Annotated in this window: 40 protein-coding genes (1 of these 40 running past the window's edge); 28 read left to right on the top strand and 12 right to left on the bottom strand. The window is 73.6% G+C overall.

Annotation, left to right across the window (positions count from 1 at the left end; translation table 11 throughout):
- The first annotated feature begins 198 nt into the window (after nt 1-198).
- From ACIBBA_RS13895 to ACIBBA_RS13880, 4 genes are all read left to right on the top strand, one after another.
- Nucleotides 199-789, top strand: a complete 591-nt coding sequence (locus ACIBBA_RS13895; protein WP_396697062.1) for a sulfite oxidase-like oxidoreductase — start codon at nt 199-201, stop codon at nt 787-789.
- A gap of 4 nt (nt 790-793) precedes the next feature.
- On the top strand, nt 794-1558 hold the full coding sequence (locus ACIBBA_RS13890) for a ferredoxin reductase (protein WP_396697060.1): 765 nt from the start codon (nt 794-796) through the stop codon (nt 1556-1558).
- Nucleotides 1559-1574: 16 nt separating this feature from the next.
- Complete coding sequence (locus tag ACIBBA_RS13885; protein WP_357058827.1) at nt 1575-1868, top strand: DUF6510 family protein; 294 nt, start codon at nt 1575-1577, stop codon at nt 1866-1868.
- Between the two features lie 85 nt (nt 1869-1953).
- Entirely contained in the window at nt 1954-2484 is a 531-nt protein-coding gene (locus ACIBBA_RS13880; RefSeq protein WP_396697034.1) for a GNAT family N-acetyltransferase, read from the top strand.
- A gap of 60 nt (nt 2485-2544) precedes the next feature.
- Here the strand turns inward: ACIBBA_RS13880 and ACIBBA_RS13875 are convergent, their stop codons facing one another.
- On the bottom strand, nt 2545-3990 hold the full coding sequence (locus tag ACIBBA_RS13875; protein WP_396697032.1) for a M20/M25/M40 family metallo-hydrolase: 1446 nt from the start codon (nt 3988-3990) through the stop codon (nt 2545-2547).
- A 115-nt stretch (nt 3991-4105) separates the two neighbouring features.
- On the opposite strand from ACIBBA_RS13875, the gene ACIBBA_RS13870 reads away from it, so the two are divergent.
- A complete protein-coding gene (locus tag ACIBBA_RS13870) occupies nt 4106-6256 on the top strand; it encodes a glycogen debranching N-terminal domain-containing protein (protein ID WP_396697030.1) in 2151 nt (716 codons plus the stop codon).
- A 40-nt stretch (nt 6257-6296) separates the two neighbouring features.
- Complete coding sequence (locus tag ACIBBA_RS13865) at nt 6297-7598, top strand: NAD(P)/FAD-dependent oxidoreductase (protein WP_396697028.1); 1302 nt, start codon at nt 6297-6299, stop codon at nt 7596-7598.
- Between the two features lie 55 nt (nt 7599-7653).
- On the opposite strand, the gene ACIBBA_RS13860 is transcribed toward ACIBBA_RS13865, so the two are convergent.
- The 3 genes from ACIBBA_RS13860 to ACIBBA_RS13850 all read right to left on the bottom strand — a co-directional run bounded on the left by ACIBBA_RS13860 (nt 7654) and on the right by ACIBBA_RS13850 (nt 10579).
- Nucleotides 7654-8703 (bottom strand): AI-2E family transporter, encoded by a 1050-nt coding sequence (locus ACIBBA_RS13860; protein ID WP_396697026.1) that lies wholly within the window; start codon nt 8701-8703, stop codon nt 7654-7656.
- Between the two features lie 9 nt (nt 8704-8712).
- On the bottom strand, nt 8713-9516 hold the full coding sequence (locus ACIBBA_RS13855) for a spermidine synthase (protein WP_396697024.1): 804 nt from the start codon (nt 9514-9516) through the stop codon (nt 8713-8715).
- An 82-nt stretch (nt 9517-9598) separates the two neighbouring features.
- Nucleotides 9599-10579, bottom strand: coding sequence for a DUF2267 domain-containing protein (locus ACIBBA_RS13850; RefSeq protein WP_396697022.1), 981 nt, complete (start codon nt 10577-10579; stop codon nt 9599-9601).
- 202 nt (nt 10580-10781) lie between these two features.
- On the opposite strand from ACIBBA_RS13850, the gene ACIBBA_RS13845 reads away from it, so the two are divergent.
- Entirely contained in the window at nt 10782-11099 is a 318-nt protein-coding gene (locus ACIBBA_RS13845) for a hypothetical protein (RefSeq protein ID WP_396697020.1), read from the top strand.
- 71 nt (nt 11100-11170) lie between these two features.
- Here ACIBBA_RS13845 and ACIBBA_RS13840 read toward each other — a convergent pair whose 3' ends face one another.
- Complete coding sequence (locus ACIBBA_RS13840) at nt 11171-11515, bottom strand: STAS domain-containing protein (RefSeq protein WP_396697018.1); 345 nt, start codon at nt 11513-11515, stop codon at nt 11171-11173.
- A 64-nt stretch (nt 11516-11579) separates the two neighbouring features.
- On the bottom strand, nt 11580-11972 hold the full coding sequence (locus ACIBBA_RS13835) for an STAS domain-containing protein (protein WP_396697016.1): 393 nt from the start codon (nt 11970-11972) through the stop codon (nt 11580-11582).
- A 190-nt stretch (nt 11973-12162) separates the two neighbouring features.
- On the opposite strand from ACIBBA_RS13835, the gene ACIBBA_RS13830 reads away from it, so the two are divergent.
- From ACIBBA_RS13830 to ACIBBA_RS13810, 5 genes are all read left to right on the top strand, one after another.
- Nucleotides 12163-13926 (top strand): SpoIIE family protein phosphatase, encoded by a 1764-nt coding sequence (locus tag ACIBBA_RS13830; RefSeq protein ID WP_396697014.1) that lies wholly within the window; start codon nt 12163-12165, stop codon nt 13924-13926.
- A complete protein-coding gene (locus ACIBBA_RS13825) occupies nt 13923-14960 on the top strand; it encodes a B12-binding domain-containing protein (RefSeq protein ID WP_396697012.1) in 1038 nt (345 codons plus the stop codon). Before ACIBBA_RS13830 ends, ACIBBA_RS13825 begins: the two co-directional genes overlap by 4 nt.
- Before the next feature lie 80 nt (nt 14961-15040).
- On the top strand, nt 15041-15388 hold the full coding sequence (locus ACIBBA_RS13820; RefSeq protein ID WP_396697010.1) for an STAS domain-containing protein: 348 nt from the start codon (nt 15041-15043) through the stop codon (nt 15386-15388).
- A 68-nt stretch (nt 15389-15456) separates the two neighbouring features.
- On the top strand, nt 15457-15903 hold the full coding sequence (locus ACIBBA_RS13815) for a response regulator (protein ID WP_350876674.1): 447 nt from the start codon (nt 15457-15459) through the stop codon (nt 15901-15903).
- A 178-nt stretch (nt 15904-16081) separates the two neighbouring features.
- On the top strand, nt 16082-16630 hold the full coding sequence (locus ACIBBA_RS13810) for an ATPase (RefSeq protein ID WP_396697008.1): 549 nt from the start codon (nt 16082-16084) through the stop codon (nt 16628-16630).
- 18 nt (nt 16631-16648) lie between these two features.
- Here the strand turns inward: ACIBBA_RS13810 and ACIBBA_RS13805 are convergent, their stop codons facing one another.
- A complete protein-coding gene (locus ACIBBA_RS13805; RefSeq protein ID WP_396697006.1) occupies nt 16649-17503 on the bottom strand; it encodes a hypothetical protein in 855 nt (284 codons plus the stop codon).
- A gap of 309 nt (nt 17504-17812) precedes the next feature.
- On the opposite strand from ACIBBA_RS13805, the gene ACIBBA_RS13800 reads away from it, so the two are divergent.
- Nucleotides 17813-18676 carry an endonuclease/exonuclease/phosphatase family protein gene (locus tag ACIBBA_RS13800; protein ID WP_396697004.1) on the top strand — a complete coding sequence of 288 codons (864 nt, stop codon included), beginning with the start codon at nt 17813-17815 and terminating at the stop codon, nt 18674-18676.
- Between the two features lie 31 nt (nt 18677-18707).
- Here ACIBBA_RS13800 and ACIBBA_RS13795 read toward each other — a convergent pair whose 3' ends face one another.
- Nucleotides 18708-19133, bottom strand: coding sequence for an OsmC family protein (locus ACIBBA_RS13795; RefSeq protein ID WP_350876666.1), 426 nt, complete (start codon nt 19131-19133; stop codon nt 18708-18710).
- A gap of 69 nt (nt 19134-19202) precedes the next feature.
- On the bottom strand, nt 19203-20156 hold the full coding sequence (locus ACIBBA_RS13790; protein ID WP_396697002.1) for a serine/threonine-protein kinase: 954 nt from the start codon (nt 20154-20156) through the stop codon (nt 19203-19205).
- Between the two features lie 212 nt (nt 20157-20368).
- On the opposite strand from ACIBBA_RS13790, the gene ACIBBA_RS13785 reads away from it, so the two are divergent.
- The 5 genes from ACIBBA_RS13785 to ACIBBA_RS13765 all read left to right on the top strand — a co-directional run bounded on the left by ACIBBA_RS13785 (nt 20369) and on the right by ACIBBA_RS13765 (nt 26388).
- Nucleotides 20369-20599 (top strand): hypothetical protein, encoded by a 231-nt coding sequence (locus ACIBBA_RS13785; protein WP_350876662.1) that lies wholly within the window; start codon nt 20369-20371, stop codon nt 20597-20599.
- Between the two features lie 77 nt (nt 20600-20676).
- Nucleotides 20677-21414: a response regulator transcription factor gene (locus ACIBBA_RS13780; protein ID WP_396697000.1), complete on the top strand. Its 738-nt coding sequence runs from the start codon at nt 20677-20679 to the stop codon at nt 21412-21414.
- On the top strand, nt 21392-22879 hold the full coding sequence (locus tag ACIBBA_RS13775) for an ATP-binding protein (RefSeq protein ID WP_396696998.1): 1488 nt from the start codon (nt 21392-21394) through the stop codon (nt 22877-22879). Before ACIBBA_RS13780 ends, ACIBBA_RS13775 begins: the two co-directional genes overlap by 23 nt.
- Before the next feature lie 90 nt (nt 22880-22969).
- Nucleotides 22970-25156, top strand: coding sequence for a glycosyltransferase family 39 protein (locus ACIBBA_RS13770; RefSeq protein ID WP_396696996.1), 2187 nt, complete (start codon nt 22970-22972; stop codon nt 25154-25156).
- Nucleotides 25157-25158: 2 nt separating this feature from the next.
- Complete coding sequence (locus ACIBBA_RS13765; protein ID WP_396696994.1) at nt 25159-26388, top strand: glycosyltransferase; 1230 nt, start codon at nt 25159-25161, stop codon at nt 26386-26388.
- An 11-nt stretch (nt 26389-26399) separates the two neighbouring features.
- On the opposite strand, the gene ACIBBA_RS13760 is transcribed toward ACIBBA_RS13765, so the two are convergent.
- Complete coding sequence (locus ACIBBA_RS13760; RefSeq protein ID WP_396696992.1) at nt 26400-27254, bottom strand: arginase family protein; 855 nt, start codon at nt 27252-27254, stop codon at nt 26400-26402.
- Nucleotides 27255-27337: 83 nt separating this feature from the next.
- Between ACIBBA_RS13760 and ACIBBA_RS13755 the strand changes: the two genes are divergently transcribed.
- Complete coding sequence (locus tag ACIBBA_RS13755) at nt 27338-28024, top strand: helix-turn-helix domain-containing protein (RefSeq protein ID WP_396696990.1); 687 nt, start codon at nt 27338-27340, stop codon at nt 28022-28024.
- 9 nt (nt 28025-28033) lie between these two features.
- On the opposite strand, the gene ACIBBA_RS13750 is transcribed toward ACIBBA_RS13755, so the two are convergent.
- Complete coding sequence (locus tag ACIBBA_RS13750; protein WP_396696988.1) at nt 28034-28432, bottom strand: VOC family protein; 399 nt, start codon at nt 28430-28432, stop codon at nt 28034-28036.
- Between the two features lie 191 nt (nt 28433-28623).
- Here ACIBBA_RS13750 and ACIBBA_RS13745 point away from each other — a divergent pair, with 191 nt between their 5' ends.
- The 5 genes from ACIBBA_RS13745 (at nt 28624) to ACIBBA_RS13725 (ending at nt 35414) form a co-directional block, all read left to right on the top strand.
- Nucleotides 28624-28773 carry a hypothetical protein gene (locus ACIBBA_RS13745; RefSeq protein WP_350876644.1) on the top strand — a complete coding sequence of 50 codons (150 nt, stop codon included), beginning with the start codon at nt 28624-28626 and terminating at the stop codon, nt 28771-28773.
- Nucleotides 28774-28790: 17 nt separating this feature from the next.
- Nucleotides 28791-30218: a class I SAM-dependent methyltransferase gene (locus ACIBBA_RS13740; protein WP_396696986.1), complete on the top strand. Its 1428-nt coding sequence runs from the start codon at nt 28791-28793 to the stop codon at nt 30216-30218.
- Nucleotides 30211-32298 carry a sulfatase-like hydrolase/transferase gene (locus tag ACIBBA_RS13735; protein WP_396696984.1) on the top strand — a complete coding sequence of 696 codons (2088 nt, stop codon included), beginning with the start codon at nt 30211-30213 and terminating at the stop codon, nt 32296-32298. Before ACIBBA_RS13740 ends, ACIBBA_RS13735 begins: the two co-directional genes overlap by 8 nt.
- Nucleotides 32299-32457: 159 nt before the next feature.
- Nucleotides 32458-33741 carry a citrate synthase gene (locus tag ACIBBA_RS13730; protein ID WP_396696982.1) on the top strand — a complete coding sequence of 428 codons (1284 nt, stop codon included), beginning with the start codon at nt 32458-32460 and terminating at the stop codon, nt 33739-33741.
- Between the two features lie 491 nt (nt 33742-34232).
- A complete protein-coding gene (locus tag ACIBBA_RS13725) occupies nt 34233-35414 on the top strand; it encodes a Cmx/CmrA family chloramphenicol efflux MFS transporter (RefSeq protein WP_396696980.1) in 1182 nt (393 codons plus the stop codon).
- Between the two features lie 126 nt (nt 35415-35540).
- Here the strand turns inward: ACIBBA_RS13725 and ACIBBA_RS13720 are convergent, their stop codons facing one another.
- Nucleotides 35541-36941, bottom strand: a complete 1401-nt coding sequence (locus ACIBBA_RS13720) for a glycosyltransferase family 4 protein (protein WP_396696979.1) — start codon at nt 36939-36941, stop codon at nt 35541-35543.
- Nucleotides 36942-37279: 338 nt separating this feature from the next.
- On the opposite strand from ACIBBA_RS13720, the gene glgX reads away from it, so the two are divergent.
- The 4 genes in view from glgX to ACIBBA_RS13700 are tightly spaced (at most 18 nt apart) and all read left to right on the top strand, a layout consistent with a single transcriptional unit that may run on beyond the window.
- A complete protein-coding gene (gene glgX / locus ACIBBA_RS13715) occupies nt 37280-39397 on the top strand; it encodes a glycogen debranching protein GlgX (RefSeq protein WP_396696977.1) in 2118 nt (705 codons plus the stop codon).
- Between the two features lies 1 nt (nt 39398).
- Nucleotides 39399-41735 carry a malto-oligosyltrehalose synthase gene (gene treY / locus ACIBBA_RS13710; RefSeq protein ID WP_396696975.1) on the top strand — a complete coding sequence of 779 codons (2337 nt, stop codon included), beginning with the start codon at nt 39399-39401 and terminating at the stop codon, nt 41733-41735.
- Entirely contained in the window at nt 41732-43465 is a 1734-nt protein-coding gene (gene treZ / locus ACIBBA_RS13705; protein WP_396696973.1) for a malto-oligosyltrehalose trehalohydrolase, read from the top strand. The genes treY and treZ overlap by 4 nt, the downstream gene beginning before the upstream one ends.
- Nucleotides 43466-43483: 18 nt before the next feature.
- Nucleotides 43484-44006 carry the 5' portion of a hypothetical protein gene (locus ACIBBA_RS13700; protein WP_396696971.1) on the top strand. 398 nt of this gene lie beyond the right edge of the window, so only the first 523 of its 921 coding nucleotides appear in the window; its start codon is at nt 43484-43486; its stop codon lies beyond the right edge, outside the window.

Below are 44006 nucleotides of genomic sequence, written 5' to 3'. Positions count from 1 at the left end.
GTCGACCCGCGCACCCGCCGGCGCCCCACCCGCCCCCGCCAGCGGGCCGCGCGGGTGGGGGTCGCCGCGCGGGGGTGCCGCCGCCGGGGCGCGGCCGCCGTCCGCCCCGGCGGCCGCGCGCCACGCCCACACACCAGGCGGTACGGGGGAACGGACCCGTCCGGCCCCCGCGGGTGGTACGACTGACGAGTGGGAATTGTGTCTCCAGGCTTCCAGGGCCGCCCCCGCTCGTCGGAGCCGGCGCTGCCGCCGGGGCAGTACCTGACCCAGGACTTCCCGGTGCTCTCCGCCGGCCCGACGCCGAAGGTGCCGCTGGACACCTGGGAGTTCGTCATCAGCACGGAGACCGGCGCCGAATACAGCTGGTCCTGGTCGGAGCTGATGTCGCTGCCCCAGGAGACGCCGCACGTCGACATCCACTGTGTGACCCGCTGGTCCAAGCTCGGCACCAACTGGCAGGGCGTCTCGCTGGACACCCTGCTGGAGGGGATCGAGACCGACGCGCACTACGCGCTCGCCCACTCCTACGGCGGCTACACCACCAACCTGCCGCTGGACGACCTGCGCGGCGGACGGGCCTGGGTGGCGCACACCTTCGACGGCGCCGACCTCCCGGCCGAGCACGGCGGCCCGGCCCGGCTGCTGGTGCCGCACCTCTACTTCTGGAAATCCGCCAAGTGGGTGCGCGGCATCCGGCTGATGACCTCGGACCGGCCCGGCTTCTGGGAGACCGCCGGCTACCACGACTACGGCGACCCGTGGCGCGAACAGCGGTACCAGGGTGACTGAGGGGGTGGCGGTGAGCGTCCCGGCGCGGGCTCCGCTGACCTGGCGGGTCGCCCGGCTGGTGGAGCGTCGGGTGGAGACCCCCACGGCGCAGACCCTGGTGCTGGAGTTGTCCGACTGGCCGGGGCACCTGCCCGGCCAGCACCTCGACATCCGGCTCACCGCACCGGACGGCTACCAGACGGCCCGGTCGTACTCGCTGGCCGGGCCGGTGGTCGACGGTCCGGGTGGGCCGCGGATCGAGGTGACCGTCCAGCGGGTGCCCGACGGCGAGGTGTCGCCGTACCTGATCGACACCTACGCCGAGGGCGACCCGGTGGAGGTACGCGGGCCGGTCGGCGGCTGGTTCGTCTGGCGGGCCGAGGAGAGCGCGCCCGTCCTGCTGGTCGGTGGCGGCTCGGGCATCGTGCCGCTGATGGCGATGCTGCGGGCTCGCCGGGCGGCCGGCAGCCGCACCCCGTTCCGGTTGCTCTACTCGGTACGCACTCCGGACGACGTGATCTACGCCGACGAACTGCGCCGGCGGGGCCGTGACGACCTCGGCCTGGACGTGGCGTACCTCTACACCCGACAGGCGCCGGAGGGCTGGCGGGGGGAGCCGCACCGGATCGGGTTGGCCGACGTCAACAACCACGGCTGGCCGGCCGACCTGGAGCCGGTCAACTACGTCTGCGGCCCGACCGGCTTCGTGGAGACGGTGGCCGACCTGCTCGTCGGGCTGGGACACCAGCCCCGCCGGGTGAAGACCGAACGGTTCGGCCCCACCGGCTGACCGCCGAGGAGACCCCATGACGGAGATGTCCTACCTGGACGGCAACATGCTCGACGGCCCGCTGCGGGAGCTGTTCGCCGTCGACCTCAGCACGGCCACCGGCCAGTGCGAGCACTGCGGGGCCGTGGGCCCGATGGCCGCGTTGCGCGTCTACTCGCACGCACCTGGCTATGTGGCGCGCTGCCCGAACTGCGCGGAGGTCATGCTGCGGCTGGTCCGCTCGCCTGAGTGGGCCCGGCTGGATCTGCGCGGCACCACCTTCCTCCAGGTGCCCATGCCGCTCGACCAGCCGCATCCCGGCCCGCTCTAGGCCGTCCCGTCGCAGCCGCCCGGTGTCGGCCCCGGGCGGCGAACCGGTTGGACAAGTCCCGGTCGGGCGGCGAAAGTTGTCCGCCGTGAGATACCTGCGCAGCGGCGGGACTGCCGCCATCCGCCGACCCCGACCGGCCGACGAGGCGGAGTTCCTCGCCGCCGCGCACCGCAGCCGCGAGCTGCACCATCCGTGGCTCGCCGCCCCGGACAGCCCGGAGAAGTACGCGGCCTACCTCAGCAAGATCCGTCGGCGGGACGGTGCCGGCTACCTGATCTGCGATCGGGCCAGCGGCGCCATCGCCGGCTACGTGAACATCAGCGGGATCGTGCTGGGCGCGCTGCGCGGCGGCTACCTGGGCTACGCGGCGTTCCTGCCGTACAGCGGGACGGGGCACGCCACGGCCGGCATCCGGCTGGTGATCGAGCACGCGTTCACCGCGCTCGGGCTGCACCGGCTGGAGGCGAACATCCAGCCGGGCAACGAGCCGTCCCGGCGGGTGGCCCAGAAGCTCGGCTTCCGGCTGGAGGGATTCTCACCGGACTACCTGTTCATCGACGGGGCGTGGCGCGACCACGAGCGGTGGGCGATCACCGCCCCGACCACCGCGGGCTGAGCCGGAAGGGCCGGCCGATGTCGGCCGGCCCTCCCGGGACGTCGGTGCCCGCGCCGTCGGTCAGCTGCCCGGCCGGGGGAACGCCACCGGACTGCGCAGGCCGTCGCGGCCCACCGCGCGGACGCCGAAGAAGACGTTGTCCTTGGACAGGTCGACGGTCACCCGGGTGACGTCGCCGACCGGGATCACTTTCTGCCACTCGGCGGCGGTGGTCTCCCGCCAGAGCACCTCGTAGCCGGCCAGGTCCGGCTCGTCGCCGCGCTGCCAGCGCAGCGTGGTGTTGTTGGTGAGGTCGGTGGTGACGATGACCGCGCCCTTCGGGGTGCCCGGCGCCTGGGCCAGCGACCAGAGCGCGGCGCCGTTCACCCGGGCGACCCGGGTGATGTACCCGAAGTCGCAGAACTCGGGCAGGTCGCCGTACTGCTGCCCGTCCACCACCCGGACGTCCTGGTGCTGGTGGGCGAAGTCCTCGTGCGGCTCGGTGAACCGGCCGGCCGGCCAACCCTGCTCGAGGAACGAGATATGGTCGCTGCCGCGCAGGTAGCGGTCCCGGCGGTAGATCACCCGAACCTGCATACCGGTCGCCGAGTTCTCGGCCACATCCGTGACGAAGCGGGCGAGCTGCCTCGACGGGGAGTCGTTCTCCCCGCCCACCGACCGGCGGGTGTTCGCCTCGGCCGGAGTCTCCGCGGTCGGCACGCCCTCGGCGAAGAGCCGTACCGCGCGGGGGTCGCGCGTGCCGTCGTCGGCGGTGCTGCTGCCCACGATGTCGTCGCTGAACATCCCCTGCACGTCCGCGCCGGCCGCCTTCAGCTGCTGGGCCAGGTGGGCCGAGCCGTAGAGGCCCTGCTCCTCGGCGGCCACGGCGGCGAAGACGACGGTGGCTGCGGTGCGCCGGGTGGCCATCAACCGGGCCAGCTCCATCACCACCGCCACCCCGGAGGCGTCGTCGTCCGCTCCCGGCGCGTCGCTGACCGCGTCCATCACGTCGGTGGCCCGGGAATCGTAGTGGCCGGTCACCACGTACGTCCGGTTCGGCGACGTCTCCCCGCGCAGGGTCGCCACCACGTTGGTGATCCGGGTCGGCACCGGGATCCGCGACGCCGGCTGCTGGACGTAGGACTGCAGCTCGACGGTCATCCGGCCGTCGGACGCGGCCGCGTACTCCAGCATCCGGTCGTAGATCCAGTCCCGGGCGGCGCCGATGCCCCGCTCCGGGTCGTCCTGGTCGGAGAGGGTGTGCCGGGTGCCGAAGGCGGCCAGGCGGCGCACGATCGCCTCGATCCGGCGCTGGTCGACCGCGCGGAGCAGGTCGCGCAGCTCGCGGTCCGGTGGCTGGGGGCGGGCCGGCTGGCCGGGACCGTCCGGCGTGCTGCTGCCGGTGGCGCCGGCCGGATCGGCGAGCGCGGGTACGGCCACCGTGGCGGCGGTGGCGGCGGTGGCTGCGGACAGGAAGGTGCGGCGGGTGGACCTCGTGGGTCGGGCGCCGCTGTCGTCAGTTCCCATGACGGCAACCTCACCATTGACGGCCGTCGGTGTCCATATCGTTCGGCGTGGATGGGCTGAGGTTTCACCCGGTGCGGGTGATGCCGGCCCCGCCGCTGCTTCCTACCGTGGAGGGATGGCTGCCGCACGCCCGACGCCCGCGGACCCCATGCCCGGCGCGGTCACCGCAGGCGAGAGCGGTGACCAGCGGGCGATGCCGCCCGAGCTGGGCCCGAACTCGATGGCCGTGCTGAGCGGCCCCACCTTCATGTACTCCGACCCGGTCGGCGACGTGCCGCCGGGCAGCATCGGCGGGCTGGTGCACCTGGACACCCGGCTGATCAGCGGCTGGGTGCTGTCGGTCAACGGGGGCCGGCTGCTGGAGCTGGCTTCGGACACGATCGACCACTACTCGGCGCAGTACGTGCTGACCAACCCCGACCTGCCCGGTCTGCCGGTGAACAGCCTGGGGGTCCGTCGGTTGCGTTACGTCGGTGACGGCTTCCACGAACGGGTCACGATGATCTCGTTCTCACCCGAGTCGGTCCAGGTCGAGCTGCGGCTCGCCGTCGACGCCGACTTCGCCGACCTGTTCGAGGTCAAGTCGGGGGTCCGCGACCGGTCGTCGCGGATCGTCCGCCGGCACGCCGCCGACGGCTCCGAGCTCTGCTTCTGCTACGAGCGTGAGGGGTTCACCGCGCAGACCCGGGTGTGCGCCCAGACGCGGGCGGACCGGGTCGAGGGTGACGAGTTGGTGTGGACGTTCACCCTCCAACCGCAGCAGGAGTGGGAGCTCGACCTGCACGTGCCGTTGCCGCCCGGGATGGGGGTGGTGGAGCCGGTCCGTGGCGACATCGCCGACGTGATCCACCGCCGGGCCGACGACCCGCTGCGCCGGTGGGCGGAGGAGCGGGCGGTGCTGCGCAGCGACAACGACGCGCTGGAACGGACGGTGCGCCAGTCCCGCGACGACCTGGCGGCGCTCCGGCTCGACCTGGAGGTCAAGGGCCAGCGGATCATGCTGCCCGGGGCAGGGCTGCCCTGGTTCCTCACCGTCTTCGGCCGGGACACGCTGATCACCGCCTACCAGACCCTGATCGCCGGCCCCACGCTGGCTCGTGGGGCCCTGCTGGCGCTGGCCCGGTTGCAGGGCGAGACCTGCGACGACTTCACCGACGAGGAGCCAGGCAAGATCATGCACGAGGTCCGCAGCGGCGAGCTGACCCGCACCGGGCAGAAGCCGTACGGACCGAACTACGGCACGGCGGACGCCACCCAGCTCTGGCTGATCCTGCTCTCCGAGTACTGGCGGTGGACCCGGGACGACGAGACCGTCCGGTTCCTGCGCGAACACGCGCTCGCGGCGCTGCACTGGATCGACCACTACGGCGACCGGGACGGCGACGGCTACGTCGAGTACGCCACCCGCTCGCCGGAGGGGCTGGGCAACCAGTGCTGGCGGGACTCGCCCGACGGCGTCTGCTTCCCGGACGGGACGATTCCCGAGCTGCCCATCGCCACCAGTGACCTGCAGGGCTATGTCTACGACGCGAAGCTGCGGCTGGCCGAGCTGGCCGACGGGCCGCTCGCCGACCCGGAGCTTGCCCAGCGGCTGCGCACCGACGCGGCCCAGCTGTACGACCGGTTCAACCGGAACTTCTGGATCGAGGAGCGCGGCGGCTTCTACGCCGTCGGTCTGGACCGCAACAAGATCCCGATCGACTCGAAGACCTCGAACATGGGGCACCTGCTCTGGAGCGGCATCGTGCCGCCCGAGCGGGCCGACGCCGTGGTCCGACAGCTGATGTCGGACGACATGTTCTCCGGCTGGGGCATCCGCACCCTGTCCCGGGAGGAGCGGCGGTACAACGCCATCGGCTACCACCTCGGCACCGTCTGGCCGCACGACAACTCGCTGGCGGTGCTCGGCCTCGCCCGGTACGGCTTTCGGGCGGAGGCGAACCAGATCAGCCTGGCGCTGCTGGCGGCGGCCGAGCAGTCCGGCCACCGGCTGCCCGAGGCGCTGGCCGGTTTCCCCCGGTCCCGGGTCATCCGTCCGGTGGCGTACCCGACCGCATGCAGCCCGCAGGCATGGGCCACCGGCACCCCGCTGGCCCTGGTCCGGGCGATGCTCGGCCTGGAGCCGGTCGACGGCAAGCTGCTGATCGACCCGGACATCCCTGCCGAGCTAGGCCGGATCAGCGCCGAACGGGTCCGGGCCTTCGGCCACCGCTGGGAGCTGGAGGCGGTCGGCAACACCGGCTACGTCCGGCTCTCGCCCGGCTGAGGCCACGTTTGTCCCGGCTTTCGGCGGGAACGGGTCCGCAATGACGAAACCTCGTGTGGTGATCGTGGGGGCCGGGTTCGCCGGTTACCACGCGGCGAAGACGTTGAGCCGGCTGGCCGGCAACCGCGCCGAGATCGTGGTGCTGAACTCGACCGACTATTTCCTCTATCTGCCGCTGCTGCCCGAGGTGGCGGCCGGCGTGGTCGAGCCGACCCGGATCTCGGTGCCGCTCACCGGCACGCTGCACGGGGTCCGGGTGGTGATCGGTGAGGCCGACGAGGTGGACCTGCAGAACCGGTGGGTCGGCTTCACCCAGCCGGAGGGGGACCGCAACCGGCTCGCGTACGACCGGCTGATCCTCGCCGTCGGCAGCGTCAACAAGCTGCTGCCGATCCCCGGCGTGACCGAGTACGCCCACGGCTTCCGGGGCCTGCCCGAGGCGCTCTACCTGCACGACCACGTGGTCCGCCAGATCGAGCTGGCTGAGCAGGCCGAGGACCCGGCGGAGCAGCAGGCCCGGTCCACCTTCGTGGTGGTGGGCGCCGGCTACACCGGGACCGAGGTGGCCGCGCACGGGCAGCTCTTCACCGACGCGCTGCACGCCCAACGGCCCCGGCTCACCGTGCGCCCCCGGTGGATGCTGCTCGACGTGGCGCCCCGGGTGCTGCCCGAGCTGGACAAGCGGATGTCGGACACCGCGCACCGGGTGCTCGAACGACGCGGCGTGGACGTGCGGATGGGCACGTCGGTCGCCGAGGCCACCGCGGACGGCGTCAAGCTCACCGACGGTGAGTTCGTCCCGACCTGCTCGCTGGTCTGGTGCGTCGGGGTCCGCCCCGACCCGTTCGTGGCCGAGCTGGGCCTGCGCACCGAGCGGGGCCGGCTGGTGGTCGACGAGTACCTGAATGTGCCCGGCTTCCCGGAGGTGTACGCCTGCGGCGACGCGGCGGCGGTGCCCGACGTAACCCGCCCCGGGCAGGTCTGTGCGATGACCGCGCAGCACGCCCAGCGGCAGGGCAAGCTGGCCGCGCACAACATCGCCGCCTCCTACGGCAAGGGCCGCCGGCGGCCGTACAAGCACCACGACCTGGGCTGGGTGGTCGACCTCGGTGGCAAGGACGCGGCGGCGAACCCGCTACAGCTCAACCTGGCCGGCCTGCCGGCGAAGGCGGTCACCCGCGGCTACCACCTGCTGGCCATGCCGGGCAACCGGGCGCGGGTCAGCGCCGACTGGGTGCTCGACGCGACCCTGCCCCGCCCCGCGGTGCAGCTCGGCCTGGTCCCGGCGAACGCGGTGCCCCTGGAGAGCACCACCCCCGAGGTCGTCGTCCGGGGTCGCTGAGCGAGCGCACCGCGCAACGGTACGGGTGGCCGAGCGGCCACCCGTTTCCGTGCCGTCAGGCGGGCGGCGGGGGACGGCGGATCGGGGCGTACTCGCGCAGCAGGATCTGCACGATGCCCGCGGCCGGGATGGCCAGCAGCGCCCCGACCAGGCCGGCCAGATTGGCCGCGAGCAGCACGCTGACCAGCACGGTCAGCGGGTTGAGTCGGACCGCCCGGGCCAGGATGATCGGCTGGAGCACGTGGTTCTCGAACTGCTGGTAGACCACGAAGAAGACCAGCACCACGATGCCGGCGGTCGGCGAGTGCAGGAACCCGGCCCCGGCCGCGATGACCGCGCCGAGGGTCGCGCCGACCAGGGGGATGAGGTCGGCGATCGCGACCAGCAGGGCGATCACCGCGGCGAACGGCACCCCGGTCACCAGCAGCACCAGGAAGGTCAGCAGGCCGCAGATGACGCTGATCAGCAAGTTGCCGGTGAGGTAGCCGGTGACCGTGCGGGAGATCTCCCGGCCGATCCGCCGCCACCGCTGCGCCCGGGCCTCCCCACCCGCGGCCAGCACCGTGCCGGTGATCCGCGGCGACTCCAGCACCATCAGGTACGCCAGCACGATCACCGTCACCAGGCCGGCGACGCCTTCCACCACACCGCGCAGCACCCCGACCGCCGGAGTGCGCAGCCGCTCGCCGTACTGGCGGAGCTGGTCGGAGTGGTTGGCCAGGTAGTCCCGCAGCCCGACCCGGTCGAGCAGCCGCCCCACCGGGCCGCGCCCGGCTCTGGCGTCGCGCAGCAGCTCCGGGGCGCGCTCGGCAAACCGGCTCAGCTCGTCGACGAGCGGCGCGATGATCACCGCGGCGAGCGCCGCGAGCACGATGAAGGTGGCCACGAAGACCAGCAGCGTGGCCAGCGCACGGTGCCGGACCCGCCACCGTTGCAGCCGGTCGACGAGGGGCTTGAGCGCGACGGCGAAGAACGCCGCGACGACGATCCAGACCAGCACCCGGCGGGTGGCGTACACCAGGGCCAGCGCGAGCACGGTCGCCAACGCCAGCCCGATGACGATCAGCGTCCGGCGGGCCGTCGTCCGGTCGTCGGCGTTGCTCATCCGCCGCGGCTACCCGCGCGGCGGCCCCGGAAACCCGTCGGCGTCGGTGGCCGGCCGGGCGCCGGCCACGAAGTCGTCCAGCGCCTTTCCGTGCAGCACCCCGCCGGGCACCCGGTCGCGGGCGGCGGCCGTCGCCAGCCGCGCCACCGGCAACCGGTCCGGGCGGCGCGCGGCGGCAAGCACCACGTTGCCGTACCGCCGACCGCGCAGCATCCGCCGGTCGGCGACCAGGCAGACGTCGGCGAAGACCGCGCGCAGGGTGGCCACCTGCACCCGGGTGGTCACCAGCGGCGGCAGGTCGGTGAGGTTGACCAGGTGGATGCCGTCCGGCCGCAGCGTGCGGGCCACCTCGGCGGCGAACTCGACGGTGCGGACGTGACCGGGCATCCGGGCCGCCCGGTAGATGTCGGCGAGCACCAGGTCGTAAAGGCCCGATGGGGCGGTGGTGACCGCCGCGCGGGCGTCGGCGGCCTCGACGCGTACCTCGGGCGGGAGGGCCGGCAGCTCCCGGCGGACCAGCTCGACCACCGCCTCGTCCCGCTCGACGACCAGTTGTGCCGAGCCCGGCCGGGTCGCGGCCAGGTAGCGGGGCAGGGTCAGCGCGCCGCCGCCCAGGTGCAGCGCGGAGAGCGGGGTGCCCCCGGTCGCCGCCAGATCGGCCACCGCGGCCATCCGCCGCACATACTCGAAGTGCAGGTAGCGGGGGTCAACGATGTCCACGTAGGACTGTTCGACGCCGCCGGCGAGCAGCAGCCGCCCGGTCCGCCGTGCCGGGTCGGTGATCAGCTCAAGCCGGTCGGCGGCGGATTCCATGGCGGGCACGGTAGCCGGTCACCGGCGGGGCGCCGGTGGTGGGACCGGCGGGCCGAACGGGCGGCCCACCGGTCCCGCGCCGTCAGCCGCCGGCCATCCCGGCGCCGGCCTCGTCGATCGCGGCGTCGATCCGCCGGGCGAGATCGAGGTCGAGCGCGGTGACCGCGTCGGCCTGCCGGGACCGTACGGTCAGCACGGCCGCGGTCGGGCCGGGCCGGCCGATCGTCGGCACCCGGCCGGTCTCCTGCCGGAGCTGCTCGATGCGGTCCAGCACCCGGTCGAGGTTGTCCGGGGGCAGCGCGATGACCCGGTACAGCTGGGTGTTGTCGCCGGACCAGTAGGGCATGTCGTCGAGTGCCGCCGCCAGTTCCGCCTCGGTGAGCGGAGGCGTCGAGGTGCTCGCGCCGACCACACCGCCGCCGACGGCCGGCGGTTGCAGCAACTCGCGCAGACCGTCCGGGACGTGCAGCGACTCGATCAGGTCGCCGTCGGCCTCGGCGAGCGCCGCGAGCGTCGCCTCGACCTGGTAGCGGGCCTGCTCCGGGGTGTTGCCGCTGATCCGGCCGACCTCGGCCAGGAAGCCGGGCAGATCATGCCGGCGCTCGATGCCGTCGATCGGCACCACGTCGTGCAGCGACTGGGGCACCGCCGAGAGCAGCCTGCGGCGGGCACCCTCGTCCAGCGCGAACGCGAGGACCAGCACGGTAGCCTCGGCGCCCACCTTGGCCGTCGGGAAGTCGACGCCGGAGCGGCGCCGGACGTCCTCGACGAGGTCCTGATAGCCCATCGACTCGGTTCCGCCCGCATTCACCCCGGGTGCCAGTTGCGGCCGGGGATTCGCCGGTGTGCCGGTCTGCGGCGGGGACGGTCCGCCCCGCGCCGGGTCGGGCTTGTGCCGGCTGCCGGCCGGCGGCGGCCCGGCGCGCTTGCCCCGGTCAAGGTGGGTGAGCTGCTTGGAGGCGCTCAGGCTGACGCCCGTCTCGCTGGGTTGGCGGCCCTGTTCGCGGGCCTGCCGCGCGAGCGCTCGGCGGCGTTGGTTGTCGCCCTCCATCTGCTTGCGCATGGTGACACCCCTTCCGCTGGGGATCCGTGGTTCCGCTGGTCGCCTTCCCGGCGCCGCCGGGAAGGTAACGGGCGCCGCCGCCCGGGCCCGGTGCGCCGGGCCGGCGGCTTCATCCGGCGCGGGTGAGGGGCGCTCACCCGTCCGGCCCGCACGATCAGGTCAGGACCGGAGTTCTTCCGAGGTACGCGGAAGGAAGGTCGACATGAAGCGGATCGTCGAGATCGTCCCGGCCCGGCCGGGTTGGTACGCCCGCTGGCGCCTCACGCCCGAGGCCACCCGCTGCTACGCGGTGAGCCTCTGGGCACTGCTGGAGGAGGCAGACGGCACCGGCCGGGAGGTGATCGGCGTCGACTGCATCGGCCAGTGGCCCGGAGCGGACGACAACGAGGCCGGTGGGGAGTTCGTCCGTTATCTGTTCCAGACGCCGGATTCCGGGCCACCCGAGGACGCCGAGCCACCGTTGTCGGCCACCGAGCGGCGCGACGACGGGCCGCGACTGCAGCCGGTCACCGCGCAGTAGACCCCGTTCCGGCCCCCGACCCCTGGTCCCAGGGTCGGGGGCCACCCGCCTTACCGGGCTCGGCCCGGTGGTCAGCCGGTGGCCCGCAGGTCGCCGTCGGACGCCCGCGCCACGCCCAGCAGCTCGGCGAGGCCGGTGCGGTCCAGCAGCTGCTGGAGCTGTGGGCTGACCCCGGTCAGCCGGATCGGGCTGGTGCCGGCGCGGTGCGCCACGAGGAACGCACTCAGCCCGGAGGAGTCGCAGAGGCCGACCTGGCTCAGGTCGATCACCAGCTGCTGGCAGCCCTCCTGGCGCAGCTCGGCGGCGGCCGAGATGAGCTGCGGCGCGGTGTCGAAGTCGAGGTCACCGGTGAGCGTGAGCCGGGCGGTTGCGGCGTCGAGCCGGCTCACCTCGGTGGTCAACAACTGCGCGGGCATCGCCCCATGTTCGCAGTCCTGGGCCGTACCGCAAAAGGGGGCGGCTCGAAGCGGCCGGGGGCGGTCAGGCGGTGGCGGCCGGCCGGTGCGGCGCTGCCCGGGTCTGCGTAGCGGGCCGGGCGAGCAGGCCCGTGACGCCGGTCAGGTCGAGGATCGCGGCCAGGAAGCGGGGGACTTCGCGCAGTTCGATGCTGGTGCCTACGTCCTGGCCCGTGCGCCAGGCGTAGACGATCACGGCGAGGCCGGTGCTGTCGATGAAGAGCAGCTCGGCGAAGTCCAGGACGATCACCGGCGGGGCGTCGGCGAGGACGCGCCCGATCTCCTCGCGCAGCGGGGCGGTGGTGGCATAGGCCAGGTCGCCGCCGACCCGGATCAGCGGCGCCTGCGGATCCGACCGGTCGACGGAGAAGCTCAGCGGTGCCGACTCGGGTGTCCGCCCGTCGAATGTCACACTCACGCCTCTCCGCAGGCTGCCTGTCTGCCCGGATCGTAACAATCCCGGACGGCCGCCGCCCGGTGGCAGACGGCCGGCCCGCACGGCGGTGGGGTGGCGGTTCGGGTGCACCCGCGTAGGGTGGACCGTGGGATTTGACCGTGAACGCCGGTTCCCGGCGGGCTGCGCGACGACGAGGAGTGGGGCTTAGCTGGTGACTGCTGCCGACGTCAGGGGCTTCGACCCGGGCGACGGACGGACCGTCACGCCGAGTGGCGTACGAGCATCGGCGCGGACGCCAGTGTCCGGCCGTCCCCCACGTGTGCTGCCGCCGCTGGCCCCCGACCGGCCACTCGCCGCCGAGTGGTCCGAGGTCGTCGAGCACTTCCGGGAGGGTCTGATCGTCTGCGACGCCGACGGCGTCGTACGGCAGGTCAGCCCGGTGGCCGAACGCCTGCTGCCGGAGGTCGTGCCCGGTGTCCCGCTCGCCGCGGCCGGCCTGCTCGGCCTGGTCGGTGAACCCGATCCCGCCGGCTTCGCGCACCGGTCCCGTCGGCTGAAGGCCCGCCAGGTGCCGCTCTCCGGTGGCCGCTGCTGCTGGTACGTCGAGGACGTCACGGAGAGCGTGAGCCGCGCGGACGCCCTGCTCGCCGAGCGCGCCCGCTCGGCCTTCCTGGCCGTGGTGGGGGAGAAGCTCGGCAACCCGCTGCACCCGGATCGCGCCTCGGCGGCGGTGGTCCGCCTCGCCGTGCCCACCCTGGCCGACGTGGCGGTGCTGGTGCTCGCCCCACGCGCCGGCCGGGCCCGTTGGTGGCGGGCCTCCCGCGCCGACGACGAGACGCCGGTGGTGGACAGCGGCGTGCTGGCCGGGCCCGACCTGCCCGCGGCGATCGCGGACGGGCTGGCCGGGGTCGAACCGCACGCGGTCGACTGGCTGGTCGAGCAGGCGGCCGAGGCCGGCTGGCTGCCCGGCCTGGCGGCTCCCGAGGCCGACGCCCGGGTGGTGCCGCTGCCCGGCACGGACGCCCCGGCCGGAATGCTGCTGGTTGCCCGCCGGGCCTCCCGCTGGTACGACGAGGCCGACGTCGACCTGCTCCGGGCGTTCGCGTCCCGGGGCGGCGCCGCGTTGGCCACCGCGCTGCTCTACCGCGACCAGGCCGAGGTCGCCGACACGCTGCAGGCCAGCCTGCTCCCGGTGGAGCCGGCCGAGGCCGCCGGTGTGCAGTGGGGCACCGCCTACCGGCCCGCCCAGGCGGGGCTGCGCATCGGCGGCGACTTCTACGGCTCGCACCGGCTGCCCGACGGCGGCTCGGTCTTCTTCCTCGGTGACGTCTCCGGCAAGGGGGTGGAGGCGGCCGTCTTCACCGGCCAGCTGCGGCAGTGCCTGCAGGCGCTGCACCGGGTCGAGTCGCAGCCGAGCCGGTTGCTCGGTCTGCTCAACGACGCCTTGCTGGAGACGACCCAGGCGCACGGGCAGGGCCGCTTCGCCACTCTGGTGCTCGGGGTGGTCCGCCTGCACCGCGACGGCGGACTGACCCTCACCATGGCCGGCGGTGGGCACCTGCCGCCGCTGGTGCTGCGCGGCACCGGCGAGGTCGAGACGGTGCCGCTGCGCGGGATGCTGATCGGGGTGGTCCCGGATCCCCGGATCGGCGAGGTGACCGTACGGCTGGCGCCCGGCGAGACGTGCCTGCTCTACAGCGACGGCGTCACCGAGGCCCGCGGCGGTCGCCACGGTGACGAGCAGTTCGGCCCGGAGCGGCTGGTCAACACGCTCGCCGGCTGTCACCGCATGCCGGCGCCCGCCCTGGCCGAGCGGATCGAGCAGGTCACCTGCGACTGGCTGGGCCACGGTGACCACGACGACATCGCGGTGCTGGCGTTGCGCGCGCTCGGCCCGGCCGGCCGGGCGTCCCGCCACCTGCACTCGGTGCCCCCTACCGGCGGGCCGGACGCGGTGGAGGAGAGTCGACCGTGAGCGCACCGGCGACCGAGGCGGGCCCGGCCCACGCCTACCCCGGCTACCTCGACAGCCTCGCCGAGGCCGACGAGTACGCCGCGATCGAGCTGGCGCTGGGTCTGCTGGAGCGCGGCGTGCCCGCCGAGCGCGTACTGCTGGATCTGGTGGCGCCCGCGCAGGCCGAGGTGGGGGAGCGCTGGGCGCGTAATGAGTGGAGCGTCGCCCAGGAGCATGCCGCGACCCACATCAGCGAGCGGGTGGTGGCCGCCGTCGCCGGGCACGCCAACCCGCGGCCGACGCGCGGCCGGATCGTGGTGGCGTGCATGGACGGTGAGTGGCACGCCCTCCCGCCCCGGCTGGTCGCCGAGGTGCTCCGGCTGCGCGGCTGGCAGGTCACCTTCCTCGGGGCCAGCGTCCCGGCCGCGCACCTGGTGTCTTATCTGCACCGGTACGACGCGCACGCGGTCGCGCTGGCCTGTGCGCTGCCGATGCGCGTGCCGCACGCGCATCGGATGATCGAGGCGTGTCGTCGCTCCGACGTGCCGGTGGTGGTCGGCGGCCGGGGTTTCGGCGTCGACGGCCGCTGGGCCCGCCGGCTCGGGGTGGCGTGGGCCCCGGACGCTCCGGCGGCCGCCGACCTGATCGCCGACGAGCCGGCGCTGCGGCGCGTCCCACCGGCCCAGCTGTCCCACCTGGCCGACGACGAGTACCCGAGTCTGGTCCGGCGGCGTGCCGAGCTGATTGACGGCGCGCTGGCCGACCTGCGCGACCGGGTGCCGGCCACCCGGTCCTACACTCCGGCGCAGCTCGACTCGACGGTCAGCGACCTCGGTTACATCGTGGACTTCCTGGGCGCGGCGCTCTATGTGGACGACGCCTCGCTCTTCACCGAGTTCGTCGAGTGGCTGGTCGCCATCCTGACCCATCGTGGGGTGCCGGCCGCCGCGATCGGGCTGACCCTGGGGCACTACGGCCGGGTGCTGCGTGACTATCCGCGTGCGGCCGGTTACCTGGGGCGGAGCAGGGCTCTGCTGGGCGCGGCGGACGTCTGACGCGGCGGTGAGCCCGCCGCCCGCCCTGCTTATACTTGCTCCACTGCAAACGTCCTGACTGGGGGAGCGAGGGGAGCACGGTGACGTTCACCGTCACGTACGCCGACCGCGACGGCGGCGGCACCTGCCTGCGCCTCACCGGGGAGCTGGACATGAGCACCGCGCCGGAGCTCAACGCCGCGATCGACCGGCTCACCGCGGCCGGCGAGCGCCACCTGCTGGTGGACCTCAGCGAGTTGAGCTTCTGCGACTCCACCGGTATCGCCGCCTTCGTCCGGGGGGACAACCAGGCCGCCGCCGACGGCGGGTGGCTGCGGGTGACCGGGGCCAGTGGCCGGGTGGAGCGGGTGCTCCGCCTCACCGGTCTCGCCGAGGTGTTGAGCTACGAACCGGACAACACCGACCCGGCCTCGCAGATCGTCCCGTGATGGGCTAGATTTCCCCGCCAGCACGTGACCGCGTAGTCCCGTTCCCGCCGACCCGAGGCAGGTAGCTCATGGGCGCAGACAGCCCGAACCCGGTCCGCATTCTCGTGGTGGACGACGACCCGGGCGACGTGCTCATGATCGAGGAGGCGCTCGGGGAATCCGACGTCGACAAGGTCATCGACGTGGTGAGCGACGGCGAGGAGGCGATGGAGTTCCTCCGCCGCGAGGGGCGCCACGCCGACGCGGTCCGGCCCGACGTGATCCTGCTCGACCTGAACATGCCGCGCAAGGACGGGCGGCAGGTGCTCGGCGAGGTCAAGCAGGACGAGGACCTGCGTACCATCCCGATCGTCGTGCTGACCACCTCGAACGCCGACACCGACATCGTGGGCAGTTACACGCTGCAGGCCAACGCGTACGTCACCAAGCCGATCGACCTGGACGACTTCAACGACGTGGTGCACCGGATCGACGAATTCTTCGGCCGGGTGGTCGTGCTTCCCAAGCGCTCCTGAGCCGTCTGCCGGCCGCGGGCGGCATTGTCCACGTCACCGCGCCGGTGGCGGTCGTTCGGCGCGCACGGACGCGCTAGCCGCCCGGATGCTGAACATTTTTCCCGAACCTCCGCGGAACCGCACCCAGCGGTCGAGGATCCAGGTGGGGAAGAATTACCAGCTGCCTGGGGGCGAGAGTATGAGGTTCTCCGTCGTTGAGATCGGCTACGACCAGCGGCAGGTCGATTCCTGCCTGGACGAGCTGGGAGTCCGGTTGACCCGGCTCGCGGCGCTGGCGGAGGGCGTCGCGGGCGCTGCGGGCGCCGGTCGGGAGTGGGACCGGATCCGACAGGAGGCGGGCGGGCTCTGCGGTCTGCTGCGCCGGCTCGACCTGGACGACGCGGCGGTGGTGGGTCGCAACGCGGGTGGCATCGAGCGGGAGGCGACCGAGATCCTGGCCCGGGCACGGATCGAGCTGGACGCGGCCCGCGAGGAGGCCCGGCAACTCCGCGAGCAGGCGTACGCCGAGGCGGTGCAGGCGCGCCGGGACTTCGAGGCGGCGCTGTACGCCCGCCGGCGGCGTGAGGAGCGGGCGGACGAGGTCCTCAGCGGGGTGACCGTCGAGCCGGTGCCCGCCGACACGCCCACGGCGGCGGCCGGTACGAGCGGTGTGCCCGCGACCCGGGTGGCCGGCGGCGGGCCGGCGGTGGAGCCGCCGGGTGGGCGCGACGGGGCCCGGGTGCGCTGATCCCCACGACCCGTCGACTCAGGTGAGCGCCTCCACCACGGTGGTGGCCCGCTCCTCGTGCTGGGCGTACGCGTCGGGGAACGCGGAGACCTGCACGGACTGGGCCGCCATCGTCAGGCTCATGTCCTGCCAGCCGGGGATCTTGAGCAGCGCGAGGTAGAAGGCCTCCGCCGCGAACGCGGGGCGCATCAGCTCGGCCACGGTGCCCCAGCCGCTGCTGGGCCGCTGCTGGAAGAGCCCGACGGAATCGTGGTCCCAGCCGATGGCCTGGTGCGGGTAGTCCTGCGACTCGGGCAGCACGCCGCTGGCGTAGTTCAGCAGGGTGCTCTCCTGCATCGCCGTGGCGACCGCGATGATCAAGCCCTGCTTGGGCACGTCGAGCTTGCGGCCGACGTCGACGATCACCTTCGCGTTGTCCATCTGCACCTGGGTGAGCCCGGCGACCGGTCGGGGCCGGCTCGGCTTCTTCGGCTTCTTCGGCGCCTTCCGGGTGACCGTGGGGCTGGGCTTCACGGTGGGGCTGGGACTGGCACTGGGACTGGCCGGGGTGGGGGACGCGGTGCGTTCCAGCGACCGCGAGGCGCGCTCGTCGGCCAGCGCGGCCCGGTCCGCCACCGCCTGGGCCAGCGGCGCGCCCTGGTCGCCGGTCCCGGCCCGGGTGGCGGCGTATCCGGCGAAGCCGAGGCAGCAGGTGACGCCGGTGGCGAGGGCTACCCGCACGGGGGTCGACGTCAGCAGCGCCCGGGGGCCGCGCCGCTGCGGCTCCGCGACACGATGCCGGCCGATCGTCCGTTCGGTGGATGCGGGGTCGGCGGGACGGTTCGCCTGGTCGGCAGCGGGCAGGTTCTGGTCGGAGGGGTCGTCGGGATGCACTCGCCGAGGCTAGAAAGTCGATGCCGTCTTGCCATCCGCCTGGTTGGTGGCATGCGTCACAATTCGCCGCGATCGGGGGTGTAATCGCCCCCAGCGTTCAACGAAGGTGACTAACCGCTCAGAACGGGTATTACGGTTATTACCGAAACGTCAGCCTGAGCGGGACAGATGGGTGATCTTGGTCGAGTGGTACGTCGCTTCACCGCTCCTCCCCTGAACGGACGAGGGCGTGTTCGTCCGTACGGTCGATCAGGGGCTGGGTCGGGCGGGCCACGCCGCAGCCGGGGACGCCTGCTGGCCGCAGCGGCGGTGCTGCTCGCCGCGGTGCTGGCCGGGCATCGTGCGGTGCCCAACGTCCACGGGCTGGGCAGTCTGCTGGACAGCGTGACCCCGCTGCTCGGAATCGGCGTGCCGCTGCTCGCCCTGGCCGCGCTGCTGCGCCGCTCGCGCCTCGCGCTGATCGCGGTGCTGCTGCCCGCCACCGTCTGGGCGGCGCTCTACGCCGGCGCCTGGCTGCGGCCGAGCTCGGCGGGCGGCAGCACCGGCCTGCGGGTCGCCAGCCAGAACCTGCGCGCCGGCAACCCGGACCCGGCGGCCACCGTGCGCGCGCTCGCCGCGGTCCGCGCCGAGCTGATCGCCCTGCAGGAGGTCGCCGACGACGAGCGGGTGACCGGCGCGCTGCGCGAGAGCCACCCGCACCGGGCGGCCGTCTCCACGGTGGCGCTCTACAGCCGCTACCCCATCCGGGAGCGGGCCGGGGTGGACACCGGCCTGGGCTGGACCCGGGCGTTGCGCGCCGTGGTCGCCACTCCGAGCGGCGACCTCGCGGTCTACGTGGTCCACCTCGGCTCGGCGCGGGCCGGCGACACCGCCGTGCGGGACCAGACGGTCGCAGAGCTGGCCGCCCGGGTGCGCGCGGACCCGGCCCCGCGCCTGGTCGTCCTCGGCGACCTGAACACGGCGAGCACCGACCGGGTCTTCGCGCCGCTGGCCCGGCTGCTCGCCGACGCGCAGGCCGAGGCCGGCCGGGGCCTCGGGTTCACCTGGCCCGCCCGGGTCCCGGTGACCCGCCCGGACCACGTGCTCTACCGGGGGCTCACGGCGACCTCGGCGGGGGTGCTGCGTACCCCGGCCAGCGACCACCGGGCGGTGACCGCGAGCTTCCGCTGGTGACGGGAACCGCCGTCGGCGCCGGCGGTACGGCTCAGTGCCGACCGTTCTCCGCCGGCGTGACGGTCAGCCGGTGCCGGCTGTTGTCACCACTGGAGAAGGGCCAGAGCCGGTCGGCGTACTCGCACAGCTCAGCCAGCTGCTGCCGGCTCAGCCCCGCCGAGGCGATCGAGGCGTGCACATCCGCCCGGTACCGGCCGTCATCGTCGCGCCCGAGCTTCGCCTCGGCCCGTACCTGGACCGTGTGCGACTCGTCGGTGATCTCGCCGGCCGCCTCGACGGCCGCGTGGTGCAGGCAGGACGCGAACGCCGCGGCGAGCAGCTGTTCGGGTCGCAGCCCGGTGCAGTGCGCCGCCAGCGGGGACGCCAGCGCGGTGGAGAGCCCCCCGTCGTCGGTGCGTACGTGTCCGCCCTCAGCGGTCGCGGCGGCCTCGTGCAGCCAGGAACTCGGATCCGGCATCGCGTTCCTCCCGTCCTCACCGGCCCGGCTACCCGGCCCCCGCCCGGTGAAACCGGCCCCGGCGGCGGGTCAGCGCTCGGTGGCCGCCACCGACCAGTCGGCCATCGGTGCGGCCGCGGTGGCCTCGGTCGCGGCCCGCTCGGTCCACGCGGACACCGGCGCCCGGCGCGGTCGGGGGGTCGCCGGCAGGTGCATCGGCACGTACACCCGGGCGTCCACCGCCTCGGCCAGCAGCAGCGCGGCGATCAGGCTGGTCGGCCGCTCGGCCGGCTCGTCGGCCAGGCAGCGGGCGCACAGCTCGACCACCTCCGGCGGCAGCCCGTCGATCTCGGGCAGCGGCTGCGGCGGCTGCCGTCGGCGCGCGACGAGCAGTTCGCTGGCGGACTCCGCCGGATAGGGCAGCCGCCCGGTCAGGCAGTAGTAGAGCAGCACGCCGAGGGCGTACATGTCGGCCGCCGGCGAGGCGGGCGCCCGGTCGAGCTGCTCCGGGGCCAGGTACGCCGGGGTGCCCACCACGATTCCGTCCGGCGCGCAGTCCGCGGCCCCGGTGGCGGTGGCGATGCCGAAGTCGAGCACCTTGACCCCGGCCGGGGTGAGGATGACGTTCGCCGGCTTGACGTCACGGTGCACGATCCCGTGGGCGTGCGCGGCGGCCAGCGCCGCGCAGACCTCCGCGCAGACCCGCACCGCGATCCGCCAGTCCAGCGGCCCACCGCGCAGGTGCGCGGCGAGCGTCTCCCCCTCGGCCAGTTCCATCACGATGTACGGCATCCGGCGATCGGGCAGGGTCGCGCAGGTGCCGAAGTCGTGCACGCTGGCCACGTTCGGGTGCACGAGCCGGGCAGCCGAGCGGGCCTCGGTGCGGATGCGCTCGACCGAGGTGTCCTGGCCGTCCTGACCGGGGGAGAGCAGCTTCACCGCGACCGGCCGGTCCAGCACCACGTCGTGGGCGCGCCACACCTCGGACATCCCACCCACGCCGATGCGCTGTTCGAGCTGGTACCGCCCGTCCAGCGTGCGCATCTGCCGGCTCCTCGTCCTCGTCGTGCCCGCCCATCCCCCTTGGGACGTCTGAGGTCGTCGGTACCCGGCCTCCGATCAGGGCAAACCGCCTTGATCATCAGCCGCGGTCGGGGACGCGGTGCCGGCGCTGCGGCCGTACGGCGGGTGCGGTAACTTGCGAGCCAGGGTCGACCTCACCGAGGGTGTCGGCCTGAACACTGAGGGGAGCGGCGATGAGCGTGACCGTACGGTTCGTCGGCGGGCCGGCCCACGACCTGGTCCGGGAGCTGCCCGCCGGGCCGGACGGCGCACCGCCGCCGCGCTGGATCATGCGGCACCCACGGGGCGGTGGCGGGCCGGTCGAGGGCGGCCCGGACCACCTCTACGAACGCGAGACCTCCGACGGCAGCGGCACCTGGACGATGCGCTTCGTGCGCACCGACCCGCTCGGCGTCTCCGAGTAGGCCCACCCTTGCCGTCGCACAGCGGGCACACAGGTTCCGCAGGGGCGAGACACAGAAATCCCGCCCACGATGGGGACATGGTCATGGACACGCAGAGCCGCATCGAGCTGCGCCGCCCCGACGGCGCGCCGGTCCGGGTGCTGGTGGTCGACGACGAACCGACGCTCACCGACCTGCTGACGATGGCGCTGCGCTACGAGGGCTGGCAGGTGCGCAGCGCCGGCAACGGGATGGCGGCGCTGAGCACGGCGCGGCAGTTCCAGCCCGACGCGGTGGTGCTCGACGTGATGCTGCCCGACCTCGACGGCTTCCAGGTGCTGCGCCGGCTGCGCGAGCAGGCGCCCACCGTCCCGGTGCTCTTCCTGACCGCCCGCGACGCGGTGGAGGAGCGGATCGCCGGGCTGACCGTGGGCGGCGACGACTACGTGACCAAGCCGTTCAGCCTCGAGGAGGTGATCGCCCGGCTGCGGGCGCTGCTGCGCCGTTCCGGGTTCGCGGTCGCCGCGCGGGAGGAGGCGGTGCTCACCGTCGGCGACCTCAGCCTCGACGAGGACAGCCACGAGGTACGCCGCGGCGGGAAGTTGGTCACCCTCACCGCCACCGAGTTCGAGCTGCTGCGTTACCTGATGCGCAACCCGCGCCGGGTGCTCAGCAAGGCACAGATCCTCGACCGGGTCTGGAACTACGACTTCGGCGGCCAGGCCAACGTGGTCGAGCTCTACATCTCGTACCTGCGCAAGAAGATCGACGCCGGCCGGGAGCCGATGATCCACACGCTGCGCGGCGCGGGGTATGTCCTCAAACCGGCCGAGTGACGCCCGGCCGCGCGCCGGCGCGCTGCGCCGCCGGCTGGCCGGTTGGTCGTTGCGTACCCGGCTGGTGCTCGCTCTGGTCGCCCTGCTGGCGCTGGTCAGCGTGGCGATCGGTGGGCTCACCACGGTGGCGCTGCGGCACTTCCTGATCGACCGGGTCGACGCCCAGTTGGCCCCCACGGCGATGGGTCGCGGCGACCGTCCGTGGCGCGCGCCGCCGGACGGGCGCGTGGAGATCCCACCCGGACTGCCACCCGGGTCGGTGGTCGCCGTCATCACCGGCGGTCAGGTGACCGCCGCCCGGACCCAGACCGGCAACCTTCCCGGTGGTGAGGCGATCGCGGTCGGCGAGGTCTCGGCGTTGACCCGACTGCCGGTCGGCGGCGCCCCGCGCACAGTGGACCTGGGTCAGCGCGGCGACTACCGCGCGGTGGCCCGGCAGTGGCCCAGCGGCCGGGTCCAGGTCGTCGCGCTGCCGCTGGCCGACGTGCAGGAGACGGTCTGGTGGATGGTCGCCGCGCAGGCCGCGGTGGCCGCCGCCGGTCTGCTCGTCGCCGGCGGTCTCGGCGCGTTGATCGTCCGGGCCACCCTGCGTCCGCTGCGTCGGGTCGCCGCCACCGCCGGCCGGGTCAGCGAGCTGACGCTCGACCGGGGCGAGGTGGCCCTCTCCGAACGGGTGCCCGAGCCGGACACCGACCCGCGTACCGAGGTGGGCCAGGTCGGTGCCGCGTTGAACCGGATGCTCGGGCACGTCGCCGCCGCCCTCGCCGCCCGGCAGGCCAGCGAGACGCGGGTCCGCCAGTTCGTCGCCGACGCCAGCCACGAGCTGCGTACGCCGCTCGCGGCGATCCGGGGGTACGCCGAGGTGGCCCGCCGGGGCCGCGACCGGGTGCCGCCGGACGTCGCGCATGCGCTGCGCCGGGTCGAGTCGGCGAGCACCCGGATGACCAGCCTCGTCGACGACCTGCTGCTGCTGGCCCGGCTCGACTCCGGCCGGCCCCTCGCCGTCGAGCCGGTGGACCTCTCCGCCCTGGTGGTGGACGCGGTCAGCGACGCGCACGTGGCCGGCCCCGACCACCGCTGGCAGTTGGACCTGCCGGACGTGGTGATCCTGGTGCCCGGCGACGCCGCCCGGTTGCACCAGGTGCTGGCGAACCTGTTGGCCAACGCCCGGGTGCACACTCCGCCGGGCACCACCGTCACCGTCACCCTGCGCGCCGCGCCGGACGCCGCCGTGCTCAGCGTCGCCGACGACGGGCCGGGCGTGCCGCCGGAGCTGCAACCGGAGGTCTTCGAACGGTTCGCCCGGGCCGACAGCTCGCGCTCGCGCGAGCACGGCAGCACCGGCCTGGGCCTGGCCATCGTGGCGGCAGTGGTGGAGGCGCACCACGGCGCGGTGGCCCTCGACAGCCGGCCCGGCCGGACGGTGTTCACCGTGCGGCTGCCGAATCCCACAGCAGGCGCATAGAGGGCGCGTTCCCACAGCCGGCGCGTTTCCACAGCAGGCGCATAGCCGGCGCACGGGGGTTGGCCAGGCCGGCCGCCGAGGCTTGCCGGCATGGACCGAACAGAGACCCTGCTGACCGTGCCCGCCGGTGCGCCACCGCAGACCACCAGCCCGGACGACGCACCGCCGCCCGGAGCGGCGCGGCCGAGCCGGACCTGGAGCCGGCCGGCCCTGGCGGTGCTGCTACTCGCCACCGGATTGCTCTACCTGTGGGGCCTGAGCGCCTCCGGCTGGGCCAACTCCTTCTACGCCGCGGCGGTGCAGGCCGGCTCGGTGAGCTGGAAGGCGTTCTTCTACGGCTCGTCGGACGCGGCGAACTCGATCACCGTCGACAAGACCCCGGCTTCGCTCTGGCTGATGGCCCTCTCGGTACGCGTCTTCGGGTTGAACAGCTGGGCAATGCTCATCCCGCAGGCGCTCTGCGGGGTCGCCTCGGTCGGCGTGCTCTACGCGGCGGTGAAGCGCTGGTACGGCCCGGCCGCCGGGCTGCTCGCCGGTGCGGTGCTCGCGGTCACCCCGGTGGCCACCCTGATGTTCCGCTTCAACAACCCGGACGCGCTGCTGGTGCTGCTGCTGGTGGCCGGCGCGTACGCCACCGTCCGGGCGGTGGAGACGGCCAGCACCCGCTGGATCGTGCTCGCCGGCGCGCTGGTGGGCCTGGGCTTCCTCACCAAGATGCTGCAGGCGTTCCTGCTGGTGCCGGTCTTCGCCGGTGGTTACCTGCTGGCCGCGCCGACCGGCCTGTGGCGGCGGATCCGTGACCTGCTGCTGGCCGGGCTCGCCCTGGTGGCGGCCGCCGGCTGGTGGGTGGCGATCGTCGAGCTGGTGCCGGCGAGCGCCCGGCCGTACATCGGCGGCTCGCAGACCAACAGCATCCTGGAGCTGACCCTCGGCTACAACGGTCTCGGCCGGATCACCGGCGACGAGGTCGGCAGCGTCGGCGGGGGCGGCGGCCGGGCCGGCGGCGGTGGACCGTTCGAGGGACAGACCGGCTGGCTGCGGATGTTCGGCGGCGAGGTCGGCGGTCAGATCTCCTGGCTGTTGCCGGCCGTGCTGATCCTGCTCGTCGCCGGCCTGCTGCTGGCCGGCCGGGCCCCGCGTACCGACCGGACCCGGGCCGGGCTGGTGCTCTGGGGCGGCTGGCTGGTGGTTACCGGCCTGATCTTCAGCTTCATGTCCGGCATCTTCCACGCGTACTACACGGTGGCGCTCGCCCCGGCGGTGGGTGCGCTGTTCGGCATCGGGGTCACCCTGCTCTGGCGGCGGCGCTCGGCGGTCGGCGGTGCGCGGTGGTGGGCGCCGGCGGCCACCGCGACGCTGGCCGGCACGCTGGCTCTGACCGCCTGGTGGGCGTGGGTGCTGCTCGGTCGCAGCCCGCAGTGGCATCCGTGGCTGCGGACCGCCGTGCTGGTGGCCGGCCTGACCGTGGCGGTGCTGCTGCTCCTGGTCGACCGGCTGCCGCGCCGGGCCACGCCGGTGCTGCTCGCGTTCGGCGCCGCCGTGGCGCTCGCTGGGCCGGTGGCGTACTCGGTGCAGACCGCGGCCACGCCACACACCGGCTCGATCCCCTCCGCCGGCCCGTTCGTGGCGGGCGGTCGCGGCGGCGGCTTCCCCGGCGGCCGGCCGCCGGGCGGCCTGGAGGGCCCGGGCGGCGCAGCCTTGCCCGCCGGGCAGAACGGCGCCGGCGTGCCCGCCGGGCAGAACGGCGGCGGCCGGAACGGCGGTCAGGACGGCGGACCCGGCTTCCCGGGCGGGCCGGGCCAGCCCGCCGGTGACGGCACCGGCGGACCGGGCGGTCAGCGTCCGGGCGGCGGGCAGAACGCCGGCCAGTTCCCCGGCGGGGGACCGGCGGCCCGGGGTGGGGGCATGGGTGGGCTGCTGGACGCCCGGGAGCCCAGCGCGGCGCTGCGCGCGCTACTGGAACGCGACAGCGACCGGTACACCTGGGTCGCCGCCACGGTCGGGTCGAACAACGCCTCCGGCTACCAGCTCGCCACCGGGGATCCGGTGCTGCCGATCGGCGGGTTCAACGGCAGCGACCCGTCGCCGACGCTGGCCCAGTTCCAGCGGTACGTGGCCGACGGCGAGATCCACTACTTCGTCGGCGGCGGCGGGTTCCGGGCCAACGGCGGCAGCTCCGCGTCGGGCGAGATCGCCGCCTGGGTCGCCGCGAGCTTCCCGGCGCAGACCGTCGACGGGGTCACGGTCTACGACCTGAGCGGCGGGGCGAAGGGATGAGCATGACGAACTCCACCGAAGCGTGGACCAGCCCGCAGACCCGGCAGAGCACGCCGGCCGCGGTGCTGGACGTGGTGATCCCGGTCCACGACGAGCAGACCGACCTCGGCCCGTGCGTACGGCGGCTGCACGCCCACCTGAGCGCGCACGTCCCGTACCCGTTCCAGATCACCATCGCCGACAACGCCAGCACCGACGCCACCCTCGCGGTGGCCGAGGCGCTCGCCGCCGAGCTGCCCTCGGTCCGGGTGCTGCACCTGAACGCCAAGGGGCGCGGGCGGGCGTTGCGGACCGCCTGGTCGGCGTCGGCCGCGCCGGTGCTCGCGTACATGGACGTGGACCTCTCCACCGACCTGGCGGCACTGCTGCCGCTGGTCGCCCCGCTCATCTCCGGCCACTCCGACCTGGCGATCGGCACCCGACTGGCGCGGACCTCCCGGGTGGTCCGTGGCGCCAAGCGGGAGGTGATCTCCCGGGCGTACAACCTGCTGCTGCGCGGCACCCTGGCGGTCCGGTTCTCCGACGCGCAGTGCGGCTTCAAGGCGATCCGCGCCGACGTGGCGCGCGGCCTGCTGCCGCTGGTGCGGGACACCGGTTGGTTTTTCGACACCGAGCTGCTGGTGCTCGCCCAGCGGGCCGGCCTGCGGATCCACGAGGTGCCGGTGGACTGGGTGGACGACCCGGACAGCCGGGTGGACATCGTCGCCACCGCCTACGCCGACCTGCGGGGCATCGGGCGACTGGGTCGGGCGCTGCTGACCGGCGCGCTGCCCCTGGTGGAGCTGCGCGAGCAGTTGGGCCGGGCGCCGCTGGCCGCACCGCCGGCGCGGGTGCCGGTCGGGCTGCCCCGGCAGCTGGTCCGGTTCGCCGCCGTCGGGGTGGCCAGCACACTGGCGTACCTGCTGCTCTTCGTGGCCACCCGGGGCGCCCTCGGCGCCCAGCCGGCGAACCTGCTGGCGCTGCTACTCACCGCGGTCGCCAACACCGCGGCCAACCGGCGGCTGACCTTCGGCATCAGCGGCCGCCGCGACGCCGGCCGGCACCACCTCCAGGGGCTGCTCGCCTTCGCCCTCGGACTGGCCCTGACCAGCGGCGCGTTGGCCGGGCTGCACGTGGTCACCGCCGCGCCCGGCCGTCCGCTGGAGCTGGCGGTGCTGGTGGTGGCGAACCTGGCGGCGACGGTGCTGCGGTTCGTCCTGCTCCGCCTCGGCATGCACCACCGGCGCAACTGAGTCCCCGGCGGTCAGGGGCCCAGCACCTCGGCGAGGACCTCGACGACGCGCCGCGCGTGGCGCCCGTCGGGGTCCTCGTCGGCGTTCAGGTCCGCCACGCTCATGCCGAGCAGCCGGCCGGCGCGGGCCAGCGGCGTGACCAGCGCGACCAGGTCGGGCCAGCGCAGCCCGTCGGGCTCCGGGTAGGTGACCGCCGGCAGGTCGCGCGGGTCGACCGCGTCCAGGTCGAGGTGCAGCCAGGCCGGGCCGTCGCCACCGTCGGCCAGCTCCACGCCGACCGCGCCCGGACCGCGCCGGAGCAGCTCGGCGGCGGGCAGCTGGTGGATCCGCGGGTCGACCCGGGCCGCCTCGACCCGGCTGGTCTCCTCGGTGGACGGGCGGTGCCCGAGCAGGTGGACCCGGGCGGGGTCGACCAACGCGCCGTCGACGCCCACCGCCACGGCCGGGCCGTGCCCGGTGACCACGCTGAGGTCCATGTCGGCGCCCTCGCCGGTCTCGGAGGTCGTCCCGTCGAGGAAGTCCGGGTGACCGTCGACGAACCACAGCTCGCTGTCCGGCGGCAGGGCGAGGCAGATGCCCGGGAGGATCGCGCAGTCGCCACCCAGCACCAGCGGCCGCCGGCCCGCGGCGAGCAGCTCGCCGACCCGGGCGGCGATCGCCGCGCCGGCCCGGCGCGCCGCGGCGGCGCCGATCAGGCCGCTGGCCGGATCGCGGGTGGGGTCGCCGACCATTGCGTCGATCTGGCCGCCGTCGTCGGCTGGCAGGGCGGCGAGCAGCCCGGCTCGGCGCAGCGCCGCCGGCGCCCGCTGCTCGCCCCGGCCCGCGCCGGACGAGTCCAGCGGCGCGTCCACCACCACCCAGCGCACACCGGCAGGCTACCGGTGCCCCTAGCGGCGGCGCGGGGGTTCGGTGTCGTCTGCGGCGCCGCCGGCGTGGCAGGCTGGTCGGCATGTACCGGGAGCGCCCGGCCGGCGTCGCCGGCGCCGTGCTGTGGACCAGCACCAATCCGGGCGGCGAACGGGTCAGCCGGGTGCTGCCGGACGGCTGCGTGGACCTGATCTGGTCCAGCCTGGCCGGGCTGCTGGTGGCCGGCCCGGACCGGACCGCGTTCGTGAGCGTAAGCGCCCGGGGGGAGCGGTGGGTGGGGCTGCGGCTGCCGCCGGGCGTCGGCCCCGCCGTGTTCGGTGTGCCCGCCGACGAGCTGCGGGACGCCCGGGTGCCGCTCGCCGCGCTGTGGGGCGACCAGGCGGTGGCCGACCTGGCCGAGCGGGTCGCCGCCGACCCGACGGCCGTGCTGCCGGCGCTCGCCGCCGCCCGGCTGCGGGCCGCCGGCGGGCCGGATCGGCTCGGGGCCCGGGTCGCCGCCGCCGCGGCCGCCGGGGTGCCGGTCGCCGCCATCGCCGCCGAGGTCGACCTGGACCCGCGCGCCCTGCACCGCCGCAGCCGGCGCCTCTTCGGGTACGGCCCCAAGACGCTCACCCGGATCCTGCGGATGCGCCGGGCGCTGGACCTGGCCCGCACCGGCGTGCCGCTGGCCGAGGTGGCCGCCGCGTGCGGCTACGCCGACCAGGCGCACCTCACCCGGGACGTGCGGGACCTGGCCGGCGTCCCGCCGACCGCCCTGCTGGCGGGCTGAGCGGGGCGCTCACCCCTCGGCAAGCGGGGCGTAAAGGTCGACGCCGTTGCCCTCGGGGTCGTGCAGCACCGCGTAGCGCTGCCCCCAGAAGGCGTCCCAGGGCTTCAGCTCGCCGTGGAAGCCGGCCTCGGTCAGCTCCGCGTACCGGCGGTCGACCTCGGCCGGGTCGGCGCAGCGGAAGGCGAGGTTCATCCGAGGGCTGCCGGTCGGCGGCATCCAGTCCGGATGGAAGGAACGGATCATCGTCACGTCGTCCCAGGCGATCCGGACGCCGTCGGTGAGGGTCGCCTCCACGTGCGGTTCGGACTCGGCGCCGGGCGGGATGTCCAGCCCGAGCCGACGGTAGAAATCGAGGGTGTGTGCCATGTCCGTGGTGGCCAGGCCGATGAAGTCGAATCGGAGCGTCATGCCTTCTCACGGTAGGGATCGCACCGCCGGGTGTCTTGAACGAAACGGACGGGGGACGAGTGTCCGGTGTGCCCTTCACGGCGACGATGATCGGCGTACGGTGGCAGACAAGTCCGGCTTTCCGGGTCAAAAGCCTCAGGCTCTACCGCTCGGGACGCCGGTGACATGACGGCGAGGGGAAGGAGCGGTCGGTGATCCATCTGGCCTACCTGGACGCGGGGTCCGGCAGCCTGATCGTGCAGGCGGTGGTCGGCGGGGTCGCCGGCGTCGCGGTGGCCGCCAAGCTCTACTGGCGGCGGCTGGTCGACCGGTTCCGCCGGCAGCCCACCGACCACCGCTGACCCGGCCGGCACCGGCGATGGCGATCTCCCCCGCGGGCCTGCGGCCCGAACCCGGCTCCTTCCGCGACCCGGCCAACCGGGTCTTCCACGTCGGCGACGACGTGCTGCGCGGCCTCGACGCGCGGGCGGCCGAGGACTGGCGCGCGCTGGCCGGCACCGACTTCTTCACCGCGCTGCTCGCCGCCGGCAAGGTCTGCGGCACCGAGGCGGTGGAGCCGGCCCGAGTGCCCGCCGACACCCCGTGGGCCGCCGTGCTGCGCCACGAGCGGATCCCGTTCATCTCCCACCCGTACGAGTGGTCGTTCGGCATGCTGCGCGACGCCGCGCTGCTGCACCTGGAGATCCTCCAGGCGGCGCTGCCCGCCGGGTTCACCACCAAGGACGGCTCGGCCTACAACCTCCAGTGGCGCGGCAGCGAACCGGTCTTCATCGACGTCGGCTCCTTCGAGCCGCTACGCGACGGGGAACCCTGGGCCGGCTACCGCCAGTTCTGCCAGACGCTGCTCTACCCAATGCTGCTCACCGCGCACCTCGGGGTGGACTTCCAACCGTGGCTGCGGGCCCGGGTGGACGGCATCGAGGCCGACCAGCTCCGGCCGCTGTTCCGCGGCGCCCGGCGGCTGCTGCCCGGCGTACCGACCCACCTGCACCTGCACGGGGCGATGCAGAGCCGCAACGCCGCCGCGAGCACCACCGACGTGCGCGCCCAGTTGCGCGCCGCCGGCTACTCCCGGGAGCTGGCGCTGGCCACCGTACGCGGCATCGAGAAGCTGGTCCGCCGGCTCGACCGGCGCCCCGCGACCAGTCACTGGGCCGACTACCAGCGCACCTGCGGATACTCGTCCCAGGACCGGGTGGCCAAGGAACGCTTCGTCACCGCGGCGCTGGCCGACGGCCCCCGGCCCCGGCTGGTGCTCGACCTCGGCGCCAACGACGGCCGCTACGCCCGCCTCGCCGCCGGGCACGCCGATCAGGTGGTCGCCGTCGAGCAGGACCCGGCCGTCGCCGACGCGCTCTACCGGGCGCTGCGCGAGGAGCGGGAGCACCGCATCCTGCCGCTGGTGATGGACCTCGCCGACCCGTCGCCAGGCGGCGGCTGGCGTGGCGTCGAGCGGGCCTCCTTCGCCGACCGGGCCGCGGCCGCCGACGTGGTGCTCGCCCTGGCCGTGGTGCACCACCTGGCGATCGGCCGCAACGTGCCGCTGCCCGAGGTGGTGGACTGGCTCGTCGGCCTCGGCAGGCCCGGCGCGCGGATCGTGGTGGAGTTCGTCCACCCGGACGACCCGATGGCCCGGCGGTTGCTGGCGAACAAGCCCGAGGGCCTCTTTCCGGACTACCGCCGGGAGGAGTTCGAACGGCTGCTGGCGGCGCGTTGCCGGATCGCCCGGCGTGCGGAGCTGCCGTCGGGCACCCGGACCCTGTACACGGCGGTCGTGGGTGGCTGAGCCGGCACCCGCCGGCGGTCCACCGCCGGGCCCGGCCGACGGTGCCGCGTCGCCGACCGGCAGCGCGTCGGCGGGGGACCGACGTCGGCGCTTGCTGCTCGGCGCGCGGGCCGAGCTGGGCCGGCTGCTGGAGATCGTGGCGCTGGTCGGGCTGGTGGTCACCCAGCCGCTGCTGGACGTGCTCGGTCGCAGCCCCGACTTCTTCCTCTTCCACCGCGCCCAGCGGGCGGACATCCTGCTCCTGGTGGCCCTGGTCGCGGTGGTGCCCACCGTGCCACCGGCGCTGCTCGGCGCGCTGAGCCGGCTGGCCGGCCGGGCCGCCCGGTCGGTGACGCACACCGTGCTGGTGGGGGCCCTGCTCGCGGCGCTGGCCGTGCAGGTCGGCCGGCACGGCACGCCGCTGCGGGGCGTACCGCTGCTGCTGGCCGCGGTGGCGCTCGGCGCGCTCGGCGCGGCCGCGCACCGGCGGTGGCGGGCGCCCGGGCGGGTGCTGCGGCTGGCCGCCGTCGGCCCGCTGGTCTTCGTCGGGCTCTTCCTGGCCGCCTCGCCCAGCTCCGTGCTGGTCCTGCCGCGCGCCGCGGACGGGACCGCCGGCACCGCCGCGACCGCCGTACACCCGCCGGTGGTCATGCTCGTCCTCGACGAATTGCCGCTGGTGTCGCTGCTCGGCCCGGACGGCCGCGTCGACGCCGCCCGGTTCCCGCACTTCGCCGAGCTGGCTGGCGGTTCGACCTGGTACCGCAACGCCACCGGGGTGAGCGGCTGGACGCCCTACGCGCTGCCCGCGATGCTCACCGGCAGATATCCGGCGCGGGGCGTCGCGCCGCACTACTCGCAGTACCCGGACAACCTCTTCACCGCCTTCGGCGGCCTGTATGACATCCGCGCCGAGGAGAGCATCACCCGGCTCTGCCCGCCCAGCCGGTGCGAGCAGCCGGTCGCCCCGGAGCAGGGGCTCGGCGTGCTGGTCCGGGAGACCGGTCGGCTGCTGGGTCAGGTCACCGCGCCGCAGGAGAGCCGGATCGACCCGGAGGACTCCTACCGGGAGCAGACCCGCACGGAGGCCGGCCTGGACGCCGCCGAGCCGGTGCCGGCCGACCCGAAGTTCCGCTGGGACAGCCTGGACGACAACCAGCCGGTCCGGTTCACCAGTTTCCTGGCCGGGTTGAAGCCCGCTCCCCGCCCCACGCTGCACTTCCTGCACCTGCTGATGCCGCACTCGCCGTGGGCCTTCCTGCCGTCCGGAGTCCGCTACGACGCACCGGACGACCTGCCGAACGACGGCGCCGGCTGGGTCGAGCTGGCCCGGCAGCGGCACCTGGCCCAGCTCGGCTACACCGACCGGCTGATCGGCGAGACGCTGCGCACGCTGCGCGCCAGCGGCCTCTACGACCAGGCGATGGTGGTGGTCACCGCCGACCACGGGGTGAGCTTCAGCAAGGGCTTCCAGGGGCGCGGCATGGACGCCATCAAGGCCGCCCCCGGTGAGGTGGCCTGGGTGCCGATGTTCGTCAAGGAGCCCGGCCAGCGCGCCGGCCGGGTCGACGAACGCAACTGGGAGCACGTCGACCTGCTGCCGACCGTGGCCGACGAGGCCGGCATCCGGCTGCCGTGGCGGGTGGACGGGCGCTCGGCCCGCTCGGCACCCCGGCCGCCCGGCCAGAAGCACTTCTACGACCGGCCGGGGGAGCCGGTGACAATTCCGGACGGGGTGCCGACGCCCCCGACGCTGCCGGCCGCGCACCCGCTGGTCGGCACGGCCGTGGGGCAGGGACCGGCGGCCGGCGGGTCGGCCCGGGTCGCCGACCTGGCCGCGTTCCGCGCCACCGACCCCGACACCGGCGCCCTGCCGGCGCTGGTCTGGGGTGACGTCCCGGATTCGGTACCCGACGGCACGCTGCTGGCGGTGGCGGTCAACGGCCGGATCGGCGCGGTGGTGCCGGTGGTGCCCCCCGATCCGGGTGGCCGCCGCTTCGCCGCCCTGCTCGCCGACGACCGGCTGTTCCACGCCGGGCCGAACCAACTCGACGTCTACCAGATCGCCGCCGACGGGGGCCTGCGCCACCTCGCGCTCTCCTGAGCCGGCGGGTACCGTTCGTCGGGTTTCCCAGCCCGCCGGTCGGGAATCGGGTGACGCATACCTCACCGCCGAACCACGGTGGGCGGTGTCCTGGGAACCGCAATTACGGTAGAAGCGAAGGCAATTCAACGTAGATCTGCCGGCGAAGCGAGGAACCACATGACGGAAGTCAAGCTCGATCACCCCGGTGGGCAGCTGTCGATGCCGGTGCACTCCGCGGTCGAAGGCCCCGGTGGTATCGGGGTGAGCAAGCTGCTGAAGGAAACCGGGCTGACGACGTACGACCCCGGTTTCGTCAACACCGCGTCGTGCTCGTCCGCGATCACCTACATCGACGGCGACGCAGGGATCCTGCGTTACCGGGGGTACCCGATCGAGCAGCTGGCCGAGAAGTCCTCCTTCCTGGAGGTCTCCTACCTGCTCATCTACGGTGAGCTGCCGACTGAGCAGCAGCTCGGTGAGTTCACCGAGTGGATTCGCCGGCACTCGCTGCTGCACGAGGAGATGCGCCGCTTCTTCGACGGCTTCCCCCGGGACGCCCACCCGATGGCCGTGCTCTCGTCGGCGGTCAGCGCGCTCTCCACCTTCTACCAGGACAGCCTGGACCCGTTCGACTCCGAGCACGTGGAGATCTCCACGGTCCGGCTGATGGCGAAGGTTCCGACCATCGCCTCGTACGCCTACAAGAAGTCGATCGGGCAGCCGCTGCTCTACCCGGACAACTCGCTGGGGTACGTGGACAACCTGCTGCGGATGACCTTCGGCGTGCCGGCGGAGCCGTACGAGGTCGACCCGGTGATGGCCCGGGTGCTGGACATGCTCTTCATCCTGCACGCCGACCACGAGCAGAACTGCTCCACCTCGACCGTCCGGCTGGTGGGCTCCAGCAACGCCAACCTGTTCGCCTCGGTCTCGGCCGGCGTGAACGCGCTCTTCGGCCCGCTGCACGGCGGCGCCAACCAGGCCGTGCTGGAGATGCTCCAGAAGATCAAGGCCGACGGCGGCGACGTCCGCTCCTTCGTGCAGAAGGTGAAGGACAAGCAGGACGGCGTCAAGCTGATGGGCTTCGGCCACCGGGTCTACAAGAACTACGACCCGCGCGCCGCCATCGTGAAGAAGGCCGCTCAGGACGTGCTCGGCCGGATGGCCAAGCCGGACCCGCTGCTGGACATCGCGATGGAGCTGGAGGAGATCGCGCTCGCCGACGACTTCTTCGTCTCCCGCCGGCTCTACCCGAACGTGGACTTCTACACCGGCCTGATCTACAAGGCCATGGGCTTCCCGACCAAGATGTTCACGGTGCTCTTCGCCCTGGGCCGGCTCCCCGGCTGGATCGCCCAGTGGCGCGAGATGATCAACGACCCGGAGACCAAGATCGGCCGCCCGCGGCAGGTCTACGCCGGCTCGCCCGAGCGGGACTACGTGCCCTTCGGCAACCGCTGACCTTCGGCTCCACCACCGGCAGGCCGCCGACCCACTCGGGTCGGCGGCCTGCCGCGTCTGCGGGAGGTGAGCCGGTCCGAGGACGGTCGCGTCGCTTTGCGGGGCTGAGCGTGACGCCCGGTTGCGGGCCTGTCCGCCGTGCCACCAACCACGTCCTGGTCGCTGTCGAACTGCTCCATATCCGGACCGGGCGGGCCGGGCCCGGAGGTCGAGCCCGCCGGCGGTTGGCCGCGTCATCGGGACGAGGCTGACGACCCGCGGGAGGCGGAACCGGGTAGCGGGATGGCCGGTGGCGTTGCGTAGTGTTAGCGCCATGTCGAGCCCTGAGGCATCCAAGGTGGGGGCTTTCGGTCACGCCGTCAGCCCCCGGAACCGCTGATTTCCTAGTCCGCTGCCAAGCGGCTCTCGCTGCGTAGGACATTCACGCGCACCCTTGGGGCTGGCCGCGGTGACGAGACGTCTCCTCGTTCTCTCTCACCTCGGAGCTCTCGATGCCTCTGCCGCTCTACCTGCTTGCCGTGGCGGTCTTCGCCATGGGTACCTCGGAGTTCATGCTCGCCGGCCTGGTGCCGGACATCGCCACGAGCCTCGACGTGTCAGTCGGGGCCGCCGGGCTTCTGACCTCGGCGTTCGCTGTCGGGATGGTCGCCGGCGCGCCGCTGATGGCGGCGCTTGCACGCCGGTGGCCGGCCCGGGCCAGTCTGCTGGGCTTCGTGCTGGTTTTCGCCGTGGCCCACGTCGTGGGCGCCCTCGCGACGAGTTTCGCGGTCCTGCTCGTCACCCGGGTGATCGCCGCCCTGGCCAACGCGGGCTTCCTGGCTGTGGCACTGAGCACGGCGGCCACGCTCGTCGCAAGTGATCAGAAAGGGCGCGCACTGGCGGTGCTGCTCTCCGGTACGACGGTGGCCACCATCGCCGGAGTTCCCGGCGGTGCGTTGCTCGGCACGTTGCTCGGCTGGCGGGCGACCTTCTGGGCGATCGCACTACTCTGCCCGCCCGCTGCCTACGGCGTCGTGAGGAGCATTCCGGCCCGTTCCGGCACGACCCCTCAGGGCACTCCGGCTGGCTCGTCCCTGCGAGGCGAGCTCGCCCAGCTCGCCAGGCCCAGGCTGGTCCTGGTCATGCTGCTCGGTGCCCTGGTCAACGCTGCCACCTTCGCCACGTTCACCTTCCTGGCGCCGATCGTGACCGGCACCGCCGACCTGGGCGAGCTGTGGGTCCCGGTCGTGCTGGTGCTCTTCGGTGTCGGGTCGTTTGCCGGCGTCACCCTCGCGGGACGGTTCTCCGATCAGCGTCCCGGCATCGTGATCGCAGTCGGTGGCCCGTTGCTGTTGCTCGGCTGGGTGGCGCTGGCAACCCTGGCTGCCCGGCCGGCGGCGCTTCTGCTCCTCGTGTTCGTGCAGGGCATGCTTTCCTTCGCGTTGGGCAGCACCCTGATCGCCAGAGTGCTCTACGCGGCGGCGGGCGCCCCCACCATGGGAGGGTCGTATGCGACCGCGGCGCTCAACCTCGGTGCTGCTGGCGGCCCCGTCGTGGCAGCAGCGACCCTCGGTGCCAATGCTGGTGACCTCGGGCCGGTGTGGGTCAGCGGCCTCCTGGTTGCGATCGCCCTGATCATCGCCCTGCCGCTCCTGCGAGTCATCGCACCCCGCGTCGACCAGACGACACGATGACCCACGCGAACCGGGGGAGCGCGGTCTGATCAGCGGTTCATATCTGGAGCAGTTCGACAGCGTCGGCGGGGCAGGGCTGCCCCGCCGACGCGTAGGTCAGGCGGGGCTGCCCCGCCGACGCGTACCTCAGCGCAGACCGGCTGCGGCGAGGAGGTTGCCGGCGGCGATCGGCGGGAGAGCGCGGCCAGCCGACATGCGCTGGGCGGCGCGCTCGGCTGTGAACGCCGGGGCGGTGGCGATGGCGGCCCCGTAGCTCGCCGCGGTGCGCTGGGCGATCGCCGCCCAGCCGTACTGCTCGTGCACCATCGCGCGGGCCCGGCGGGCCAGCGCCCGCGCCCGGTCCCGGTCCGAGAGCAGCGCGTGCACCGCCTCGGTCAGCCCGTCCGGATCCTGCGGCCGGAAGGTCATTCCGGTCACCCCCGGCTCGACGATCTCGGCCAGCCCGCCGGTCGCGGCGACCGCGAGCGGGGCGCCGGCCGCCGCCCCCTCCAGGGCGACCATGCCGAACGGCTCGTAGATGCTCGGCACCGCAAAGCAGTCCGACGCCGCCATCACCGCGGGCAGCTCGGCCCCGCCCAGGAAGCCGGGCATGCTGACCGCGCCGGCCAGGCCGAGCCGGTGCACGTCGGCCTCCAGCTCGGCCCGGTAGGGGCCGTCACCGGCGATCACCACGCGCAGGCCGGGGTGCCGTTCCCGCAGCCGGGGCACCCCGGCGAGCAGGTGCTGCACACCCTTCTCGTAGACCAGCCGGCCGGCGAAGGTGACCAGCGGACCGTCCCCGGCGAACCGGGCCCGGGCGGCGGCCACCGCGCTGCGCGACGCCCGCCAGCGGTGCGGCTCGACCCCGTTGGCCACCACGTCGACCCGCCCGGCCGGCACCCCGAAGAGCCCGGTCACCTCGTCGCGCATGTAGCCCGAGCAGACGATCACCCGGCCGGACTCGGTGCTGAGCCACTGCTCGACGCCGTGGATGGTGCGGTTCATCTCCTCGGGCAGCCAGCCCTGGTGCCGGCCCGCCTCGGTGGCGTGGATCGTGGTGACCAGTGGGATGTCCAGGTGCTCGCGCAACGTCATCGCGGTGTGCGCGACGAGCCAGTCGTGGGCGTGGATGACGTCGTAGTCGCCGGCCTCGGTGGCGCGCAGGGCGGCTCGGGTGAGGGTGTGGTTGAAGGCCATGGTCCAGGCCAGCAGGCTGCCGGTGGCCAGGGGGAAGGTGACCGGGTCCTCGGCGGCGCGGACGATGCGAACGCCGTCGGCGTACTCCTCGAGCGGGGCGCCCTCGGCGTGGCGGGTGACGACGGTGACCTCGTGGCCGGCGGCGGCCAGGGCGACGGATAGGGCGTGCACGTGCCGGCCGAGGCCACCGACGAGCACGGGCGGGTACTCCCACGACAGCATCAGGATGCGCCGCGACGGCGGCGCGACGCCGGCCGGGCCGGAAGTCGGGATCTGGGTCCGGGTGAGGGTGGGTCGGCAGGCGCGGTCCGGGGCGGTGGCGAGCTGGTCGCCGAGCCGGAGGGTCGTCACATCTTTCTCCGTACAGGCAGGGTCGTACGCGCCGACACCAGTGGCGGCAGAGCGGGAGATCGTGGGTGGGCCGAGGGCCGAGGAGGGGACGTGCGCCGACGCGCGTCCCTGAACAAGGAAAGGCCATCCGGCCCGATATCGCATCTCCAAAACGGGCCAAGGTGACGGACGACACCTGACAGTCCCCTCCGGGCGCAGACCGGCCGTTTTCCGGGCGCCGCCTGAAAGGATGGATTGGCCGAACCGGACGCGGGGCATTACCGCCGTACGCACTGTCCGGCCCGCCGTCCGGTGCGCTCATGATGCGGTGCGCTCATGATCAGAACCGAAGGAGCGACATGCAGGTCTGGCCGGGCGAGCGCTACCCCCTCGGCGCCACGTACGACGGAATGGGTACCAACTTCGCCATCTTTTCCGAGGTGGCCGAGCGGATCGAACTCTGCCTCTTCGACGAGTGGGACACCGGCGCCGAGCTCCGCGTCGAGCTGCGCGAGGTGGACGCCTACGTCTGGCACGCGTACCTGCCCGGGATCGAGCCGGGACAGCGCTACGGCTACCGGGTGCACGGCCCCTACGATCCGGCGAACGGGCTGCGCTGCAACCCGCACAAACTGCTGCTCGACCCGTACGCGAAGGCGGTCGACGGCGACGTGAGCTGGGACCCGGCGGTCTACGACTACGACCTCGGCGACCCGGAGCGGATGTCGGAGACCGACTCGGCGCCGTTCATGCCGAAGTCCGTGGTGGTCAACCCCTACTTCGACTGGGGCAACGACAAGCCGCCGCGTACCCCCTACCACCACTCGGTGATCTACGAGGCGCACGTGCGCGGGCTGACCATGCGCCACCCGGACATCCCCGAGGAGCTGCGCGGCACCTACGCCGGGATCGCCTCCCCGCCGATGATCGAGCACCTCACGAAGCTCGGGGTGACCGCCATCGAGCTGATGCCGGTGCACCAGTTCGTGCACGACCACCGCCTGGTCGACCTGGGTCTGCGCAACTACTGGGGTTACAACACCATCGGCTTCTTCGCCCCGCACCACGGCTACTCCGCGCTCGGCCGGCTCGGCCAGCAGGTGCAGGAGTTCCGCGGCATGGTCAAGGCGCTGCACGCCGCCGGCATCGAGGTCATCCTCGACGTGGTCTACAACCACACCGCCGAGGGCAACCACCTCGGGCCGACGCTGAGCTTCAAGGGCGTGGACGCGCCCAGCTACTACCGGCTCTCGGAGGAGGATCGGCGTTACTTCGTCGACTACACCGGCACCGGCAACAGCCTTAACGTGCGCAGCCCGCACTCGCTTCAGCTGATCATGGATTCGCTGCGCTACTGGGTGCAGGAGATGCACGTCGACGGCTTCCGCTTCGACCTCGCCGCCACCCTGGCCCGGGAGTTCTACGAGGTCGACCGGCTCTCCACCTTCTTTGAGGTGGTGCAGCAGGACCCGGTGGTCAGCCAGGTCAAGCTGATCGCGGAGCCGTGGGACGTCGGCCCCGGCGGCTACCAGGTGGGCAACTTCCCGCCGCTGTGGACCGAGTGGAACGGCAAGTACCGCGACACCGTGCGGGACTTCTGGCGCGGCGAGCCGGCCACCCTGGCCGAGTTCGCCTCCCGGATCTCCGGTTCCGCCGACCTCTACCAGGACGACGGGCGGCGCCCCTTCCACAGCATCAACTTCGTCACCGTCCACGACGGGTTCACCCTGCACGACCTGGTGTCGTACAACGACAAGCACAACGAGGCCAACGGCGAGGAGAACCGCGACGGCGAGAGCCACAACCGGTCCTGGAACTGCGGCGTGGAGGGCGACACCGACGACGAGGCGGTGCTCGCGCTGCGCGCCAAGCAACGGCGCAACTTCCTGGCCACCCTGGTGCTGTCGCAGGGCGTGCCGATGATCGGCCACGGCGACGAGCTGGGCCGCAGCCAGCGGGGGAACAACAACGCCTACTGCCAGGACAGCGAGCTGGCCTGGATCGACTGGGAGAACGTTGACTCGCAGCTGCTGGAGTTCGTCCGGACGCTGACCGCGTTCCGGGCCCGGCACCAGGTGTTCCGCCGCCGCCGGTTCTTCACCGGCCTGCCGGTCGGCGGCCGGGAGGTCGACGCCCCGCTGCCCGACCTGGCCTGGTACACCCCGGACGGGCGGGAGATGACCGGCGAGGACTGGGGCAACGACTTCGGCCGCTCGGTGGCGCTCTTCGTCAACGGCGAGGGCATTCGCGAGCGCGGCCAGTACGGCCAGCGCCACCACGACGCCTCGTTCCTGCTCTGCTTCAACGCCCACGACGCGCCGCTGGACTTCACCCTGCCCGGCAGCGAGTACGGCCAGAAGTGGGAACGGGTGATCAGCACCGCCGAACCCGAACCGGGCGACGTCACCGTGATCAGCGCGGGCGGCACCCTGCGGGTGCCGGACCGTTCCCTGGTGGTGCTGGAGAGAACGATCTGACATGGCTGCCACCCCTCAGCCCGGCTCGTCGACCCCGACCGGCCCGGTCCGGACCACCTACCGGGTGCAGGTCCGTCCCGGCTTCGACCTGGATGCCACCGCCGGCCTCGCCGGCTACCTCGCCGACCTCGGCGTCAGCCACCTTTACAGCGCGCCGCTGCTCACCGCCACCCCCGGCTCGGCGCACGGCTACGACGTGGTCGACCACCGGGCCGTAAACCCGGAGCTGGGCGGCGAGGCGGGCCGGCAGCGGCTGCTGCGGGCGCTGCGCGCCGCCGGGCTGGGCCTGGTCGTCGACATCGTGCCCAACCACGCCGGGGTGGCCGTGCCGGCGGCCAACCCCGCCTGGTGGGACGTGCTGGCCCGGGGCCGCTCCTCGGCGTACGCCGACTGGTTCGACATCGACTGGGATCGGGGCCGGCTGCTGCTGCCGGTGCTGGCCGACGCGCCGGACGCCCTCGACGAGCTCAAGCTGGTCGACGGCGAGCTGCGCTACCACGAGCACCGGTTCCCGGTCGCCGACGGCACCGGCGACGGCAGCCCCCGCGAGGTGCACGACCGGCAGCACTACGAGCTGGTCTCCTGGCGGCGCGGCGACACCGAGCTGACGTACCGCCGGTTCTTCGCCGTCTCCGACCTGGCAGGGCTGCGGGTGGAGGACCCGGCGGTCTTCGCCGCCACCCACGAGCAGATCCTGCGCTGGGCCGCCGCCGGCGAGGTCGACGGCATCCGGGTCGACCACCCCGACGGGCTGCGCGACCCGGCCGGCTACCTGGCCCGGCTGCGCGCCGCCGCACCGGACCAGTGGCTGGTCGTGGAGAAGATCCTCGAGTACGGCGAGGAGCTACCGGACTGGCCGGTGGACGGCACCACCGGCTACGAGGCCCTCGCGGCGGTCAGCGGGCTCTTCGTCGAGCCGGACGCCGAGGGGGACTTCACCGCCCTGGACACCCGGCTGGCCGGGCGGCACACCTCCTGGGAGGACCTCACCCACGCCACCAAGCTGGCCGCCGCCACCCGGCTGCTCGCCGCCGAGCTGACCCGGCTGGCCGCCCTCGCCCCCGACGTGCCTTCCGAGGCGGCCCGGGCCGCGTTGGCCGAGCTGGCCGCCGCGTTCGCCGTCTACCGGGGCTACCCGCCGCACGGCGCCCGGCACCTCGCCGCCGCCCGCGCCGAGGCCGGCCGGCGCCGCCCCGACCTGGCCGGCGCACTGGACGCGGTCACCCGCCGGCTGCGCGACCCCGACGACGAGCTGGCCCAGCGCTTCCCGCAGCTGACCGGGGCGGTGATGGCCAAGGGGGTGGAGGACACCGCCTTCTACCGGTGGAGCCGGTTCGTCGCGCTCAACGAGGTCGGCGGCAGCCCCGCCCACTTCGGGGTGCCGCCGGCGGAGTTCCACCGCTTCGTCGCCGCCCGGCAGGTCCGCTGGCCGGCCGCGATGACCACGCTCTCCACCCACGACACGAAGCGCAGCGAGGACGTCCGGGCCCGGCTCGCCGTGCTCAGCGAGCTGCCGGAGCAGTGGGCGCAGCGGGTCACCGGGTGGATGTCCGCCGCGGAGCTGCCCGACCCGGCCTTCGCGCACCTGCTGTGGCAGACCGCCGTCGGCGCCTGGCCGATCGAGCGGGAGCGGCTGCACGCGTACGTGGAGAAGGCCGCCCGGGAGGCGTCCACGTCGACCAGCTGGGCCGACCCCGACCCGGCCTTCGAGCGGGCCATGCACGCGGTGGTCGACCGGATGTACGACGACCCGCGGCTGCACGCCGAGCTGACCGCGTTCGCCGACGAGATCACCCCGGCCGGCTGGTCCAACTCCCTCGGGCAGAAGCTGGTGCAGCTGGCCATGCCCGGGGTGCCGGACGTCTACCAGGGCACCGAGCTGTGGGACAACTCGCTGGTCGACCCGGACAATCGCCGCCCGGTCGACTTCGTCGTACGCCGGGAGCTGTTGACCCGGCTCGACGGCGGCTGGCAGCCGCCGGTCGACGCGGTCGGCGCGGCGAAGCTGCTGGTGGTCTCCCGGACGCTGCGGCTGCGCCGCGACCGGCCCGACCTGTTCACCGGCTACCGGCCGGTGCCGGCGCACGGGCCGGCCGGGCGGCATGCGGTGGCCTTCGATCGCGGCGGCGCAGTCGCGGTCGCCACCCGGCTGCCGCTGCGGCTGGCGCAGTCCGGTGGCTGGCGTGACACGGTCCTGTCGCTTCCCGTTAACAACGTGACCGACCTGTTCACCGGGCGGGTCTACAGTGGCGGGGAGACCTCTCTGGCCGACCTGCTGGCCACCTACCCTGTCGCGCTGCTGGCTCCCACCAACGAGTCCGTGGAGGCTGCGTCATGACCGAGTTCACGGTGTGGGCCCCTGAGGCCACCCGCGTCCGACTACGACTGACCGGCGACTCCGACCACGAGATGGCCGCCGGCCCGAACGGCTGGTGGCGGGTGGACGTACCCGACGCCGGGCCCGGCACCGACTACGCCTTCCTGCTCGACGACGACGACCAGCCGCTGCCCGACCCCCGCTCGCCCTGGCAGCCGGCCGGGGTGCACGGGCCGAGCCGGCGCTACGACCACGCCGCGTTCGACTGGACCGACAGCTCGTGGACCGGTCGGCAGCTGCCCGGCGGCGTCCTCTACGAGCTGCACGTCGGCACCTTCACCCCGGAGGGCACCTTCGACGCGGCCATCGACCGCCTCGACCACCTGGTCGAGCTGGGCGTCGACCTGATCGAGCTGCTGCCGGTCAACGCGTTCAACGGCGAGCACAACTGGGGCTACGACGGCGTCTGCTGGTATGCCCCGCACCAACCCTACGGCGGCCCCGACGGGCTGAAACGCCTGGTCGACGCGGCGCACGGCAAGGGGCTGGGGGTGATCCTCGACGTCGTCTACAACCATTTCGGGCCCTCCGGGGCCTACGCGCCGCGATTCGGGCCCTACCTCGCCGAGCAGAGCAACACCTGGGGCCGCTCGGTCAACCTGGACGGCCCGCATTCCGACGAGGTACGCCGCTACATCATCGACAGCGTGCTGATGTGGCTGCGCGACTACCACGTCGACGGGCTGCGCCTGGACGCCGTGCACGCCCTGCCGGACACCCGGGCGGTGCCGCTGCTGGAGGAGCTGGCGATCGAGGTCGAGTCGCTCGCCACCCACCTCAACCGGCCGCTGTCGCTGATCGCCGAATCCGACCTCAACGACCCGAAGCTGATCACCCCGCGTGAGGCGGGCGGCTTCGGCCTGCACGCCCAGTGGAACGACGACGCCCACCACGCGCTGCACACCCTGCTCACCGGCGAGCGGCAAGGCTACTACGGCGACTTCGGCTCCCTGGAAACCCTCGCCGAAGTGCTCACCGGCGCCTTCTTCCACACCGGCACCTGGTCCAGCTTCCGCAACCGCCAGCACGGCCGCCCGGTCGACCGGCAGCGCACCCCCGGCCACCGGTTCGTGGCATACCTGCAGAACCACGACCAGATCGGCAACCGCGCCACCGGCGACCGCATCTCGGCCTCGCTCTCGCCTTCTCTGCTGCGCGTCGGGGCTGTCCTTCTACTCACCGCGCCCTTCACCCCGATGCTGTTCATGGGGGAGGAGTGGGCGGCCTCGACGCCCTGGCAGTTCTTCACCAGCCATCCGGAGCCGGAACTGGCCACCGCGGTGGCCACCGGGCGGCGGCGGGAGTTCGCCGCACACGGCTGGCCGGAGGGGGACGTGCCGGACCCGCAGGACCCGCAGACGTACCTGCGGTCGCGGCTGGACTGGGCCGAGCTGGACAAGCCCGAACACCGGGAGATGCTCGACTTCTACCGGCGGCTGATCGCGCTCCGCAAGAGCCGGGCTGACCTGTCCGACCCCCGGCTGAACAGCGTCGAGGTCCGGCACGGCGACCAGTTCCTGCTGATGCGACGCGGCGACACGCTGGTGGTGGCGAACCTGGCCGGTCGCGCGCAGGGGATCTCGCTGCCGGGGGTGGCACGGCGGGTGCTGCTGGCCACGGGGGAGGGCGTCACGGTGATGCGGGACCGGATCGAGCTACCGGCCGAGACGGCGGCGATCGTGGCGCTGTGAGGTGGCACAGTCCTGAATGTGCCGTTGGAGGAGCTGCCGGACTGGTTGCCGGCTTGGTGTCTTGACCATCTAGGCGGCGAACCCGCCGGCGTGCTGTTCCAGTCGCAACAGGTCTCGATGGTGTTCGGTCTGCGGTTGGCCGGTGGCAGGGACGTCGTGGTCAAGGCGCGCGCCGACGACGGCCGGGCCGCGTCATGTGTCGCGGCACAGGCCCGGCTGGCCGAGCGCCGGTTTCCGTGTGCCCGGCCGCTCACGCCGGTTGTCGGTGTCGGTGCGCTGGCCGTGCACGCCGAAGAATTGCGGCCCGGCGGCGAGGTGTTGCACGGCAACTCGCCGGGCATAGCCATGCGCTGCGCGGAGGTGTTCGCCCGGCTGATGGGCGAACTTGCCGGCGTGACCGTCGCGCCGCCGCTTCCGAATCCGCCCTGGGTACGGTGGGACCACACCAATTCTGGGGTGTGGCCGGCGATCGACTTTCTCGACAGCCGGGACCAGATTGTCGTGTCCGAGCACATCGTCGAGACGGCTGAGCGAGCCCGGA

The sequence above is a fragment of the Micromonospora sp. NPDC051006 genome (genome assembly GCF_044456245.1).
Lineage (GTDB): Bacteria > Actinomycetota > Actinomycetes > Mycobacteriales > Micromonosporaceae > Micromonospora.
This window is presented reverse-complemented; position numbering and strand designations above follow the sequence as displayed.

Excerpts from the sequence above, each read along its gene's own strand:
- ACIBBA_RS13785 (WP_350876662.1), top strand. The coding sequence starts at position 20,369 with ATGAGCGTGACCGTACGGTTCGTCGGCGGGCCGGCCCACGACCTGGTC.
- ACIBBA_RS13855 (WP_396697024.1), bottom strand. The coding sequence starts at position 9,516 with ATGGAATCCGCCGCCGACCGGCTTGAGCTGATCACCGACCCGGCACGG.
- treY (WP_396696975.1), top strand. The coding sequence starts at position 39,399 with ATGGCTGCCACCCCTCAGCCCGGCTCGTCGACCCCGACCGGCCCGGTC.
- ACIBBA_RS13845 (WP_396697020.1), top strand. The coding sequence starts at position 10,782 with ATGAAGCGGATCGTCGAGATCGTCCCGGCCCGGCCGGGTTGGTACGCC.
- ACIBBA_RS13740 (WP_396696986.1), top strand. The coding sequence starts at position 28,791 with ATGGCGATCTCCCCCGCGGGCCTGCGGCCCGAACCCGGCTCCTTCCGC.
- ACIBBA_RS13790 (WP_396697002.1), bottom strand. The coding sequence starts at position 20,156 with ATGCGCACGCTGGACGGGCGGTACCAGCTCGAACAGCGCATCGGCGTG.
- ACIBBA_RS13765 (WP_396696994.1), top strand. The coding sequence starts at position 25,159 with ATGACGAACTCCACCGAAGCGTGGACCAGCCCGCAGACCCGGCAGAGC.
- ACIBBA_RS13885 (WP_357058827.1), top strand. The coding sequence starts at position 1,575 with ATGACGGAGATGTCCTACCTGGACGGCAACATGCTCGACGGCCCGCTG.
- ACIBBA_RS13850 (WP_396697022.1), bottom strand. The coding sequence starts at position 10,579 with ATGCGCAAGCAGATGGAGGGCGACAACCAACGCCGCCGAGCGCTCGCG.
- ACIBBA_RS13840 (WP_396697018.1), bottom strand. The coding sequence starts at position 11,515 with ATGCCCGCGCAGTTGTTGACCACCGAGGTGAGCCGGCTCGACGCCGCA.
- ACIBBA_RS13770 (WP_396696996.1), top strand. The coding sequence starts at position 22,970 with ATGGACCGAACAGAGACCCTGCTGACCGTGCCCGCCGGTGCGCCACCG.
- ACIBBA_RS13750 (WP_396696988.1), bottom strand. The coding sequence starts at position 28,432 with ATGACGCTCCGATTCGACTTCATCGGCCTGGCCACCACGGACATGGCA.
- ACIBBA_RS13780 (WP_396697000.1), top strand. The coding sequence starts at position 20,677 with ATGGTCATGGACACGCAGAGCCGCATCGAGCTGCGCCGCCCCGACGGC.
- ACIBBA_RS13755 (WP_396696990.1), top strand. The coding sequence starts at position 27,338 with ATGTACCGGGAGCGCCCGGCCGGCGTCGCCGGCGCCGTGCTGTGGACC.
- ACIBBA_RS13725 (WP_396696980.1), top strand. The coding sequence starts at position 34,233 with ATGCCTCTGCCGCTCTACCTGCTTGCCGTGGCGGTCTTCGCCATGGGT.
- glgX (WP_396696977.1), top strand. The coding sequence starts at position 37,280 with ATGCAGGTCTGGCCGGGCGAGCGCTACCCCCTCGGCGCCACGTACGAC.
- ACIBBA_RS13730 (WP_396696982.1), top strand. The coding sequence starts at position 32,458 with ATGACGGAAGTCAAGCTCGATCACCCCGGTGGGCAGCTGTCGATGCCG.
- ACIBBA_RS13775 (WP_396696998.1), top strand. The coding sequence starts at position 21,392 with ATGTCCTCAAACCGGCCGAGTGACGCCCGGCCGCGCGCCGGCGCGCTG.
- ACIBBA_RS13865 (WP_396697028.1), top strand. The coding sequence starts at position 6,297 with ATGACGAAACCTCGTGTGGTGATCGTGGGGGCCGGGTTCGCCGGTTAC.
- ACIBBA_RS13875 (WP_396697032.1), bottom strand. The coding sequence starts at position 3,990 with ATGGGAACTGACGACAGCGGCGCCCGACCCACGAGGTCCACCCGCCGC.
- ACIBBA_RS13860 (WP_396697026.1), bottom strand. The coding sequence starts at position 8,703 with ATGAGCAACGCCGACGACCGGACGACGGCCCGCCGGACGCTGATCGTC.
- ACIBBA_RS13815 (WP_350876674.1), top strand. The coding sequence starts at position 15,457 with ATGGGCGCAGACAGCCCGAACCCGGTCCGCATTCTCGTGGTGGACGAC.
- ACIBBA_RS13795 (WP_350876666.1), bottom strand. The coding sequence starts at position 19,133 with ATGCCGGATCCGAGTTCCTGGCTGCACGAGGCCGCCGCGACCGCTGAG.
- ACIBBA_RS13870 (WP_396697030.1), top strand. The coding sequence starts at position 4,106 with ATGGCTGCCGCACGCCCGACGCCCGCGGACCCCATGCCCGGCGCGGTC.
- treZ (WP_396696973.1), top strand. The coding sequence starts at position 41,732 with ATGACCGAGTTCACGGTGTGGGCCCCTGAGGCCACCCGCGTCCGACTA.
- ACIBBA_RS13810 (WP_396697008.1), top strand. The coding sequence starts at position 16,082 with ATGAGGTTCTCCGTCGTTGAGATCGGCTACGACCAGCGGCAGGTCGAT.